We start from the raw sequence: 56,343 nt of genomic DNA, 5'->3' as shown, positions 1-56,343 counted from the left end.
TGTAAAGCGAAATGAACACACTACAGATCGTTATTTCTGGGCAGAAAAGGGACTGTTTGGTGCTCAATACGTAGAGGAAAACCATTTCTTGTTTCCTAGTTTGAGGGTGTTAGAACCTTCACCAGGTCAAGAACCTCTTGCTTTAGCTAGTCGGTGAACCATAGATGGTCATCTTGGGCATTGAATGTGGCTCCTGACTATTATTAACTGGCAAAATTGCTAAGTTTATGCAAAATTTAATTTTTTTTTAGTTTGTAGCTGATTTGCCAGTAAATCTAGTCCAGGTAGTTGGAAAGTGAACCTGTTTCAAACCACGCTAGATTGCATGGGTTGATACTAATTTGATGATGCAGAAGGGAGTGGGTATAGAGCCAAGCGCGTCTAAAAGGAAGAGTGAAGTTGCGCTCTTATGCCGTAGATGGTTAAAGTTTGCTCTGTCAATGAATTTAAGTTAATGAATTTAAATTTTTTCCCCACGACCAAAATCGTGGGGAAAACTGACAAAGCAGTAGTCTTGATTTTCTCCTGACTACTTTCCATTGCCTGCATAGTAGGTTAGGTCAGAAGTCTGCATATCATAGTTAAGAGATGGTCGCAAAAATCAAAAATTATTTCCCAGGCTTAAGCTGTAGAGTCCTCTGCAACTCACTGAGTTCATCTCGATGGGCGACTACAGTGATCTTACTTGAGGAGGTTTGTTCGCTCTGAGTTGTTTCTACTTTGAGCGACACCTTCTCAAGTCTTCCAGATTTTTTCCAATAAAATAGACCACTTAAAGGCGACAGTAGTACCATCGCCAGAACAAGGGTACTGAGGCTAGGAAAAAGCAGGTATGTAACCAGAGATAGACAAACAATCCCAGTCGCTGCCAGTAAAGTTAGAAATATAGCTAAGAACCAGCTGGGACGAACATTACCTTCAAAAATTACCTGATTTTGTTCACGGTCTACCGCTGCCACTCGGTAAGACCGCGATCGAAAGTACTCTTTTAATTGAGACATTAAAACAGCTTCATCTTGCTCAGATACCAGTTGTGCTATTTCTATGCGGTCTTTAGTCGAGGCACGAATAAAGAAAAACAGCCCAACCGATAACAACAAGGTTAGCAGGAACGTAGATGGCAGAATAGCAGTATCCATAACTAATTGTTAGTGTTTGACTGGAGGAGACTTATTCATTATCAATGATTCGTTACTTTTTCCTCCCGTTGATGTAGTCAAGCCATTGAAAAGCTAAATCCTGAGCTTGAACTTGCCATTCGGGAGAAACTTGGTACATCCGCCTGGGGCGCCCCCGTCCTTCGAGTTTCTTCCAATATCCAGTGATTGCCCTTTGGTCTTCCAGAAATTTGATTGCACTGTAAAGTACGGTATCTGAAAGCCGATAGACGGGATACTCAGTTTCTAATTGCTCGATCAACTCGGTTCCGTAGGATTCACCTTGTAATAAAACAGACAGTATGTAACAGACTGCTAGTTCCTGACAAAGGTAAGTTGGCGGAGGATTTTCAAAAAATTGATATATATCCTCAAGTTTCATGGTTAGTGAATGGCTAAAAAAAATGCCTTAGGGTGAATTCTATAATCCTTGTAGTCAGTATACAGTGCTACTACTACGTGAGTAATACATATAAAGCTACTTAGACTAGATATCCATTGCGTAAACATCAAACAATTACCCACGCCTGTGAAGTTGTGGGTCGAGTTTGCGAGTTTTAAGGGCACAAAACAATGTACCCCCACTCAAGCTCGATACGGTGTGGTGAGGAGCGAACAGACAGTGAGAGAGTCACTATCTTGGTGTTAACTGATGCCGAGCTGCTTAGAACTGCTTAAGCAATAAAATGCCATCGAAGAAATTTTACAGGTAAAATGCTGTTTTGTCTGTAAAACTTAATAAACACTTTTTTTTACAGTGATTTTCCCAATGCAAATTCTAAAAGCTTAAGCTAAGGGATATATCTGGGATCAACTGCTATGTCAGTGGACACACTTAAGCAGTAACCATTTCTGATTTCCTCGATCGCAGAATTTCTTGTCTTATTTGGCAAGTGTGATAGTAAATTTATCAAAGAAGGCGCTAAACACTAGGGGAAAGAAGACAGGAGAGGGGAGACGTAGGGAAAGAACTCTCCGTGTCCTCGCATCCCTTCGTCCTCTTGTTCTCGCCTTCTTTTATCAAGCACCCAGCATATTAGCGATCGCTATGTCACAAACTCCCGATGCCCCATCATCTTCCTCAACTCTCAGGGCAATTGCCCAAACTTTTCGCCTTACAGGTTGGATTAGCTTCTGGATTCAGCTAGTACTAGGCGTTGTTTCTAGCATAATTGTGCTGTTGTTCGCCGTCTTTAATCAAAAAACTGGCAGTCCTAGTAATAATCCTGGGACTGGCTTTGGTGTATTTTTAGCAATTTGTGGACTGGTTGTTTTGGGTGGAGGCATTTATTTAGCTTACCGTTACACGAGAATTGGCAAGCAATTGGAATCCTCCAATCCCAGTAACCGCCCTCGCAAAAGCGAGACTGTGCAAGTATTACGCTTAGGGGTGTGGGTGAATTTAGGAGGAACGCTAGTGACTCTTTTGGGGGCGCAGGCGATCGTTGGCACACTGGTAGCGCGATCCATATCTCCACAAGCGATAACTACCCAATTTTTTGACCCTACCCGAATTATTAGTGGTCTAGATATGCTTGTAGTACAGGCAAACACCAACACCGTCTCAGCCCACTTTGCAGGGCTGGTGGCGTCACTTTGGTTACTCAATCGCATTAACCGACCTTAGAAAAGGGAGTCGGAAGAAAAGGTAATAGTCAAAAATCAGCAATTCTTTTGACTTCTTTTCTCCTCTTTTCAGAGGTTGTATGGGAATAATTCAAATATGTTGATTGTACTTTTCCGAAATTATTAAATTACAGTGTGAAGACTAATACCAGTTACTTAATATTAGCACCCATCTAAAGAGTGATATTAGAACCATTATCAGGGTGAATTAATTTTTATTGGAGGTCTTACACTATGAAAAAATTAGAAATCTGGAAGTTTGGTATACAAGTACTTTTTAGCACATTGATGATTGGATTATGTAGTTCCCTAATCTTTATGGAACGCGCTAATAGCCAAAACCAGGCAGTGTATTGGAGTGGTTTATCAGGTGTACTTGCCTACTGGCTACCCTCACCTGCAAACACTCAGGAGTCTAGAAAATCAGAAGATTAATACTAAATTTTGGGTTTTAAATTTTTCTAGACCTGCCAATCCTGCCAGGGCTAGAAAAATTTAAATGGTTGCTTTTCTGCTCATACGAAGCCAAAATCAGTATATGCTGATGTGTTGGCAGGTAGATAATAGGCTAAAAACTGAGAAAAATCTGTGCTGGATATCAAGCAAATACGGGAAAATCCGCAATTAGTTCAAGAACGATTGAATAGTCGTAGTGGTAAATACGACATCGAACCGATATTACTGTTAGATCGGCAACAACGGGAACTTGAGGGGACGCGTAGTCAACTCCAAGCCCGGAGCAACGAAATTGGTAAAATAGTCGGACAGAAGATTAAATCTGGGATTAATCCTCAAGACCCAGAAATTCAAGCTTTGCGGGATGAAGGTAACTCTGTCAAAGCGACATTGAGTCAACTGGAACCCCAAGAAAAAGACCTCAAAGCTGAAATTGCTCAACTTGTGTTGGCACTTCCCAACTTGCCAAGCGACTCTACACCCCTTGGAAAGAATGAGGAAGATAACGTAGAAGTGCGGCGTTGGGGTGATGAGTACATTCCCCAAAATCCGAATATTCTGCCTCACTGGGAAATTGGCGAAAAGCTGGGTATTCTCAATGTTGAACGAGCTGTAAAAGTTGCCCAAAGTCGCTTTGTGACATTGATAGGCGCTGGTGCAGCATTGGAGAGGGCATTAATTCAATTTATGCTCAGTCTCCATACTCAAGCTGGGTATGTGGAGGTCAGTCCGCCTCTGTTAGTGAATACCGAGTCTTTGACGGCGACCGGTCAGTTACCCAAGTTTGCGGAAGAAAGCTTTAAATGCGCTGATGACGACTTGTGGTTGATTCCGACAGCTGAGGTTCCAGTTACAAATCTCTATCGGGGTGAAATTCTCGCTGCTGAAGATTTGCCTATTTACCACTGTGCCTTTACTCCCTGTTTTCGCCGTGAAGCTGGTAGTTATGGGCGCGATATGCGGGGATTAATTCGCCTCCATCAATTTAACAAGGTGGAAATGGTGAAGTTTGTCGAACCCAGTACGTCTTTTGATGAACTGGAGAAATTGGTAGGGAATGCAGAAGCAATTTTACAGGCGTTGCGGTTGCCTTACCGAGTAGTAAATTTAAGTACTGGAGATTTGGGATTTGCCTCTACCAAAACTTATGATTTAGAGGTTTGGTTGCCCTCTTCTGGCAAATACCGCGAAATTTCTAGCTGTTCCAATACTATAGATTTCCAGGCGCGACGGGCTGATATTCGCTTCAAAGAGGCGGGTAAGAAAGGTACTCAGTTCGTACATACCCTCAATGGTTCGGGTTTGGCGGTGGGAAGGACGATGGCAGCAATTTTGGAAAATTATCAACAATCTGATGGGACGGTGAAGATACCAGAAGTATTGCAACCTTACTTGGGGCGTGAAGTTTTGTAATTTGTCATTAGTCATTTGTCCTTTGTTATTTACCAATGACCAATGACTAATACCCAATACCCAATGCCCAATTAGAATGGAGATAACTATAGCTTAATATCTTCACAATTTACTCTATGTCAGTTTTAGCAGCGATCGCAGTCTTGGCTGTTTTGATCTTGGTACACGAGTTGGGGCATTTTGTTGCAGCACGTTCTCAAGGCATTCTCGTTAACCGTTTTTCTTTGGGTTTTGGCCCAGTTCTTTTAAAGTACCAAGGTTCACAAACCGAATATGCTGTCCGCGCCTTTCCCTTGGGCGGTTTTGTGGGCTTTCCCGATGATGACCCCGATAGCGATGTTCCACCCAATGACCCGAATTTGCTGCGTAATCGTCCAGTTTTAGACCGGGCGATAGTTATCAGTGCCGGAGTGATCGCAAATTTAATATTTGCCTACTTGGTGTTGGCTCTACAATTGGGTATTGTCGGCATTCCTAAGGAATTAACCTATCAAGCTGGTGTCGTTGTACAGCCTGTTAATCAAGAATCTGTTGCTTATCAAGCAGGAATTCGGGAAGGAGATATTATTCTGGCTGTTAACGGTCAAGAACTCCCGGCTTCTGAGAAATCAACTCCTTTGCTGACAAAAGAAATTCAAACTCATCCCAATCAGCAAATCGAACTGAAAATTCTGCGGGAAAACCAGCAACAAACCCTGAAATTAACGCCCAAACTGGGAGCCGATGGCAAAGGTGTAGTTGGTGTGGCACTTAGTCCAAATGCTACAGCAATTTATCGCCGTCCTAATAGTCCTTTTGAAATTTTCGGTCTTGCTGCTAATAGATTTCAACAATTATTTGTTGGGACACTCAGCGGTTTTGGTCAGTTGATTACCAATTTTCAACAAACTGCTGGACAAGTTTCTGGGCCAGTTAATATTGTCAAAATCGGTGCAAAATTAGCTGAGGACAATAGCGTAAACTTGTTGTCTTTTGCGGCAATTATCAGCATTAACTTGGCTATTATCAACATTTTGCCTTTACCAGCTTTGGATGGCGGACAACTCGCTTTTCTGCTGATTGAAGGTTTACGCGGTAAGCCTGTACCCGCCCGGATTCAAGAAGGTGTAATGCAAACTGGTTTGGTGTTACTCTTAGGGTTAGGAATTTTTCTGATCGTCAAAGAAACCAGCCAATTAACTAGCCAATTGGAGTGGGTACAAAAATTGTTCCAGTGAGCATTACCCGCAAATCGTTATCTAAAAAGCAACGGGCGATAGAAGTTTTAGCTCGTCTGAAGCGTCTTTATCCAGATGCTACTTGCTCTTTGAACTACTCAACACCAGTACAATTATTGGTGGCAACTATTCTCTCCGCTCAATGTACTGATGAGCGAGTGAATAAGGTAACACCAGCTTTATTTGGTAAGTTTCCTGATGCTGAGAGTTTAGCGATCGCTGACTTGGTAGAATTAGAAAGTTTGGTGCGTTCCACAGGGTTTTATCACAACAAAGCCAAGAACATTCAAGCCGCCTGTCGGATGATTGTAAATGAGTTTAACTCTGTTGTCCCCAACCAGATGGAGCAATTATTAAAGCTTCCAGGTGTGGCGCGCAAGACAGCAAATGTAGTCTTGGCTCATGCTTATGGCATTAATGCTGGCGTGACAGTAGATACTCACGTCAAGCGCCTCAGCGGACGTTTGGGTTTAACTGAAGCAAAAGACCCCGTTCGGATTGAGCAAGATTTAATGGGTTTATTGCCGCAGCCTGATTGGGAAAATTGGTCAATTCGGCTGATTTATCACGGTCGTGCTATTTGTAAAGCCCGCTCTCCCGTCTGCGTTGCTTGTGAGCTTGCCGATTTATGTCCTGCTGCAAATAAGCCAGTAGTTGTAGGGTAAACGACCAAATAATTACTAATTCGTAATTCGTAATTCGTAATTGAAGAAAGTAAAGAGCAAGCACTGCAATCTTTAATTTCAGTGGTCAACAATCAGTGGAGGGTTCGGAGCAAGCACTGATTGCAACTACGAATTACGTTAGCGTAGCGGGGCGAAGCCCATTATCAATTACGAATTATGTTGACACAAGTAATCCCAGAATTGATGGAGAGACTGTAGAATGGAAAACGGTGTCTTTAAATAAGTTAGAGAATATATGGCTAAAAAGAGCATGATTGAGCGCGAGAAAAAGCGCACCAGGTTGATAGAAAAGTATGCTGACAAGCGGGAAGCTCTCTTAGAAGAGTTCAGAAGTGCAGCATCTCCTTTGGATAAGCTAGAAATCCACCGGAAGATTCAACAGCTACCCCGGAATAGTGCGCCCACCCGCCACCGCAATCGTTGCTGGTTGACTGGTCGTTCTAGAGGTGTTTACCGCGATTTTGGGTTGTCTCGGAACGTACTGCGAGAATGGGCGCATGAAGGTCTTTTACCTGGGGTTGTTAAGTCTAGTTGGTAAAAAGTTATGAGTTATGAGTGATGAGTTATTAATTGAGACAAACCTAACTCCTAACTTCTAACTCCTAACTGTTATTGACCACAACACTTATCAATTCCCAGACTTTCTAAGAGTAGATCGCTGACGGCGTTGGCGATCGCAAACTCTCCGTAGAAGCTATTGGAAAAATCATAGGACTGCATCTCTGTAACAATGGCAATTACTAGAGAACCAAGGTCATTTTCTCCTTCCATCCGTTGACGCACAAAAATCTGTGCGGCTCGTTGAGCAATATTTTGGTTGACTGCTTCGGGGATAAATTCTGTATCTAGCCACCGTTGTAAGCGTTCTCGTAACCATTCACCTTCGAGTAGAGGGTTTTCGGGCGGTGGTAGGGTGATGGGTGGTATTGGTTGAGTCATCTTTTTTAAACGCAGAGGGACGCGGAGGGAAACGCAGAGGAACGCTAAGGTTGATTTTTTAGCATCAAATTGCGTTTCTCTAGTGTTTTTTTATATTTATTTATGCAATATGATATCGCGGCTATTGTTGAGGGTTATGCACAAGGCTATTTTCTCATGGCTGATGAACGCGATCGCTTGAGTTGGTACGGAAGTCGCGATCGGACTTTTATTCCTTTGGATGAGCGGTTTCGTTACCCAAAGTCTTTGCAGCGCGTTTTGAATCAAGAGCGGTTTACTGTGGCGATTAATCGAGACTTCCAGGCTGTGGTGGCTGGCTGTGCTGATAGAGAGACAACTTGGATTTCACCAGAATTGGAAAAGATTTACTGGCTGCTTTATCAGAATGGTTACGCTTATAGTTTTGAAACTTGGCAGGGTGACGAATTAGCTGGGGGAATTTTAGGGATTGTGATTGGTGGGGCTTTTATTGGCGAGTCAATGTTTTACCGCATTCCCGAAGGCTCAAAGGTGGCGATGGTTAAGTTGGTGGAAAGATTGCGTCAGAGGAAATTTGTGTTTTTTGATGCCCAAATGATGAATCCCCATTTGGAAAGGTTTGGCGCTTATCGGGTTGAGGATAAAGAATATCAATCTTTACTTCAGCAAGCGTTGCAATGTGCTTGTAGCTTAGTATAAATAATGACAAAATTATTAGTATGAAAAAGTAGTTTGATTGATGGTTTCCATTGTTATCAAACATGGATGGTTTCATCAGATTCTTGGACAATGTGCCCAGTATGGTGGGTTTGTTTTTATTGCGCTATTGGGTGACTTGGGTAGCGAACTAGAAATCATCTCATATCGGAGGGTTGGAGAAGATCGAATATTTCCTCTTTCGGACTACATTGAGGGACAACCTCCAAGTATTTTACAGAGATGTCACGATCTATTTGGAGAATCAGTCAATGCAGTATGGGTACGAGCTAGAATTCCAGCCATATTTGGTTCTAATATTTTGATAAGCTTGTCTATTCCAGACTACAAATATGCACTCATAGAGCAAATGTTCGTGGCTTGTGAGCTAGGGTCAAATGGAGACTGGATAGCATACCCATTCATTTGCGAAGACTACAACCTTCGCGCTGGACTGCGTTTTTATCCAGACGATTCATCGACTGAGGTTTATGAACGTATTGCCAAGGCATTTTGGGAACTATTACTTCTTGAACCTAAACGTGTTTGTGCATTCCGCGATGGGTATCTACACTATAACGAGATGGATGACGAGGAATGGCATAATGTGGTATTCAAGCATGGTCGATTCAGCATTGAAATAATAGACCCTGCGTTATTTTAGAAGAAAAGCTGGATGCGATTGTAACTGATGTATTAATGGCGGGAATGAAGGTATTGCCATAAAAAATGTTTTAATCATTACAATAGCGATCGCGCCCATTTTGTTTGGCATTGTACAGTGCTTTATCTGCTGAGGCAATGAGTGTATCTGGCTTGATGTTCCAAATAGGTAGGCGAGAGGTAATTCCTAAACTGACGGTGATGATATTCTTGACATCAGACTGTACATGGGGAATAGCCAGAGCATGAATTGCTTGCTGAATACTTTGCGCAACTTTAATCGCTCCTTCTAAGTCAGTATTAGGCAAGAGTACCAAAAATTCTTCTCCACCGTAACGCGCCACTAAATCGGCAGGACGATGAATTGTCTTTTGCACTGTTTGCGCTATCCTCATTAGACAATCATCACCTGCAAGATGACCATAGTAATCGTTGTAAAGTTTGAATTTATCAACGTCAAACATAACCAGTGACAGGGGTTGTTTTTCTCGTGCAAGGCGTTTCCATTCTGCTTTCAGTCGTGCATCAAAGCAACGACGGTTAGCAACTTGAGTCAAGCCATCTAAATTTGCCAGTTGTTCTAGTTTCTGATTGGCATCTTGGAGAGCCAATTCAATTTGTTTACGTCCAGTAATGTCGCGGATGGTAATAGCAAAACCATCACCTAGTTTGACTGCGACAAAGTGATACCAGCAAGAATTGCCTAATGGATGGTAAAAATCCCGTTTTAAAGCTTCCCCCGTTTCAACAAGATTAACGAAGTGATTAAAGAGTTCTGGTTCTAGATAGGCTAAGAGTTTTTTTAGTACTAATTTGCCAATCATCTCTTCACATTTGCTTCCAAAGGCTTTAGCAATGACAGGATTGATAACTAAGCAACGGAAATCTTCGATGTCCCCGGTTGTAGAGTTGCGGACAGCTTGCATAGCAGCAATACCATCCAGTGAACTATTCAAAATACTGGCTAGCATTGCCCTAGACTGATACAGTATCTCTTCTGTTTCCCTACGCTTAATATTTTCTTGTTCTAGAAGCCTTTGCTGGCGTTGAATGGTTAACTGATTTTCTAGGCGCGCCACAACTTCTTCCATCTGAAAGGGTTTGGTGATGTAGTCTATGCCCCCTGACTCAAAAGCCATCACTTTATCGAAAACATCATCTAAAGCACTAATAAAAATAACAGGAATGGTGCGTAGAACTTCATCTGCTTTCAGAGTTCTACAAACTTGATAGCCATCCATTTCTGGCATCTTGATATCTAATAGAATGATATCTGGTCGCTTCGCCTTTACTGTTTTTAGTGCCATCCGCCCACTGGTGACGCTGCGAACAGTGTAGCCGAGTTTGACTAGAGAATCACTTAATAAATGTAAATTCTTGGGACTGTCGTCTACTAAGAGAATATTACCTTTATTTTCTTTATCAGAATCAAGATTCATTGCTTCTCAGGGGTTCAGCTAAATCAACCAATTCCTCAAATTCAAATTGACGAGCAAGTTTTGTTAAAGATTGAATTAAAAATGTTTCTGTTTTGGGAATATCTCTAATTAATTCTATAACCCGATTAGTATTTGCTTCTAAAGCAGCTTCATGAAATTGATTAATCCACTCTTGAGACATACAAATTAAATTGTTTGATTTTAAAGGATTTTTTTCTATATATTCCAAATTTGAATAATTATTTTCAGCAAATATATATTTGACACCAAGATGTTTGGCTAGTGTGTCAAAAATTGTATGTTCTGCAAAAGGTTTGCGGAGAAAGTCATCACATCCGGCTGAAAGGACGATCGCTTTTTCTTCTTCTAAAACACTTGCCGTCAGAGCAATTATAGCTGTAGCATTCCCCTTTGTAGTGGACTTGATATATTTTGTAGCTTCGTAACCATCCATGACAGGCATTCGCATATCCATCCAAATCAGGTGGGGTTCCCATTCATTCCAAATAGCGATCGCTTCTTTGCCATTACCAGCTTCTTTCATCTCAAACCCTAACGGTTGTAAAAGTTTAATTAATAATTGACGATTAATAGGTTTATCATCTACTATTAATAGTTTATATATAGGTTGTCCTGGTACAAGTTCTAAGACTTTTGGATGTCCTTCTAAAGTATTGCTGTTGGTTGGTTGACCTAATTTTGCTTGAATATAAAATTGAAAAGTTGTCCCTATACCTAATTTACTTTCAACAGAAATATCTCCTCCCATTAACTGAATAAACTTGTGACTAATTGCTAAACCTAAACCCGTTCCTTCTTGGGATTCTTTTCCAGCTTGTGCTTGAGAAAAAGCATTAAATAGTTTGGGTAATTCTGCGGCTGCAATCCCCACTCCTGTATCACAGACTTTAAAATCAATAATTAAAATATCTGTGATTTCTTCACTACTATTATTTACTGTTAAACTAACTGTTCCTTGTTGAGTAAACTTAATGGCATTACCGATCAAATTAATTAATACTTGCCGGAGTTTTAACTCATCTGTGCAAATATAACATGGGACATTTTCACTACGTTGAAATATTAAATTTAAGCCTTGATTACTTGCCTGTAAATGTAGCATGTCTTCTAAGTCATCTAGCAAGCGATACAGGTCAAAGTCTCTAGGGTTAAGAGTAGTTTGACCCGCTTCTATTTTTGATAAATCGAGAATATTATTGATGAGTGTTAGTAAATAATCACCACTGTGATAAATGATACCGACATTTTCATAATGATCGGCAGGTAAGTTGTTAGCACGTAACATTAATTGAGAAAAACCTAGAACAGCATTGAGTGGCGATCGCAATTCATGACTCATATTCGCAATAAATAAACTTTTAGCTTGATTTGCTACTTCGGCTTTTTCTTTAGCAATGGCTAATTCTGCTGTTCTCTCTTGTACCCGTTGTTCCAAAGTTTCCAAAGATGTTTGTAACTGAAGTGCCATGTTGTTAAACGATTTTGCCAGTTGACCTATTTCGTCTTTTGAGTTATTTTTGGCGCGGATATCTAAGTTACCTGCGGTAAACTGGAAAACTATATTGGTAAGATAAATTATTGGTTTTGTTAGCAGTTGCCCAATGACAAAAGCAATGATTGTCACTACTCCAGCGATAAATGCAAATAGAGAAATTGTGTCACGAATTTGCTTTTCTACAGGTGCTAGAGCAACGGCAAGGGGTCGTGCAAACAACACAGACCAAGGTTTATATTGCAAACGAGCGATCGCAATCAGATTAACCCAATCGCCTGTTGCTTCCAAGGATGCAATTAAATACGACTGTTTATTATCCAATGCTTGTTTAAGTTTTGATTCATTAGTTGCCAATTCTTTGAGAGAAGAATTAGGCAAACGACCTTCCTGTTGCAGTTGAGTTACAATATCATCAGGTAGAGGCACAATTGATTTAAAAAGCAGTTCTGGTGCAGTACTATGTGCCAGATAAATATTATTGTCATCTAAAAGAATCGCAAAAGATTTTGCCCCGGCCCGTTCAGTTTGTCGAGTTACTAACTGCTGAACAACAGTCGCATTATATGAAACACGCAATATACCTAATATATCTCCCTTGGCATTGCGAACCGGACTGCTAAAAAAGAGAGTAATAAGATCGGGAATTGTCGGCGATCGCTTCATGCTAGAAACAAAGGAGAAACCAGTTTTTAGCGGTGTTTTAAAATAATCTTGAACTGATTCATCTTTGCCAATATTTAGTGTACGTGTATCCAATACATTTTTACCGTTTAAGTCGAGCAAAGCATAAGAGAGAATATTGAGCATATCTTTGCGACTGAGACGGATTAATGTTTCTGTCGCCAATTGCATTTCGGGACTGCCATCTCGCTGTTCTGGAGTTAGGCTAAGGTAGCGTGCCAAACCTGGTAAAATCGCCTCTACGCGCACGGCATTGAGATTTCCATCAATAAAAGCATCTATTCTGTTAGCGGTTTCGTTAGCCGCCGCAGATAGAGCTTGTCGGGCATTGTCAGTTAGTGCTTTTTCGGTTGTCTGTTTGTTGACAAATGCCAATAACAGCAACGGAATCAAAGCAACGACGAGAAACGAGGCGATTAACTTTGTACGGATGCCGCCCAAAAAAGAGTGCTGCATAACTTCAAACTAGGGGGGATTCAAGAAGGAAGAATTGAACAAACTTTTTAGCTCAGGAATACGTGTCATGTTTCCAGAGCGAATAAAAAAGTCTGCATATATCTTGGCAGTTTTGTAAATGGAGTTAGGGTTGCTAGATTGAAAATATTTTTGATTTTCACTTAAATCAGTTAGGTCTATTCCCTCCAGTGAGAGAGTATCGATCGGAATTTTTAACGCTTTGCTGACGATCGCTTTTCCCTCCTCAACATTTGCTTTCCAGTAGGTCGAGGCTTGCAGCCATCCTCGCACAAATGCCCGAATATCTTCGGGGCGATCGCGGATTGTCTCACCGCGAAAGATAATTAAATCTAAAATCAAGCCAGGGGTTTGCTTGCTAGTAAATAGGATTTTCCCCCCTAATTTAATCGCTTCAGAGAGATAGGGTTCCCAAGTCTGTCCAGCTTGAATCGTATTATTTTTCAGGCGTTGAGGAATTTCTAAAGCCTCTAATTGAACTAAGTTCACATCATCACTGGTTAAATTGGCAGTTTTCAACATTTCAGTCACAAAAACTTCGCTAAAACCACCTAGATTTGCACCCAGCTTTTTCCCTTTCAAATCAGCAACGGTTTTAATTTTTGATTGGGCAACTACCACATCTGCTCCTATTGATTCATCTATAACGATCGCGCCTTGTATATCTGGATTTGTGGCACTCAAGATGATAAAATTTCCCAAAGATGATGTAATCCCATCATACTTACCTGCATTGAAGTTTGCTTGTACCAATTGGGTGTATTGTTTATGAATTAGTTCCACATCTACCCCTTGGGCTTTGAAGAATCCTTTTTCTTGAGCAATGATGCCTGGAAGCTCTCCCACAAAAGATGCAAATGCCACTTTCAATGGAGGGCGTTTTACTTCAATTGGTACTGAAGTATTACAAGCAATTAGTAAACAGGCAGTAATGAGGAAAATGCTAATGTATCTGAGTAGTTTAAGCATAGAATTTTTGATGTTTTTTAATTATTGTTAATCAAAATTCCGCTAAACAAACTAATTATTCAAATTTAAATTGCCGTGTAAATTTCGTCAGTAATTGTATTCAAGGAGTTTTGGCTGTTGGAATTGCTTCAAAATTAATAAATTCTGACCGCAAGAGCGGTTTAAGAATTTAATTCACAGGTATTGTTTTGCAGCCGCCCCAACAAGGTATTATGGTTCAAATGAATGAAAAAGGCTGTAATTGCAAAGAGAGCGATCGCTCTTTTCTACTGTTATATTAGTCTTTAAATAATCCCGCACCCAATCACAACTGTATTTCAGTAGGTTGAGATGGAGAATTTGTTCTAGATCCCACATAATCACAAGTTGGTCATCTCCGCCAGAGGCGAGGGTTTTGCCATCGGGGCTAAAGGCAACACTGCTGACATTAGAAGTATGTCCATTCAGGGTGACGAGTAAAATACCATCAATTTTCCAGACTTTGATCGTATTGTCAAAACCTGCGGCTGCTAACATTTGACCATCTGGACTGAATGCTACCCTCGTTAAGCCAATACTTTTACCATCAAAGATTCTTACCAGAGTACCATCACGTTTCCAAAGTCGCAGACGACCATCTCCACCTGTAGAGGCAATAAATTGACTATTCGGGCTAATGGCAACCCCAAAAACTTCACTCTTATGCCCTTCTAAGGTGCGATCGGGTTTCTCTAATAGGCGTTCGCTATTTTCTGAAGTCCACAGTTTGATAGTGCCATCAGCACTAGCAGAGGCGATAAACTTTCCATCTGGACTATAAACAATGTCCCAAATTCGCCCTGTATGCGCCTGGATAATTTGCTGGAGTTGGAACTTTCCATTGGAGTCGCGTTGCCAGAGTCTCAGCTTGTAATCAAAACCCACTGCCACTAGCCGATTGCCATCAGGACTGTAGCTAACACCTAAAAGACCGATACCTGGGCCTTCCAGAATGGTTCGCTGATTGCTGTCTAGTTGCCACAATCTCACAATACCCTTAGAACCAACGATCGCTAAAGTTCGGCCATCGGGGCTAAAGTCGAGACTAAGCATTCGAGAATCTTCTTCAACAATGGTTTTGGCAAGAGAACCATCGCGTCTCCAGAGTTTGACTTCTTTGCCAGCAACGGAAGCTAGCCGTTGCCCATCAGGGCTAAATGCCACCCGCCAGACCATTTCTTGATGGCCATTGAGTAGCTTTATTAAGGGTGAGTTAACTCTCCAGAGTTTGATGGTGTTGTCATGGCTGGCAGAGGCGAGAGTTTCTCCATCAGGACTGAAGGCGATGGTTTGAATATTTGAGGTATGCCCTTGCAAAGTTCTTAATAAAGTACCATCTATTCGCCAAAGTTTAACGGTTTTATCAGAACCACCGGAAGCAATAGTCTGCCCATCAGGGCTAAAAGCTAAACCAAATACTTCAGCAGTATGCCCTTGAAAAATTCTCAGAAGAGTGCCTTCTCGATTCCACAGTCGCACCATCTTATCTGCACCGCCAGATATAAAAGTTTGTCCATCAGGGCTAAAAGCAACACTCCAAATAGTTGCGCTTCCGGCTGTGAATGTTTTGAGCAGCGTTCCATCCAATCGCCAAAGCTTATTAGTGCCGCCTACCATAGAAGAAGCGATAGTTTGCCCATCGGGACTGAAAGCAATTCCCCACACACCACGCTCATGTTTAAGAGTTCTGATTAAAGTGCCATTTAGTTGCCAAAGCTTAACGCTAAAATCGCCACTGGCAGAAGCGATCGTTTGTCCATCTGGGCTAAAGGCAACTTGCCACACCGCAGATTTATGCCCTTTAAAGATGGTTAACAATTTACCATCGATTGTCCAAAGACGGATAGCGCCATCAATACCGGCAGCGACTATCAGACGGCTATCGGGGCTGAAGCGGACGCTTTGTATGGTTGCAGTATGTGGTATTGTTCTCAGCAGTGTTCCATCTCGCTTCCATAGCTTGACTGTGCGATCGATGCTAGATGAGACAATCCACTGACCATCAGTGCTAAAGTCAACACCTAAGACAATTCCTTGATGCCCTGACAGGCGATTGAATTCATCAGCACCGTAGACAGCTTGTTGTAATACTCTGCGGGTTTGGAGCTCCAGGGCATTGGCATCTATCAAATTTTGTAGATCGAGCCGTTGAAATTTCTCTCTGGCTCGGATTGCTTGTACCAGTGCATCTAAGCGTTGATTGGAATTAAAACTCCCATTGGAAGCAGATGCGATCGCCCGTACCTCACTCAGTGATGCTTGTCGATCGGCGTAGAGTGTGGTGAACCCCAAGACAATAACTGCTAGTAGGGCCAAACTTACTCCTAATAGGAGTCGTCGCTGAAGGCGGGCGCTCTTTTGTTCGCTTGCTAATCGCGCTTCAGTTTCTTTGAGCCGTTCTACTTCCATTTTTTGCTGGGCTTCCCGACGTTCCAATTCTTGGCTGGCTGCTAAAAATCGATAGTCCAAATCGCTGAGACTTTTACGCTGAGTCCAGTCCAAAACCTCTTGTAAGGCATTACCCCGCAGTAGGCGTGACTCATCTTGAAAGCCCGATGCTACCCAAGCATTGAATGGCTGTGAGTAAGGGCGCAAATTGTCTAACTGCTTTAACACCCATTCAGCATTAAAAATACTGCGGTAGATGGGATTTTTAATTCTGAGATAGCCGTTGTATTTCTCGACCAATCCTGATAGTAAAAGCTCCGTCTGTTCTCGGCTATCATCGGTAGGCACGGGAGATATCGGAGGTAGAGGATACCAAGAGTCGCTAGTATTTTTATTCTTTGCGTCCTCTATTTCCTCTGCTTGCAATATCTGTTGATAAAGACCTAACAACCGTCCGGCTTGTTGTTGGTTAAAAAGTAGGCGATCGCGAATTGTGCGGAGGTGTTCGGGTTCATCTTGTGATTCCCAGTGTTGGATAATGTGCGATCGCACCAATGCTTCTACCCAATACGCCTCAGTTTTTGGGGGTAGAAAAATTTTCCGCTCTGATGTATTTAACGCAGTTTGGAGAACTAATTGACAAAGTTTTTGAGTGAGAAATGGTTGTCCCCCTGTCCAATAGATCGCCTCTTGCAGCACGACTTCTGGTTGACTGATTGCTCCCTGTAACCCATTCAGCAATGGGCTAGCTTCATGCAATCGAAAGCCGTATAACTCTATAGCTGTCCCAATGTTAAAAGGTGTCCGGCGTTTGTCAGCAATTAATTCAGATGGACTGGCGACTCCAAACAATGCAAATCCCAGGCGTTTAAAATTCGGATCGTGTGCCTGCTGATTGTAGCAATGACGAATCCAGGCAAAAAAGTCATTGACCGGAAAATTCAAACTCAGCAAACTATCAATTTCATCAATTAAAATGAAAATGCCTTTAGTTTCGCCACCTTCAGAATCGCTCTTGACATTTGGCAGCAATATTTCCTCAACAAACTGGTGTAGCTTTTGTACAGGGGAAAGACCTGTTTGCATATTCCACCATTGCTTAAAATTGACGTGTTCCGCCAGATTTAACCCGTAGAATATGCTGACAATTATTCCTTTATACCATTGTGCTGATGTGGTATCTTCGCTACCCAATTGCGTCACATCTAAGTAAACACATTTATAGCCTTCTGACTTGAGACGACGACTTATTCGCTGTAGTAGGGATGATTTACCCATTTGGCGAGAATTGAAGACGTAGCAAAAATCACCACTTTTCAGACTGTTATAAAGTTTTTCGTCTGCTTGACGCATAACATAAGTGGGATCGTCACTGTGGAGGCTACCGCCAACTTGGTATCTCATGTGCAAAGTTTGATTAGAAAAGGAAGAAATAAAGAAGGAGTCAGAATTCAGAATTCAGGATTTAGAATACTATATCCATGCCACACTATCCCGTTGCGAAGTGTCTTGTAGAGTAATACCAATTTGAAAAAAGGATGCGACAAATAGACCATTTGTAGAGACGCGATTCATGAGCCAGCGCGTTGCGGGGGTTCCCCCCGTTGTAGCGACTGGCGTCGCGTCTTTACCCAAGGATGTGTTGCAATCATTAATTGAATTGGTATAAGACGGTGAAGAATGGCTATGTAGTAGATGGGCGGTCACTGAGCGCAGCCGTACCACTTCGTGGAAGCAAGCTACGCGGAGCGTCTCGTAGAGAAGTGCAGGCTACGCCTACGCAGATGGAGAAACAGCGGCCTAATGGTTTGCCTTTTGCAAACATTATGATTTACTGATTTTAAATTGGATGTTAACCGAATAGCACTAAGATAAATCCAAAGTCTTGTGTGGCCTCGTTCCCAGCCTGGAGGCTGGGAAACTATTTTGCGAGGCTCCGCCTCCTCTTTCTTGACCAGAGGCAGAGCCTCTTGGAATTCGTTTCCAGTCTTCAGACTGGGAACAAGGTTATGTTAACCAAAGTCAGTGGGTTGATTAAATCCGCCAAATTTATCAAAGCAATTTCGTCTTTGTCTAACCATCGCTAACCTTGACCCGGAAAACATGGCAGATTAGTTGAATAAGTACCAAAAGTCTGATAGGAAAACCATACTAATGAGAATTTGGACTACTACTGCTGTGCTAGCTGCTTTTTGGCTAATATCTGGGGTCATCAGTTCTAAGCCAATCAACGCTACTTCTGTTTTGGTAGAAAATGCCATATTATCTCCAGCGCCAACAAATGTAAAACAGATTACTGTCAGTAACACCGAGTTTGGTCTGAAGAGAGTTGACTCCAAAGGAAACGTTACCATTTTCCAGACAACAAGAGTGCCACTTCAGGAAGGAAATACTTACGGGTGGCGGATTAAACTCAAAAACTACCAAGGTGAAGTGAAATGGCGTGAAGTTTTGTATTTACCAAAACCTCCAGAAACTTGGGGTACAGATAATGGTGAAGATTTCTCAATATCAGCAGACGGTAAGACATCTGTAACACGGCGCACACAGTCGGCTCCAGAAGGTGTAATTGAGAATTTTTGGACAATTGCCCCTGGCGATCCCGTTGGTAAGCATAGAATAGAAGTCTATGTTGATAACCGTTTGATCGGTACTTTCCAGTTTGAAGTTATTCCAGTTAAGTAGAGATGAAGGGCACAAGAGGCAGGGGAGCAGAGGGGCAGGGGAGCAGAGGGGCAGAGGGGCAGAGGAGAAAAACTGACTATAACTTCTTTCTTGCTCCCCTGCTCCCCTGAAGCTGAGGAGTATCTTAGAGATAGAAGTTTGATTCTTGTTAGGTGGCGATCGTGAATACAGAGGAATTTCTGCGATTGATCGAAACGCAGCGCCCATGTCCTCAGACACTACCAAAAGGACTGCAAGCAATGTGGTATGACAACAAAGGTGATTGGAGGTGATTGGAGCAAAGCTCAGAAATAGTTACAAATGCCAGTGATGCTGACAGTGCTTGGGTTCATGCTTATCTGCACCGCAAAGAAAGCGATTTGAAAAATGCCCATTTCTGGTATCAACGCAGTGGTCAGCCAGGATTTTCAGGAGAACTAAGCCAAGAATGGGAACAAATAACTTCTGTATTGCTAAAGAAGGTCAACGTGACGCATGAATGCTGAAGAATTAAAAAGGCGTTTTGCCGCAGGAGAAAGATATTTTCCAGCTGTCAACTTGAGTCGGGACAAGCTGATTGGAGCCGATTTGCCGGGAATTAATTTATGGGGATCTGACTTGAGTGGAGTTAACTTAGCTAAAGCTAAACTCTGGGGAGCAGATTTGAGTAGTACTAATTTAGCCAAAGCGAATTTGACCAGAGCTAATTTGAGTGGTGCCAATCTGAATGAAGCAAATCTCCGGGGAGCAAAACTCAACTATGCCAAGTTGTATGGAGCTAATCTAACTGGCGCTTACTATGATGAAAGTACGCGGTTTTCTAGAGGTTTTGACCCTATCAGTAGAAATATGCGGAAGATGTGAACGGAGCAGGGGAGCAAGGGAGCAGGGGAGCAGAGGAGCAGGAAAGCAAGAAAGAAGTTACAGTCAGTTTTCCCCTTCCGCCCCTCTGCCCCTCTGCCCCTCTGCCTCTTGTGCCCAATCCCCAATCTCCTTTAAATAACTGATACATGTTGATGTGAACCATCCGGCATAGATGATATCAACATTTGTTCAAAGACTTTGGAAAGAGCTGTTTGAAAACGCTGACGATGCTTGATTTTGAAAAAAGGTCGAACTATTTCTGCGTAGGCGTAGCCCGCACTTCGGCTGCGCTCAGTGACCCCCGTAAGCATCGCACTGTTGCTTTCTCTATTATCAATAACTCGAATTGCCCGCAGAGTTCCTAGCTGGATTTCTTTTTTTACCATCAACTCAGAAATTCCAGTTGCGCCTACACCATTTTCAATTGCGGCTTTTGCCATCTCACCACTGGTAAACACTAAAATTACATTCAGTTCGCTGAGGTTGATACCCCAATTTTGCAACGCTTCCTCAAACCTTTGTTGGGTTCCAGATTCGCGCACCCGCATCACCCAAGGAGTTTGAGTTAGTTGGCTTAAATCAACTTCTCCCCACTCAAACCAAGGGTGTTTCTGACCAACCACAATTTGCAAGCGATCGCTCGCCACTATTTCGTACTCCAAAGTATTCTGAAGGGCTGGTTTCACATCTCCTTCTACCAAACCTAAATCAAACTGTCCCATCGCTGTACCGACACAAATCGTTTCTGCATTGGCAAGGGTACAGTCAATCTGGATACCAGGATATTGGCTCTTAAACTCACTAATCTTACTTGGTAGCCAGTAGTTACCAATTGTCAGACTCGACCCTAATTTCAATTCACCCCGTTGCAGATTGTTCAATTCTCGCAACCCCCTTTCTGTCAAGGAAACTTGATCGAGAATTTTCTGCGCTTCCACTTGCAGTAATTTACCCGCCTCAGCAATCTCGATATGGCGACCAATCCGATGGAATAGTTTCACTCCGTATTCTTGCTCTAAGTTATGGATTGCTGCACTGACAGCAGGTTGTGTAATATAAAGCTCCTCTGCGGCGCGAGTGAAGTGTAAGTTCTGCGCCACAGCCAGAAATATTTTTAGCTGCTCAAGCGTCATTCCTGCCATTTATCGTATCCCTAAGACTTGGTGTGAAAATTTTAATCACTTTCATTTATCATTTTGACAAATAAAAGCATTTGATTCTATCGGTTAGTTTGACTAAAGTATAAATCAAAGCTTCGGCATGGAATCAAACGGCCAAGTAAAGAGCAGGGAAGCAGTTGCAGTAAGTTTTTTCCTTCTGACCTCTGCCCAATGCCCAAGCATGAACATAAGGACATCCACAAATGAACGATTTAGTAACTGCAATTACCACAGGGATTACCGCATTCACTGCCACCAACATCGATGATATTGTCATTCTGACGTTGCTTTTTTCGCAAATAACTAAAACTTTTCGTAGCCGTCACATCCTTGCTGGTCAGTATCTCGGTTTTGCAGCATTGATCGTTGCTAGCCTTCCCGGTTTCTTGGGTGGACTAATCATACCGCAGGACTGGATTAGGCTACTTGGGTTAATGCCAATAATCATTGGTGTAAGCAGTTTACTAAAACGCGAAGAGGATTCATCTGAGGAAGCTGAAGAAGAAACCGAACCGTCTTGTCCCTCTATAGTTAGGAGTTTTGTTTCTCCGCAAACTTGCAATGTAGCCGCGATCGCCTTTGCGAATGGCAGTGATAATATCAGTGTCTACGTGCCCCTGTTTGCCAACTCAGAATTAGATAGTCTGCTGGTGATTATAAGTGTATTTTTTGGACTAGTGGGTGTATGGTGTTATACCGCTTACAAGTTGACCTACTTGCCTGCGATCGCCAACTTTTTAACTGAAAATGGCAATACTTTTGTCCCTTGTATCTTGATTGGTTTGGGCGTGTTTATTGTCACAGAAAATGTTACTTGGACTCTTTTATCTGTAGTTTCTAGTTATATATTCTCATTAATTTTAGGTTTCAATACTCAGCCGTCAACTGAAGAACAAGAAAAATTAAGTGTCTAATAAAGAGGTGCATCATCAATTTTCTGAGCAAAACGAATTCTAAACGGCAAAATATCTTACCCATCAACAGGAATCAAAACATGAAAATCTGGAAATCTCTGCTAATTGTCTTAATGATTGTCGCTAATCTAGCCTTTGCTCAACCTTCTTTTGCTGATAGACCAAAATTTAGCAAAAACCCTGATTACATCGAAGTCACTAAAGCACTTAAGCAACTCTCTCAGACAAAAGATGCCCAAACTCAAGTTGAAGGTCTGACACCAGAAGAAATTAAAAAAAGAACCGAAGAATTAACACTGCAAAAATATGCTTTAGAGACGGGAATCAATTGGGGTCAATGCAACAACCAAACAGGTAATACCATTGCGGTATACGGTAAAAGACCAAATGATGAAGAAGATGAAGATGCCGTATACGAAAATGGTCTATATTTTCTAGGTGATGGTCAATCCACTAAAAATAACTGGGATTGTGATGGCATCTATCTACCGAATGATGTCCAGGTAGAAAATTTCACCTCTAGTCCTAATGGGCAAGGTGAAGAATTGACAGGAGCCGCTGCTCTGAAGATCCTTGATGGAACTCAGTTGGTAATTAAGAAGAATCCAGATACTGCTGCGATTGAATTGAATGTCCCAACTGTAAAAGTTCTAAACAGCAAAGAGGCTAACTGGTTTATCCCAGATATATCGCAGGATCTCATCAATACACGAGTTCCTAATGCGCCTAGCAATCAGTCTTGAAATAGAACTGCATAGTTTATTTTTGAATGATTGTTCTGAATTTAAATAGGGTAACAGCCAAAATCAGAGAAAAACAGTACAAACACTGGTGAAACATCTCTCCGATCTTGGCTCTTTTTTTCTTGAATTTATCTCTCCTCAATTTTAGGCTTGTTTTATTTCGATATCTGCATTAAAATAAATTTTGGAAAAAATGTACAATCACAACAGGCATATTTCAGTAGCGCAACTATTGTGCTGGGTGCAAGTCATCTGGAAAGAGATTTTCTACTACCTTCGCATTTTTTTGATAAGAGCCGCTTTGGGGATAAGGGTGTTATTAATGCAGTTAAAATTGAAACCTACAGAAGAAGAAAAAGATAAAAAAAAGCCAGGACGACTGAATCCGTCCAGAATCCGAGATCACTTGGCAAATGAGCGTACCTACCTCGCTTGGATGCGGACAGGGATCGCTCTTTTAGGTTTTGGTGTCGTTATCGTGCGTTTGCGTGCCTTCCAAGTACCTTTAGTACCCCGTCCTGGCAATGGCTGGAAGTTAGGTTTAGTCTTCTCGCTAGTGGGTTTAATTACTGTGTGGCTTTCAACGTCACACTATTTCGCTGTCCGTCGTGATATCGAAGAAGATACTTACGAACCAACAGATCGGTGGGTGTTGCTGTTCAGTCTCGCTGTAATGATTCTCGGAACTGGGGTAATCTATTTTGTTTTTACGACTTCCTTAGATCCAATGAGTCCACTTATCCCTGAATAATAAGATTTTTAAAAGCGCACCTTATACAACTCGAATAATTCCCCTGATTTATGAGTTACGACTTTAGCACCAGCGGCCTTAATCGTTTTTTCCCACTTAGCCAAAGGCTCTAAAAACACCTCAGCCCCTAAATAGGTTTCCAGAACTGCCCAATCTTCCGCTAACGGCTGTTCTGGATTGAGAACGTCAAACACAAAATGTCCACCTGGTTTTAACACCCGCTTGACTTCTAGTAGTACAGCATCCCAATATTCGAGGGGAAAATAGCAGCTAAATCCGGTGGCGATCGCAAGATCAAATTGCTCTGGTGAATAGTTTAACTGATGAGCTGCTCCCAACTCAACCCCTTTGAACAGCTTAGAATTCAACTGCGGCCCGCGAGAATTAAGAGTATCGCGTGCCACATTACTGATTTCTTGCCCATGAAAAAATGCTTGCCAATCCCGCCAAGGATAGATTAAAAAGCTGATCCCACAGCCAATATCTATACAGTGTTGGTTCTTTTTAGGTTCAGCAACTTCCCAAAAAGGGGAAGCAATTCTTCCTGAGAAACTTCCAGAAATCCACTCGCGGAATATCGGCATCGCCTGTACTTCTGCTGGGAGTTCAAAGGTTTCACGTTGATATTCTCGGTTAAAGCGATAGGCTACTTGGGCTAATCTTTCGTCCCAGTTGGTTGATTTGGGTGAACTAAAGAGATTTTGAAACTGAGAATCGGACTTTTTAGACATTTAGGTTTTTGCTACTCTTTCTAAGAATTGTAGTCAAATTCGCTTTGCGATCGCCAACGGTGGGCGGGTACGTCATCGCACACCCATCCAATCTCCTGCTAAGAGGTTGTTTGAAAAGTGGTTAGCTGTGATAAAAGCACATATTGATCCCCCCTAGCCCCCTTAAAAAGGGAGGGAAACTTCTTAAAGTCCCCCTTTTTAAGAGGGATTTAGGGGGATCAGATGATTTGTGTGTACACCGTAGCTTAAAAAGGGGGGGAAACTTCTTAAAGTCCCCCTTTTTAAGGGGGATTTAGGGGGATCTAAAACTTTTTGCTACCAACAACAAGACTTTTCAAACATCTTCTAAGGTTTGTCCGAAGTCATTGGTACTAATGACAAATGACCAATGACTTCGGACAAATGACTAATGACTGCTACTCAACTTTTTCATACCAGATACCTACTTTCTCAAAAGCACCATAAGCAAGCTTCAGAAAATTGACTATTCTCTGTTTTCCAATTATCCCAAATTCTTTATATTCTCTAGCCTCTGCAAAAGTTAGGCGATTTTGGTCAATTATGTTTCTTTCTCTGTATGCTAACTTCGGAAAATCTATAACTTTTATCTGATATTTATTTACTATGTTCTGATAGTTGGAATCTGACTCTAGATGCTCCCAATCATCACACAGCCCTAAATTCCTCACCAGAATATGAGGGATTTTATCACCGTAAGTATTCACTGACTGAGCAAACAGGTTAATGCTGTCGTATCCTCCTGTCGATACAAACCATTTGCAAAACAGAACTCCCTGCGAACTTCCTAGTTCAAGTAATTGATTAGATTCAATCCACCCTTGTACTGCTCTATGCGATTGCGCGGCTAAATTTACAATTACTGGCTTCTCTATGGCCCACTCAAATATTCTATCTGCCTTATTTGCCTGTCGTTCATTCTCACTAAACACAGCATACTTACATATTTCCTTATATACCCCTGCGACATCTGGATTCGATCTATCTGTCTCCACTGGTACAAATGGGATTCTCTTATCCAAACAATACTGAATCATTGTCCTGGCAAAGAGAGATTTTCCTACCCCGCCTTTTTCACCATCCACAAAATGAATCGTCGGCATTACAGCCACCTCTAATAGTTATTAAAGTCTGATATATCTTTCCCAAACTAAGAACTTTTTGGTCATTGCCCCCAAGTATTTTGGTGGTTTTATGAGAAAGTATAACCGTGATTTGGATAGATTCCAACAGTCTCATTTTACACCAGTGAAGTCCGTCTGCGTGGTCTAAGACAAAACAAGGGGCTTAAGCCCCTTGTTATAACCTGCGGAAGCAGGTTTTATTTAGACGTGGTTTCTAACCCTCTTTTCACTGCGATATTAGCCTAAATCGAAAAGCAAGATTTCGCCGCCGATGTTGGTACTAATTTCTAGCTGTTCTTCGCCGTTGATTTGTACACCATCACCGGCTCTAAGTTCTTCGCCATTTAAGTTAACTATGCCTTGCGCTATTTGTAACCAGGCATAACGACCAGATTTGACTTGATAATTAACAACATCACCTGACTCTAAAACAGATGTGTATAAATCAACATCTTGGTGAATTGTCACAGCACCATCGCGCCCATCTTTAGCAGCAATTAAGCGTAATTTGCCGCGCTTTTCTTCCAGAGGAAAAGATTTTTGTTCGTATCTTGGCGTTATTCCTTCTCGATCGGGAAGAATCCAGATTTGTAGTAAGTGTAATGGTTCTGTTGGTGAGGGATTAAATTCACTGTGGCTGATTCCAGTTCCAGCGCTCATAATCTGGGCATCACCAGGGCGAATCACTGAGCCAGTACCCAAGCTGTCTTTATGCTCTACAGCACCTTCTAAGACATAGGTGAGGATTTCCATGTCACGATGGCTATGGGTAGGGAATCCAGCACCAGGGGCGATGCGATCGTCGTTAATCACTCGCAGAGAGCGAAATCCCATGCGGTTCGGATCGTAAAAACTACCGAAGGAAAATGTGTGATAACTATCGAGCCAGCCCATTTTAGCGTGACCACGGGAGTTGCGATCGTGAATTAAGTGGGTAATTGTATTTTGAGACATAAATTTACCTCGTTGTTAATTGTTTTTAGAAGATTTTAGAATTCAAAACTTAGAGGGTGTTTGATTAGACCTAATTTGTAACTATTTAAATAGTAAAGTATATACATATAAAATGAAAAGTACGCACTTAAAAGTGGCGTACTTACCAAAAAGATACTGTGAAATTTGATAGGTATTTTTAAGTGAATAAAATACACTTTTTGAAAACTAAATTACTGCAATTTCAAGTTTTGCACAACAAGATTAGCTGCTAGTGGCGTGGCAAGGATAAAATAGTTCATTAAATGTAGGTTGGGTTGAGCAACACGAAACCCAACATCGATCGGAGTGTTGGCTTTCGTTCCTCAACACAACCTATAAATTTTTTTGCAACGTTTTAGCTGTGTCATGCCAATAGTGGCGTGACAAGACTAAAATGTTGCAATAAATTTTCTTGTGGGGCGGGCATCTTGCCCGCCAATTAGGACGGGCTAGAAGCCCATCCCACAAGAGTTTGCTAATGCACTATTTTAGCCTTGACACGCTAATAGGGTGCATTAAACTTTAGTCTAATGCACCCTATTAGTAAATCAAGTGTTTCTCAAAAGTGCTTATTTGACAGCAGCAGGGATCTTTTGAGTTTTAGTAGTACCCGCTTTGCCATTCTCTGCTTTAATTTCTGCTACTTGCAGATGAGCTTCTAAGAACCAGAGTCGTTTGTCAATGGTGCGAGAAATTTCGGTGTAAAGGTCAGCGGTATCGAGATCGCCTAATTCATCAGTTTTATCGATCGCTTCCCGGAGATGTTTACCATAGGATGCAAAGCGATCTGCCAAGGCTGTCACATGGTCTTTGCCATCCAAAATATCTAAGGGGTATTCTGGCAAAATTGAATTACTAGCTGCGGCGCGAACTGTTCCGAAAGCGTATCCGCCTAAAGCTGTGACGCGTTCAGCTATCAAATCGATGAACTCTTCCAATTCCCCAGCAATTTCATCAAATAATAGGTGTAGCTGGTAGAAGTCAGTTCCTTTAACATTCCAGTGCGCTTGCTTTGCTTGGGTTTTTAGATCCGAAGTAGCTGCCAAGCTTTGGTTGAGAAGTACCACAATTTGCACTCGCGCTTCAGCGGGAATGTCAATACGAGTGGGGTACAAACGTGATGTAATGGTGTTGTCGCTCATAGTTCTACGTTAATGCCTTTTGCATCTAACTTTACAGATTTTGGTTGGCTGTGCGAAACTCTCTGACGACAGATTATATTAATGGCTGAATGTGTTACTGTTTATGACTATTGGTCAGATCCGATGGTTTTCTATGGTATTAAATGTACCACCAAAAAGGCGATCGCGAATGACATCATTGTGCAAAAAGTCATGGGGAAAACCCGGTTCAATTTGACTCACTTCATCTAATCGTTGCAGATGTTCTGGTGAGAGGCTGACTTCTATTGAAGCTAAGTTATCTTGAAACTGCGTTAATTTACGTGCCCCAATAATTGGAATAATCACACCACTTTGAGCGCGTAACCAAGCTAATGCTACCTGTGAAGGTGTATGACCAATTTCTGCCGCAACTTCACTGACAACTTGAGCGATCGCTAAATTCTTCTCAGAAATCCCTCCGCCCAAAGTTTCGAGTCGTCCTTGTTCAGCGCCTCTTTGAGGAGACCGATTATATTTACCTGTCAACACACCACCCCCCAAGGGCGACCACGGTGTTACTGCTAAATCGAAGGCTTTAGCTAGCGGTAGCAAGTCCCGTTCTGGTGTTCGCTGAATCAAACTATACTCAATTTGTAGGGCAACAAACTGCGTCCATCCTTGATAATGGGCGATGGTATTTGCTTGGGAAACAATCCAAGCGGGTGTATCAGAAATACCGATGTAAAGTACTTTACCTTGACGGACTACATCATCAAGCGATCGCAAAACTTCTTCAATCGGTGTTGTGAAATCCCAAGCGTGCAACCAGAATAAATCAATGTAATCGGTATTCAGCCGTTTTAGACTACCTTCTAAAGACTGAATTAAATTTTTGCGATGGTTTCCACTGGCGTTAGGGTCGCCCTTTTTGTCATTCATCCGCAAGGGAAAGGAATATTTTGTCGCAACTACAAAGCGTTCTCTTTCTTTAGCAATCAACTCGCCAACAATTTTTTCACTGCTACCATCGGTATAACCGTTGGCGGTGTCAATAAAATTTCCCCCTGCTTCTGCATAGCTATCAAAGATTTTCCGACTTTCGTCAACAGATGCACCCCAACCCCAATCTTCACCAAAGGTCATGGTTCCCAAGGAGAGTTCAGAGACTCTTAACCCACTTTTGCCCAAGAGTTTGTATCTCATGAATATTTTCTCATTAATGAAAAAACTAAGCAAATACCATTCCAAAGGCATGATAACTGGAAACTGGGAGCGATGTTTGACTTAATACATCGACCTGCAATGTTAATGCATCGACCTGCAATGTTAATGCATCGACTTGCTATGCCAATACATCGACCTGTTATGCCAATGCATCGACCTGTTATGTTAATGCATCGACCTGTTATGTTAATACATCGACTTGCTATGTTAATACATCGACTTGCTATGTTAATACATCGACCTGTTATGTTAATGCAAGACGATTATGCAAGAAAGGTGGAAGAATATGCTTTTCTTAACATCCCAGAATATTGGATTGTGGATTTTCGTGGCTTGGGTGGCTTGCAGTTTATCGGCAATCCCAACCAACCAACCTTTACCGTTTGTCAGTTAGTTAACGGTGTGTACCAGCAACAACAATATCGTTTAGGAGATACTATTTTTTCTGATGTCTTGCCAAATTTACAACTTAAGCTAGATGACATTATGCATATTTGAACTGGAGATTGGTTTCGGTGAGGTAAAAGCGATCGCTACAGTTTTCTAAGCTAGAATACCAAAGTTGTGTTTTAGACACATCCGATAATTCAATTGCCAAAGAGCCGTTATTTTTATGAATTACTACGTAATCTACGACGGGAATTGTAATCTCTGCGTTACCCTAGTGCAATTGCTAGAAACCTTAGACCAAGGAAAGCTGTTTCGTTACAGTCCCATGCAAGATGAGCAGACACTTTTAAGGTGGGGAATTACAGCCCAAGGTTGCGAACAGGGGGTGATTTTAATTGATGGTAATGACCCTCAGAGACGTTGGCAAGGCAGTAACGCCGCAGAAGAAATTGGGCGGTTATTGCCAGCAGGAAGTATATTTGTAGACGCTTATCGAGCATTACCGGGGATGAAATGGGTAGGCGATCGCTTTTACGAACAAATCCGCGATCGCCGCTACGCAATCTTTGGTAAACGTTCTAACCCTCTTTCAAGAAACACTTGACGTAAAGCTTATGTAGAAAGGGTTTGATAAAATGAATGAGTAGCGATCGCGCTGTTCAATTAAAATAATCGGATGAGAATAATTTTGCTGGTTTAAGTGTAAAGCTGTAAACAGTCCAGCAGAACAAGAGGTAGAAATTGGTATGGTATTTAAGGGGATTTGAAAGCAAAGCACTCAATTTTTCAATGGGATTGGGCGACCATCTTAGAGAAAAACAAAGCTTGATACCAACGGCAATATTTACCATATCTCATGTTTGAGATTGTCAAATCGCAGCAAGAGGTTTACGATCTCTTTGCTGCGATTTTAACCTTAATTGCGTGTGGCTTCCAGTAGGCGAGAAAAATAGAAGCGAGTCTTCGTCATTGCCCGTCGTTGCAATGAAAAGCCATTACTTTCCAAGATTTTCACTACATCAGCCTCACGATGCAAATATGCACGAGTGGCTTTACTTGGCCCGGGAAAGAAACTGCCAATTTTCTTGAGTATACTCAGGGCGCAGGTCTTCGGCGCAAAACTGAGAATTATCCGCGACTGCGCCAAAGAACAGAGGTGAGATATCATCTCATCGGCTTTTTCTTGAGGGTAATGGATGAGAACATCTAGGCAAATAACGGTATGGTAGCTACCACTCAACGATTCCAAATCCTGCACGGCAAAAGTAGGATTTTCGATATTTCCCAAAGTTTGCTTTGCTCTATCTCTGCCTTCTTCTACCATTTTTTCCGAAATATCGGTGGCATAGACTTTAGCACCATCTACTGCCAGGGGAATGCTGAGACTACCGACACCACAGCCAGCATCACAGATTGATAGCTCTGGTAAATTGTTATCAGCCTTCAGCCAACCGAGAACTGTATCCACAGTTTGCTGGTGTCCATTGCGGATGTCTAATTGGACTTTGTTGACTTCGCCATCACCGTAGATTCGCTTCCAACGGTCAAACCCTGTGGAATTGAAATACTCGCGAACAATCGTTTTGTCGTCGGCTGCGTTCATAAACTTCGATTTTTAGGGGTTCCCAATGCTTAAAATTATCATTGATAGGAACCCATAAGAGCGGTCTTCCAGATTTTTCCAGATGATAGTTGGCCGATAAGCAAGGATACTTACGTACATAGAGTAACTCAGGCTATCGAATTCTAGCCCAGACGCGCAAAATTGAAGCCGTACTGGCTTAACAAGCAAAAGACTGAATTTAACTTGGGTTTTATGGCTTTTAGATATACCTTTTGCCCATAACAGCGATTTCCTTTTAAATAAATCAGCAAATCGCGATATTTATATAATTACTTTGGATTAGTCTATATTAACGTGAGTTCGACAAGTCTTATTTGACCTTTCCCCCAACCTCTCTCCGTGTCGGAGAGGGGAGCAAAAAGCTGAATTTTTCGTTGCTCCTCCCGTTTCGGAGAGGGAGGCTGGGAGGGAGAGGTTCATCGAACTCACGTTATAAGCTAAAAAACATCTAATGTGCATAATCGAATTAAATATAACTCTTGTGGGGTGGGCATCTTGCCCGCCCAGCTTATGCAATTTAAATGTGGAACAGCTTATTACCAAATTTGATGTTGTCATTACACAAGCTGTTGGCATTATTGTTTCGTTTCAATAATTGTTTAAGTAATATTTTTTTATTTCAATGAAACCTGCTATTTTTCTATGGTTTCACAATTCATAATCGCTAAATACTATTTATAGCTATTTAATAAATACCCATGATTTTTGCGACCTCAAATCTCATCGATATTTATATCTATGGATGTAAAAAATACCTCCTTAAGATAGAATTGAACTGCGATCGCAACATTTACGCTGTTAAAGATTTTATTATTTGTAACCAATGAAACTGAAATATCCAAACAATTTCAGTATCATTGCGTGTTTTTCTAGTACATCTACTATTTAGGTTGATTTATTACACATGATGCTTAACTCACTCACAGACAGTCCTATCGTTGCATTTACAATTCTCCTAACAGTAATCTTTACTATACCTCCTATATTTGAGCGATTGCGACTACCTGGGTTAGTGGGCTTGTTAGTAGCAGGTGTAGTACTAGGACAAAATGGACTAAAGTTGTTAAATCCTGAGTCAGAAACTATCAATCTACTTTCGGATATTGGCAAGATTTATTTGATGTTCGTGGCAGGTTTAGAAATTGACTTAGAACAGTTCCATAAAACTAAAAATCGTTCAATTGGGTTTGGTATACTGACATTCCTAGTACCACTAATTGCTGGCATTGCTGTTGGACGTTTATTCAATTTTAGTTGGAATGCCTCCTTCCTAATTGGTTCTCTACTAGCATCTCATACACTCTTAGCGTATCCAATTGTGAGTCGTTTGGGAGTAGTAACAAATGAAGCTGTAACCGTCACAATTGGGGCAACAATTTTTACTGACACAGGTGCTTTATTAGTGTTAGCAATTTGTGTGGGAATTCATGGAGGGGAATTCTCAGCCTTGAGTTTAGCGACTTTGTTAGGAGGATTAGCAATTTACTCTGTTGTTGTTCTGTTTGGTTTTGACTGGGCAGGAAAAGAGTTTTTTCGTCGATCTGGAGATGAACAAAGTAACCAGTTTTTGTTTATATTACTAGCATTATTTTTGGCATCTGTTGGAGCGCAGGTAATTGGAATTGAAAAAATTGTTGGTGCTTTTTTAGCAGGTTTAGCAGTCAATGACGTACTAGGACGTAGCCCAGTCAAAGAAAAAATTGAGTTTATTGGCAGTGTTTTATTTATTCCTTGTTTCTTTGTGGACATGGGATTATTGATTGATATTCCTGCATTTATAAGAACTCTCAGTTCAGTTTGGCTGACTGTGGTAATTGTAGTAGCTTTGATTGGCAGTAAATTTATCGCGGCATTCTTAGCTAAACTTTTATACCGCTATAATACGGCGGAATTGCTAACAATGTGGTCGTTGTCACTACCACAGGTAGCAGCCACACTAGCAGCAGCCTTAGTTGCATATCAAACTAAAAATCCTGCCGGCGAACGCTTAATCAATGAAGGTGTTTTAAACAGTGTGATTGTTCTCATGCTGGTGACTGCAATTTTGGGGCCCATAATAACAGCACGGTTTGCTTCTTCGTTACAGCTTTCTCAGACAGATTTTGAAACAGATAGTTTGACAACTTGGTGGGAAAGTAATGAATCTCAACTAGTAGAGCAAAAACCAGATCCATTTACTGTAGTAGTACCAATATATAATCCTCAAACGCAACGCTATCTAATAGAAATGGCAGCACTTCTGGCTAGTCATGAATCTGGAAAAATTGTGCCATTAGCTATTACTAAAGCACATATTCACATGGACGATCCACAATTAGTAACAGCGCTCGATCAGAGCCAGCAAAGATTAAGTTTAGCTAGAGAAATCAGTCAAGAATTTGATGTAAAAGTTTCACCTGCAAATCGGATTGACGATGATATAGCTTTGGCAATTAGCCGCACCAGTCGAGAACAAAATGCTAGTTTAGTAGTGATGGGTTGGTCGCGAACAACAGGTTTACGTGCCCGCTTATTTGGTAATGTCATTGATAGCGTGTTTTGGTCTTCTCACTGTCCGGTTGCAGTTACACGCCTCTTGAGCAGTCCTAAGACAATCCAAAGAATTCTTGTACCAGTTGGAGACTTAACGCGCCAAACCATTGGTGCTTTAAGGTTTGCCCAGATTTTAGCTGATGTCAATCAGGCGGAAGTTGTGCTGTTACACGTATGCGATCGCAAATCACCCCCAAATCGAGTAGAAAGATTTGTGTCTCAATTGTCTGACATCGCTTCTAAAAGCCAGTTACAGGTGAATACGAATATCCAAACAATCAGGGGTGATGATGTCGCTAGAGTCGTCATTCGGGAAGCTCAAGCCTTTGATTTAGCAGTATTACGTTCCGTTCGTTATCGCACAGCCGGGGGATTAGCTGTCAGCGAAGTGACAACGCAGATGATTCAAGAATTGAAATGCTCAATTGTATTGTTGGGAGAGCCGAATTCGTAATGTATCAGTCAACGCTAGTAAAATAATTGCGATCGCTTTTGTCTCAGTGATGGGAATCGACAAGAGCGATCGCGTGGTTTGATAACTATTCTCCAAGTTGCTCTTTAGATAATAACGGTTCAAATGACTGGTAAGCCTCATAGTTCCGAAAATGTCGAGCATATAAATCAACAATATCCTCAGATGAATTAAAGTCATCATACAAAACTGAATTCACGTCTACCACTTGCTTCAAAGACCAAGTAATAGTTTCTCCATTTTCATTTGTATAGCTGACACTTTCATCTTTACCATAATTTAAAGCCTTTGCTTTTGCTTCCTCTAAAGAAGCGGCTTTAATTAAAACAAAGCTTTCTTGGTATAAAGGTTGATAATCAGGTTTATCTGAAGATGATTTGTAGAGAATTATAGCAATATAGAAGGATTCTGCTTTATTTACACTTTCAGTTTTCATCTCATGTTCTTCCAGCTATTTTTTGAATCTATTATCATTCAATAACTTCCAAGCTTTTTTACCACTAGCCGATTTGTTTTTCTTGATGTCTTCTAAATAAGAGTTCAGAAACTCGCTAGGAAACTCCCGTCTAATAAACGCTTTTCGGCACACACTAATAAAAGTCTCAGCAAACAAACTTAAGTTGTCGTTGGCTTCACAACTAGCCCCAGGTCTAAATTGGCTTATTAGTAAGGATTGCTGAGATAAACTTGCATTGTTGTAATTATAGGTTAAAGCCTGGGAGTGAGCAGCAAGAGGTTGCACAAGCAATCCTATAGTTAACAGACTGACCAGTGGTTTTTGCAACATATAGTTGAAAAATAGCCGACTATTTCCGTTTCCATAAGATAGTGAATCAATATTACCGCCGAAACCAACTGCGTACCCAACGCCACAACCGACGCAACCACACCCAAAACCCACGACGAGATATTACAGGCATTTTTGGTTTAGAAAGACGCTTAATTGCATTGTTGCAATCTTGCACTTTAGCATCAAGTCCTATCGCCTGAAATACTTCACTGGCATTGCGATAAGCACCCAGCGCGTCTAATTCTTGATGTATGTTTTTTAATGCCTGAGCTAAATTAAACCATGTGATCGCTTCGCCATTGCGATCGCCTATTTCCCTAGCTATTTCTAAAGATTGCTGGTAGAACTCAATCGCCCGTTGGTATTGTCCCTGATACAAATAAGCACTTCCCCAATTCATTAAAGATTTGCCTTCAGAATTGCGATCGCCGATTTCTCTAGCTATCTTCAACCACTGCTGGTAAAAATCAATCGCCTGTTGGTACTGCCCCAAAGAATTGTAAGCATTGCCTAAACCCCCAAAAGTAATTCCTTCAGAATTGCGATCGCCGATTTCTCTAGCTATCTTCAAACACTGCTGGTAAAAATCAATCGCCTGTTGGTACTGCCCCAAAGAATTGTAAGCATTGCCTAGATTGCCCAAGGCAGTTCCTTCTCCTTTGCGATCGCCAATTTCTCTGACTATATTCAAACATTGCTTGTGGAACTCAATCGCCTGTTGGTACTGCCCCAAAGAATTGTAAGCATTGCCTAGATTGCCCAAGGCAGTTCCTTCTCCTTTGCGATCGCCAATTTCTCTGACTATATTCAAACATTGCTTGTGGAACTCAATCGCCTGTTGGTACTGCCCCAAAGAATTGTAAGCATTGCCTAGATTGCCCAAGGCGCGTGCTTCGTTATTGTGATCGCCGATTGCTCTGGCTATTTTCAAACACTGCTGATAAAAATCAATTGCCTTTTGGTATTGTCCGAGTGAGAGATAAGCATTGCCTAAATTGCCCAAGGAAGCACCTTCGGCATTGCAATCACCTATTTCTCTAGCTATATTCAAGTGCTGTTGGTGACACTCAATCGCCTGTTGGTATTCCCCCAAGGAGTTGTAAACATTGCCCAAGTGAGTAAGAGCAGCCCGATAATTCCAATTTTCTCTCACCTCAGTTTTTTCCCAAACTGCTATCAACTGTCCCCATAAGTCAACTTGATCGGTGTAATAACCCCGCAAGCTCAAAAAATCATGGCAAAAGTTTAGTACATCAAATGCTGAGTGGTCATTTTTTAGTTGATGCCAGTGATAAAAGATTTCTAGATACTCCTTGATATCTTCTTTAGTCTGCCAGGGTTCTTGTTTAACATTCAAAAGATAGTAATTGATAGCTCGTTGATGCGCCTCGGTCTGATTACCAGCCTTATACCGCACATACTCCAACACCACTGGCTGAAACTCAAACTGCCGCTTACCATTGAGTTTTTCTAACAACAGAGAACGCTTAACCAGATTCCTCAATTCTCCCTCAATCTCTGTTGTTGAACTTCCCGGCAACACCGCCACGGCTGCTGCACTCTCAACAGCACCACGATAAACGCTGATATTGAGCAATAAAGCTTTTTGCAATTCACTCAATCGCTCAAAACTGGCATCCAACACCAACACCATCCCCACATTTTCCCGGCGATGCACACCTACCACTTGGTGATCTGTCAACAACTGCCGCAAATTTCCTAATCCTAAATCTGCCAATCGTCTTAAATCCGGGTCTTGGGGATATTCTTCTTTTAACAAATCTGCGACCAATTTCAACAGCAGGGGATGCCCATCTACCAATTCCACAAACTCTGCTAAATCCCCGCGAATGCCTAATGCTGTTAACAGTCCTATCCCTTCTGCTACTTGCAAACCTTTCAGAGGTAGCCACTCAAAGCCTTTTAATTCTGGTCTTTCCCTAGTGGTAACTATTATCTTACTATTACCGCCATATTCCACCCAAGCGTTGAAAAAGTCGCCGTAGAATTGACTTCCCCACTGTCTATCTGGCTGTAATAAACTCTCCAGGTTGTCAATGATGAGTAAATATTGACCAGATCGCAAACACTTAACTAGTGCGTCCACTAACTGCGCTTCTTGTTCTGGAACCGGAAAGCCAAATTCATCTAGGACTTGGCAGGCTAAATCGCTAAAACCTGCGCCATAACTAACATCAGCCCAAAATCGCTTAGGGAAACCCTCAATTTCTTCATAAATTTTAGCTGCTAGCATCGATTTACCCGTGCCACCGATGCCTTCTATGCCAATTAGGAAGGTATTTTTATCAGTTAACCATTGCTGTATTTGGGCGATTTCTGTTTTCCGTCCCTGCCAATAAGCCAAACTTTTGTTAGGGTTGCCTGCTTTGAGAACCCCAGGCGATTCTACTTTGGAGATTTGTTGCAATCGCTCTAGTACTGGTTCTATTCGGTCAACAATAATATTGACTTCTGCTGCATTTATCTGTCCTACTTGAGTTACCTTACTGTCATCGTAGGCAGTGAGATTCATTTCAATATTGTTCGAGTTACTGGGGCTGGATTCCTCTGCCATTGCTCATAGTGGGTAGAAATTTTGCTTGATATTGTGACTATGAACTCGAAATTTGGCGTTCAAAACTTTAAATTTGATGTTCAGAACTCGAAACTTGGTGTTCGGAACTCGGAACTTGGCATTCAGAACTTGAAATTTGATGTTCAGAACTTGAAACTTGGTGTTCGGAACTCGGAACTTGGCATTCGGAACTTGAAACTTGGCGTTCGGAACTTGAAACTTGGTGTTCAGAACTCCGAACTTGGTGTTCGGAACTCGAAACATCAAAATTTGTAGGGTGGGCAGTATTCTGCCCACCCTACTCAATTAAAAACTCACTTGGTTTGCGTCAATCTTCCCAACTTGCTTCACCGTACTTTGGTCGTAAGCATTAGCGCTGACCTGAATATTGTCTCCGGGTTTGTCAGTCGATGCTTGCAAAATTTTAGCTATTTCCTCTGCAAGTGCTGTATCCGCTTCTAAAATCTTCTTGAGTTGCACTCGCAAACTTGCTTGTAAATCTTCATCTTCTGGCTTTTGCGCCACATCCGTTGCTGCTTCGTTCGCTGCTTCCTTAGCCTCTATTTTGGGATGTAACTTAGCCCAAATAGCTTTGGCTTTATTCCAAACATCCTCACCTACTTTCTGAGATGCCCCTTCTACGGCTTTGTTACCCACATTTAACAGAAATGGCAGACAGGGAGCGAGAAATTTAACAAGTAAAGCTATATCCATTGGTTTATGATGTCTATCTCACAAATGTACATTTTTACTGAGTATAATTAACGCTTCTTCCCGTGTCACCTTGAGGCGAAATTTAGCCCAATAATCGCTGCCAAATTAGTTCTTTTGCCGCTTCATTCCAATGCCAGCGTAATAAATTAGCAGGTTGACTCTTGGCAATTCCAGGCAAACCAATCGCTTGTCTAGGTGCATCTGTAGCTAACAAAATAGCAGTCTCGACATCACAAATCCCCCACTTCACCAAATTCTGCACTCCCACTAATAAGGGTAAAGTCGTCCCCGATAAAGTGCCATCAGCCAGTCGTGCTGTACCATTTTTAACTTCAATTTGCCGACTGTCCCAAGGATACACGCCATCGGGTAGCCCCAGAGGTGAAAGGGCATCACTCACAAGGAACAGCCCTTTCTCTTCATAACTAGCGCGAAGTAATATTTGCAGCATCGTGGGCGAAACGTGTTCACCATCAGCAATAAAACCACACATCACATCAGGATGAGTAATTGCTGCCCCTAATAATCCTGGTTCGCGGTGATGCAATGGTGGCATGGCATTGAAAGCATGAGTTACCATCGTTGCACCGAGTTCAAAAGCGAGTTGCGCTTGGGCTGATGTTGCCTGAGAATGTCCTAAACTAACGGTAATTCCCAAAGAACGCAAATATGGAATTACTTCGCCTGTGGGATCTAACTCCGGCGCTAAGGTGATGACTTTGACAACGTGGGCATAATCTCCCAAAACCCGCTTTACCTCGTCAATTGTTAAGGGTAACAAGTACTCTGCTGGGTGTGCGCCGCGCTTTTGGTAATTCAAAAATGGGCCTTCTAAATGGACTCCGAGAATCTTGGCAGATGACCTCACCCCCAACCCCTCTCCGTTGGCGGAGAGGGGAGTAAAATTAGCAATGACTGCAAGCGATCGCTGAATCTTTTCTACTGAAGTTGTCACAAGTGTCGGTAAAAATCCATCTACCCCGACATCCCACAAAAATTGCGTTATTTTCTGGAGTAGATGAGCATTTTCATCTGTTAAATCAGGAAATGCCAATCCCAAAGCACCGTTAATTTGCAAATCAACGCCACCCAATGAAATCCAGCCGCCACCTACATCTATCACAGATGTACAGATGTCTTTCTCGGCTGTATCCATTGGCAAGATTTGCTCAATCATGCCCTTTTGATTAATCAAGAGCATCTGCAAATCTTTGTAACCAGGTACTCTAGCATTGATAATATCTACAGGATTTTGTGTTGCTTGGGTCATCATACTGACGAGAAAAGAGCTAAATATGATTTTAGATGCAACCAATATCAATGAATCAATTCAAATAACGCCAATAGATGAGATGATGATCCGCATCACCTAGCTTCCATAAGCTAGCTCAAATAATTTTGAATTTTAAATTTTGAATTATTATGACTCCCCTAGTTGGTATTATTATGGGCAGCGATTCTGATTTGCCCACTATGAAAGATGCGATCGCAGTTTGTGAAGAATTTGGCGTTGAGAGCGAAGTGGCGATCGTTTCGGCTCACCGTACCCCAGAACGTATGGTGCAATATGCTCAACTTGCACACCAACGCAGTATTAAGGTAATTATTGCTGGTGCCGGTGGTGCTGCCCATCTCCCTGGAATGGTAGCGTCTTTAACTCCTCTTCCTGTGATCGGTGTTCCTGTACCCACTCGGAACTTACAAGGTGTAGATTCTTTGTATTCTATTTTACAGATGCCTGGTGGTATTCCTGTGGCAACAGTAGCGATCGGTAATGCCAAAAATGCCGGTCTTTTAGCAATACAAATCCTCGCAACTCATCAACCAGAATTGTTAGAAAAAGTGCAACAATATCGTCAAACCCTATGTGAATCAGTAATTGCAAAGCAAGCAAAACTAGAACAATTAGGCTATGAGCAATATTTACAGCAAATGCTTTAAGATAATTCGTAATTCGTAATTCGTAATTCGTAATTACTTAAGAAATCTTAACAGCAGAGCAGGGGAGACAAGGGGACAAGAGGTGAGAACTTGAGACAAGTCTTTCCCCTTGTCCCCATGCCCAATGCCCACTTGCCCTGAGCGTAGCCGTTCGCGTAGCGTCTCGCAGAGAAGGGATGCCCAATGCCCCATTAAATTCTAAGATTGAAGCGATCGCTCCAGAATCAATGCAGCATTCTGAAGTATCTTGATCCTGAGACCTTAGTCAAAAATTGAGAGCTAATGTGCCAATTGCTCGGAATGAATTGCAATGTTCCAACGGATATTTGCTTTTCTTTTGAAGGGTTTTCTGCACGGGGAGGAAAAACGGATGACCATCGCGATGGTTGGGGCATTGCTTTCTTTGAAGGAAAGGGATGTCGAATGTTTTTAGACGCTCAACCTTCTGTTGCTTCTCCGGTAGCTGAGTTTGTGCGGAGTTATCCCATCCACTCAACCCATGTCATAGCCCATATCCGCAAAGCTACTCAGGGTGAAATTGCCCTACACAATTGCCATCCTTTCCGCAGAGAATTGTGGGGTCAGTATTGGGTATTTGCCCACAACGGTAATTTGCCAGATTTCGATCCAGAAAATTTGGGCTTTTATCAAGCTGTAGGTGATACCGATAGTGAAAAAGCATTCTGTATGATGCTAGAAACATTGCGATCGCGCTTTCCTAAAGGTAAGCCTGACATAAAGGAACTATACCCTGTACTGCAAGAAATTACTGGTGTAATTGCAAAACTGGGTATATTTAATTACTTATTATCAGATGGAGAACACTTTTTCGCTTATTGCTCAACTAAACTCAGCTACATTGTTCGCCAAGCGCCCTTTGCAGCTGCCCATTTAATTGACCAAGACATGACTGTAGATTTTCGGGAAGTGACTACTGAACGCGATCGCGTCGCTGTCATTGCTACCACACCCCTCACTGACAACGAAGTTTGGACACAAATTCAACCAGGGGAATTACTAGTTTTTCAGGACGGTTTGCCCCTGAAATACAGCAGAAGTCAGAATACAGAATTCAGAATTCAGGAGTAAAACACTCTTTATGCCTGGGTAACAGACGAATCGTTGCGTACCTAACTAACTTGAAATCTGCTGTATGTATTCAGTTAAAATAAGTAGTTCATCTATAATTTTCCCATTTAGATAATTTCTAGATGGGTTTTGTTTTTAATACTATTCATAACTTACTTAATTTTGTTGCGCTGCGTTGAGCGAAACCGATGTCTAAAACGAGCTACGTCTAAGCTAGAACAGACTGTTCTCAAAAATTAGCTATTCCCTAGCAAGTTGCTTGATGTACTAAATCGCTGATTGCGATGCCTACGGCGAGCTGCGCCTACGCAATTTGCTAGTTGAAATTGAAAGCATTTCTAATTGCTCACAGAACTGGTAAAATCACCATGACCTTGATAAAGAATGTGAGGTTTTTTGGTATTTGCAACTAGATACATGGAATCATCCAGTATGATAAACACTATATAACTGTATTCCCATCAGTTATCTGTAGATTTAGTGGAGAAAATGGAATGAGTTTGTGGCAACGCCCACTGAAAAGATTACAAGCGATGCCGAAGGCGGGCTACGCCTACGCGTTCAATAGAACGTATCGGTTCAGACTAAGTTCGCTCAAAGGCTTTGTATCACTCTTTTTGGTAGGGACTGTATTGAGTGTGGCGCTTGCCGCCTGCTCTGGTGGTGGAACTGGGAGCAATTCTGCCTCTGAAACCCCTGCTGCTAGTGCTACCCCTGTGGCTGCAAGCAAAGATAATGTTGAATTAACTCTGGTTTCCTTTGCCGTCACCAAAGCCGCTCACGAAGCAATTATTCCTAAGTTTGTAGAACAGTGGAAGAAAGATCATAATCAAACTGTCGTCTTCAAGCAAAGCTATGGCGGTTCTGGTTCCCAAACTCGCGCCGTTATTGATGGTTTGGAAGCAGATGTTGTTCACTTGGCACTAGCTGGAGACACCTCAAAGATTGAGAAGGCTGGATTGATTCAGCCAGGATGGGAAAAAGAAGTTCCCAACAATGGTATTGTCTCCAAATCAGTTGCAGCATTAGTAACTCGTTCCGGCAATCCTAAAGGCATCAAGAACTGGGCAGATTTAGCCAAAGACGGTGTGAAATTAATTACTGCTAACCCCAAAACTTCCGGTGGTGCTAAGTGGAATTTCTTAGCATTATGGGATTCTGTAATTAAAACAGGTGGCGATGAGGCTAAAGCTACTGAATTTGTGACTAAAGTTTACAAAAATGTGCCAATCTTACCTAAAGATGCGCGGGAAGCTACTGATACATTTGCCAAGCAAGGACAGGGTGATGTCTTAATCAACTACGAAAACGAAGTTATTTTGGCACAACAAAAGGGCGAGAAGGTTGAGTACGTTGTTCCCGATGTGAATATATCCATCGACAATCCGATCGCTGTGGTAGATAAAAACGTCGATAAGCATGGAACCCGCGAAGTTGCTGAAGGTTTTGTGAAATACCTTTATAGCCCAGAAGCACAGCAAGAGTTTGTCAAATTGGGATTCCGTCCTGTAGATGAGACTTTAGCTCAAACCAAGGAAGTCACAGACAAATTTCCCAAGCTGAAAACTTTAGGTACAGTTGCAGACTTAGGCGGTTGGGAAGCAATTGATAAGAAGTTCTTTGCAGATGGGGGCGTGTTTGACAAGATTCAAGCCAAAAAATAATTCGTAATTCGTAATTCGTAATTATGACCCCACAACTTTCTTTTCTCCAGAATTAAAAGTAGTTGGTCTGTGCTTGAATTACGTTAGCGTAGCGGTAGCGAGTCCGTGAGCGTCATTAGCAATTACGAAGACTGCCAAAAAGCTCCTTGTGAATTTTAAATTTTGAATTTTTCACTATGACATCTGTATCTCCTTCTGTGGAAGTTGAACGCAAAACGCCATTCTGGAAGAGATTGGGGCGAGTTCCTTGGACTTGGCGAATTACCATTGCATATCTGACGGTGATGTTGTTTGTCCCCATAACTGCTATGTTTCTGAAAGCAGCTACAGAACCTCCATCTAGGTTTTGGGCGATCGCAACCAGTGATATTGCATTAGCAACATACAACGTAACTTTTGTTACGGCAATATTTGCTGCCCTACTCAATGGCGTATTTGGAACTCTGATTGCTTGGGTTTTAGTTCGCTACGACTTTCCCTTCAAGCGCTTGATTGACGCCACAGTAGATTTACCGTTTGCACTACCAACTTCCGTAGCAGGACTAACCTTGGCAACAGTTTACAGCGATAACGGTTGGCTAGGTTCGCTACTAGCACCATTGGGAATTAAGGTATCTTTTACCCGGACGGGAGTAGCGGTAGCAATGATATTTATCTCACTACCTTTTATTGTGAGAACTGTGCAACCCGTGCTTCAAGAAATGGAACATGAAATTGAAGAAGCCGCCTGGTGTCTGGGTGCTTCTCAATGGCAGACCTTCTGGAAAGTGATTTTGCCACCTTTATTTCCCACGATTTTGACTGGTGTTGCCTTGGGTTTCTCTCGTGCAGTTGGGGAATATGGGTCAACTGTGATTATTTCTTCCAATACGCCCTATCAAGATTTAATCGCACCTGTGCTAATCTTCCAGCGGTTAGAGCAGTATGACTATTCTGGTGCAACAGTAATTGGCATAGTTTTACTATCAATTTCGTTGGTACTGTTATTGGCAATTAATTTCTTACAAGCATGGGCAAGGCGATATGACAGTAGATAAGCCAAGTTTTCACTCATCTGCATCTGATACACATACGGCCAAGCCTCAAGAGCAGAAGAGTTGGGTGCCAATAGTTTTAATTGTGATAGCGATCGCCTATTTAGCCCTAGTTCAATACATCCCGGCTATTAACGTTTTTGTCCAAGCCTTCAGCAAGGGAACTGGGCCGTTTCTGTCCAATCTGACGCGACCAGCTTTTCTCCATGCAGCTTGGTTAACACTGTTATTAGCTGTAATTTCTCTACCTTTAAATACAGTATTTGGCTTATGTGCAGCTTGGGCGATCGCTCGTCATAAATTTCCTGGACGCGCCGTAGTTTTGAGCATTATTGATCTGCCCTTTTCAATTTCGCCCGTAGTTGCAGGATTAATGATTGTGCTACTTTACGGTCGGAATGGCTGGTTTGGCCCTTGGCTCCAAGCCCATGATATCAAGATTATCTTTGCCTTTCCAGGTATGGTACTGGCCACAGCCTTCGTGAGTATGCCCTTTGTGGCGCGGGAAGTGATTCCGGTTTTAGAAGAGTTTGGTAAGGATCAAGAAGAAGCTGCTAGAACTCTAGGTGCAAAAGATTGGCAGATATTTTTGCGCGTCACCCTACCCAGTATCCGTTGGGGTTTACTTTACGGTTTAATTTTGACCAATGCCAGAGCAATGGGTGAATTCGGAGCGGTTTCAGTGGTATCTGGCAACATTGCTGACCAAACGCAGAGCCTACCACTGTTTGTAGAAGATGCTTACAAACAATACGAAACTGAAGCGGCTTTCTCTGCGGCTGTACTGTTAGCGTTGCTAGCAGTAGTAACTTTGGTGCTGAAGGAGATTCTAGAACGGAAAACCCGCATTAAAGATGTTGAATAGAAACATCAAGCGATTGTAGTTATCTTTTGAAATAGGATACAAGCAAATCATGGGACATGGTACGATCTACTTAGTACCTATCAGGAAGTTACCGTTAGGGTTAAGAGTAGTTCTGTACCAATCCCGATTAGGGATTGAAATAACTCAGATATGGCTACTGACAATACACTTACCAATAAACGGATTCGACTCAGAATTCCTAAAGATTATCACCAGGAACCTGTTATTTCTCGCCTGGTGTCTGACTACGGACTAATTGTGAATATCACGGCAGCGATTTTGGGAGCCAATGCTGTCGGAGATGGTTGGTTTGACCTTGAACTACAAGGAACAGATGCACAAATTCAAAGTGGTTTAACTTATCTCCGCGACTTGGAATTGGAAGTCTGGGATGATACTAAAGCAAGCGATTGGTAAGAGGATGTCTGAAAAGTTTTTTTGTATACACCTAAACCTTGCAGATCCCCCTAAATCCCCTTAAAAAGGGAGACTTTAAGACTCTTATTCCCCCTTTTTTTAAGGGGGGTTAGGGGGCAATACAGTTCAGTTAAGCGTTTCTTTCTTCTCTCAGTGTTCTCTGCGCCTCTGTGGTTCGTTAAAAAAATTAACTATGACAAAGAGTTTTAGCCTTAACTGAACCGTATTGGGTTAGGGGGGATCAAGAATTATTTGATACTTCTCAGACATCCTCTAAGGGTTATAGCAACACAAACAGTTTATTTATCTGGTTTTAAGAGAATCGCAAACCGCAGATCCCCGACTTCGTAAAAGTTGTCGGGGATCTTGTTTCTCATGAATTATTCAGAATTGCTGTAGTGGTTTGTCTACAAAAGGGTATACCAAGTACCATTATTATTTTGACGTAAAATACGGTATCTTCCCTCAATAAATTCTAGCATTTTTGGAAAATTTTTGTTGATAGTAGGCTGCTGAATATCATCAATAAAGATATAAGGAGGCTTAGATGAATCTAACTCTTCTAGAAGTTTTGTCCATTGCTCAGGCAGAAAATATTCAAGTGCCCAACCGCGTAGCGATGTTGCCTGAGTCCGATTGGAGAAGTAATAAATAGATGGATCGCCAGCTACATAAATCTTACCAGGAAGACTTCCTGGTTGGGAGATAAATTCAGCCTCTGAACGAAGAGATGGATATTTTTCTCTAAAAACAGCCTGATATTTAAATCGTGTATCTTCAGTTAAAGCAAAATTGTTATTAACCAGAACAACGCTCTTTTTTAGAAGAGTGTGCGATAAAGGGAAGAAAAACAAAAATATAAGCAGAATTGTAGTAAATGGGGAACTCAATTTTTTTAAAGACTCCCATAAAACATCTAATCCTTTAGTAGCTAAAATACCTAAAGGTACAAACAATAGTAAATAATGGTATTCCCAAAATGCGCCACGTTGTAGAACAATCACACCCCAAGCAAAAATACACCAAATCACAAGTAGCAAAGTCAATATATTCTTAGACTTACGCAATGATACATCTACTGCAACAGTAGCTGCTAAAAGTAGAGGGTAAAAATTATTTAAGAACCATTTTATGCCTGCAAAAAGCCCACTTGGGTCAAATTGTGAATTAGCAACAATCCGAGGTGGATATAAAAAGAATGTTTGATACAAAATTGGTAAACTATTAAACCAGGCAAAATAGCTAACAATAAATAAAATAGGAAATATAATCCCCATAAAAATTGGAATAAATATTTCTACAAAAACTTTTTGAATTGGCTCCCGTTTGATTAGCACAGAATAGATTAAAAGAGTTAGCCAAAATGAAAGCAATATTAATAGAAGTATTAATTTAAATGTGATGACAATTCCACCAATAAAGCCTGATAGTAACAGTAGAAAAAATCTTTGTCTTCCTTCACATTTAAAAGATTGAGAAGTCAGCCAAATACAAATGAATAAAGGCAAACCAACCAGTGCTTCCACTTGAGTAAGATGCCAAGGCTGTGAAACAGTATAGTAAACGCCAACCGTTAACAAAGGTACTAGACTTGCGATTATCGGATGCTGAAAATAGCTTTTGAGACTCAGCAACAATATTATAGACAGAAACACCATATAAATAAGTTCAAAGAGATGGATGCCAATCTCATTAAAACCAAATAAAGTTCCTGCTAAAAAGTAAAAGCAAAAAATCCCCGGTTGCTTCACATCCCAAAAATCACGATAGAGTAACTTTCCTTGTTGCATCTCCAAAGCACCAAGCCTAAAAAATGCTTGATCTCCGTCAAATGGAAAAGGTAAATGTATAAGACCAATAATCACAATCCCAGTCAAAACGAGAAAGTCAATTTTATTTAATTTAGTAATATTAATCATCAAACTTTATAATCAAAAGTTAACCGACTATCTTATGCTGATTAATATCCTAACAGGGTAAAGAACAAGGTAATTTTAGGATATGAACTTAAAGTTTAAAGTTTTCGCGATCGCGCCAGCACTGACCTGTTAGTTTATTAATAATTACCTCAAGTACTAACTAAGTCCCACGTAGTTGCGTGTGGATCGCTCATGTCGTTCGAGAGGTTTGCCTTCATCCTTCTTGATGTCTTTAATTTAACTAAGTATTAAATGGTTTTAATCTTTGTGACGGTAGTAGTATCCGTCCGTAAAGCTGCGGTTATTGGCAATGAAGAGCTATTTCTCTCCTTTCCCTCTGCTAACCGTTTGTAAGGAAATATGCATTTCTTTTGTTTGCCCACTCTTTGCTACTGTGTATACACAAGTTGGATGTAAAGAGGTACATAAGATTTCCAAGAGGCAAAAACTTTGGATAATCTCATCTTAATTCACGCTAAAAATATACCAGGAAAGGCATTTACAGACCTTCGGTTGATAAAAAAGGGGCGGTATTATATGAGGCGATTCCCCAAGATCAATCGCTAAATATCTGGCAAATAAGTCGAGTAAATTGCTTAATGAAGGTGGTCTGATTAAATGGGAGCTAAAAATTAAGAATGAAAGTAATGCAGTTTATTAAATTTAGCAACGTGATAGCTCACCAGAAGATATTACTATTTTGGAGATGTCTATAGAACTTCCTAGTGATGATTGTGCAATTATATTAATACCTAATAGTCCTTGTCCACCACATGAAGTAGATAGAACAGTAATATCATCTTGCTTTGCAAATACATTAGAACCGCTAGATGTAAACTTGGTAGTTTTAATGGGAGATATGGCTTGACCAACAGCACCACCACTAAAGCTATAGGTTCTGCTGAAGGTAGCACCTTTACTCATTGAACTAACTGTAGCAATTCCTTTGTATAGTATCTGTATATCTTTGACGAAGAAACCACTAGGAATAAAAGTCTGAGCACGTAAAATACACCTTTGACGCTTACCTTCGCTTGCACTGATGTTATCCAAGGTGATTGGTAAGGTTCTACGGACAGATCCAGTCGGCTGATTTGCAACACTACATCCAACCGTTGTTATTGCTCCAAAAGAAATACTAGGCAAATCTTGAGCCAAAGCCTTGGTCGCAATAACGTTCATTCCAAAAATTGTAGATATAGACAGTAATACACCAAATTGTTTAAAGTTCATATAGATTATACTCACGTTATTAAAGTTGTTTAAGACGGTGAATTCTCAAGATTATTAATGCAATACTTGAGCGCCTCAATCTTGATGCTTGATATTAGAAAAAGAATGTGAGGAACTCGTGAATAAATACGGTGCTTATTAAAACTTAAATCTTGTAAACGACATTCCCCAGTTGGAGGGTCAGGTGATGATATTTTAGGGTTTATTCATGTAAGTCCCTAAAAGCTATGTGTAACTTATTCTCTCACAAGAACATCGAACGGGAGCAACGCGATTTGGTGAGGTCGGGTAAAAAGGATGCGTTCAGTTTTGATTCCAAGATAATAACGATATCAGCGAAGAGACAGATGAAATAACTTCTCAATTCGTTTAGTGTCAAGTACTCTACATAAACTGCTCCTAACTTAGATTAATTTGCTAATTGCTTTTTTGCGGACTTTGTGATAAGTTCCTGTAAATAACAATTAAATCCACTAAATCCGTAGAGTTGCCGTAGTTAAATAAAAAGCCAGAAATATGAAAATTTCTATGAGGCTGATATTCAACCACACACAGTTAAATTGTAGGGGCACGGCATTAGTAAGATTTTCTGCCAAACCCAAAAATTGCGTAGCACTTCGGCATGGTTCGACTCCGCTCACCAGTCGCTCTGTTACCACCGTAGGTATGGCTATTGGAAATTAATCTGATGTCTGAGAGTAAATCTGTAGAACCTGCTTCAGTCCACAGTCGAATTCTTGTGCCTCAACGGTATAACAGGCAACCTATAATTTCTCGGCTGGTGTCTCGTTATGGTTTAACCGTCAATATTAAAGCTGCATCCCTGACATCCGACAATGACAGCGATGGCTGGTTTGATTTGGAACTTTCAGGAAATCCCCAAAAACTGACAAATAGCCTATCTTACTTGCAAGGATTGGGAGTGAATTTGCTGCAACTAGCGTAGGCGTAGCCCGTCGTAGACATCGCTAACCAAATTCAATCCAACCAGCACACTCTACCTTTCCCAAATCCAGCTACCAAACTGAGTCTTAAAGATTCTGCATGGCTAACAAATAAATGGCAACAACAATTCCAGCAATGGATTTCTCAGGGTCAAACCAATCGATTGCGCTTACAACTGTGCGTCTTAAAATCTTATTACGAAGAACCAGTGATTTCCGAGTTAGTTTCTCGTTATGGGCTAACGGTCAATATTACCAGTGCCTTACTTCAACCCGATACGCAAGATGACGGCTGGTTTGACTTAGATTTGTGGGGGAGAACAAAGCAACTCTACTCTAGCTTGAGTTATTTAGAAAAACTGGGACTACCGATTTGGCTAGATTTGTCTAGCGTTTATAGCGATGTCTACGACGGGCTACGCCTACGCTAATTAATAAAATTACCACAATCCAATGGCAGCACTAAATCACCAAAAAACCAATTCCCAAAACAGATTATCACTCGTTTCTTCAGTTTCTGAAAAAAGCCAAGTCACTCAGATTCGTCTGCGAATACATATTCCCAAATGCTATCTGCAAGCACCCGTGATTTCGCAGTTAATTTCTACTTACGGCTTAGTAGTTAATATTACTATGGCTATGCTACAACCAAATACAGATCGAGAAGGATGCTTTGACATTGAACTGCGGGGAACAGTGCCACAAATTTCTCGCGGTTTAGCTTACCTAGAATCCCTGAATCTTAGAATTGTGGGTAAGCCGAATGCTGACGGCGATAGCTGGTTTTACTAAAATAATTTAAATTTCGTAGTACCAAATTTCTTCTTCTTTTAGGACAATTCGATGCAGGGAGAGGCGATCGATCAAGCCCTCTTGCTCAAACTGCCCAAGAACACGAGTGATTGTAACACGAGTTGAACCAAGCATTTCCGCCAGGTCTTCATGAGTCAGACGCATATCGATTAAACGTCCCTTCTCAACTTCCGAACCAAACTTTTTGGATAACCATGCCAATAGCTTGATGAGCATAGTATCCACTTTTTTATGGCTACGAATGATCATCAATTCTTGAGCCTGTTGGATATGGGCAAGTAGAGTTTCTGTTAGTTCAGTCCATTCCTCTAGAGGTAAAACTGTTGCCTCCACTTTAGTTAGGCATTCCATCTGATAAGGTTCTAATTTTGACAACCTCTTACCAACGACATCTCCAGGGCCCCACAATCCTAAAGCAACAGTTGTACCATCTTCCAGATAGCTAAAAGTTCTCACAAAACCCGTTTCAATCTTCCAAAGGTCGTTATGATGCTCTGGCAGAAATGACCTACGGGCAAAAAGTTGCTTAGTATTGTTACTGCTTGAACTAGATAAGCTTGTGTACAAAGACACCATACTATATAAAACTATTCTCCGATAAATTAACCGTAGTATTACATTTATATCAGGTTATAAGAACCTATGGATATTTTTAAAGAGGGAGTGGGGAGTGAAGAAGGGAATAGGGTACAGGTTACAGGGTACAGATAATTCCCTATCACCTGTCACCTATCACCTCTCCCCTCCATTCCCTAAATTCCCGCACCATCAAGAAAATCTTCAATCATCCCATCAGAATTATTACTCTTAGGGTTGTTGGTTTGTTCGTCGCCAAGTTCAGTAGGAGACAAACTAGATTGTTCCAACTGCTCAAACTGTTTCTCTAGAGACTTGACACGTTCAAATAAAGCGCGGATGACTTCAGCTTCAACGTCGCGTACTTTATCATGATCCAGAACATTGCTAGACGAGTTGTTCTGACGAGTTACGCGCCCTGGAATCCCAACTACAGTAGTGTTACTGGGGACATCTCGTAGTACCACAGAACCGGCTCCGATACGGACGCGATCGCCAATTTGAATATTTCCCAATACCTTCGCACCTGCTCCCACAACTACATGAGAGCCTAAAGTTGGATGGCGTTTGCCGCTTTCTTTCCCAGTCCCGCCAAGGGTGACACCTTGATAAATTAGGGCATAGTCGCCCACGATCGCAGTCTCGCCAATCACTACTCCCATCCCGTGGTCAATAAACACTCCCTGGCCAATTAATGCCCCAGGATGAATTTCAATTCCAGTTAAAAACCTACTAAGATGAGAGATGAATCTTGGTATAAACGGAATTCCAATTTTATACAGCCAGTGCGCCAATCGATGAAACACTAGAGCTTGCAGTCCAGGGTAACAGAACAATACTTCTAGCCAGTTACGGGCTGCTGGGTCACGCTCAAAAATGGTTCGCAAATCAGTTAGTAGCATACTCTGTTGAGATTTTTGTTGGTGGGTGAGGCTCTGAAAACAGAAACTCAGGATGATTCCCAGAAAAAGATCGAGTCCTTTATGGGAATTGTGTAATATCACAATCTACGGTAATTCGATAGAGTATAGTGTTTTTGTGGGTAATAAGTGGGATGCTATCACATTCCACAGTTGAAAAAAATTAATTTCGCATAAACTGCGATATGTCCCTCAATTCACCGTAGTATGTTGAGTACAGTGTTGAATAGCCAAAACTACGCTCTCTTGGATCTGTCTTCCAAAGTGGAATACGCGCTGCTGGCACTATTAGAACTGGCAAGCCACCACGGAAAAAAACTTCCTTTAACTATGAGCGAGATTACTGCCAAGCAACCCATACCTGAGCGCTATCTGGAACAAATTTTGACTAACCTCCGGCGTGCTGGTGTGGTGCAGAGTCAACGCGGCTCTAAAGGAGGTTTCGTTTTAGTTCGGGAACCTTGGCAGATTACAATACTTGAAATTGTCACTTTGGTTGAAGGCGAGCGGAAAGAGAAAGATACCTCTAACTCTCCGACTCTGGAAAAGACTCTGGTTTATGAAGTTTGGGAGCAAGCTAACGCTGCCTCAATTGAAGTTTTGGGTCGTTATACACTCCAAAACTTGTGCGAGGAAAGAGAAACTCGCGCCCAGCAGAGTCCAATGTATTATATTTAGTCACGACGGAGTACCCACATGCGGATAGCGAAAGATATCACAGAGTTAATCGGCCGAACTCCTTTAGTTCAATTAAACAAGATTCCCCAAGCTTCAGGAGCGGTTGCTCGGATTGTGGTGAAGCTAGAAAGCATGAATCCAGCATCTTCTGTGAAAGACCGGATTGGCGCGAGTATGGTAGAAGCGGCAGAAGAAGCAGGCTTGATTCACCCCGGAAAAACTGTTTTAGTAGAACCGACTTCTGGAAATACAGGAATTGCGCTAGCGATGGTGGCAGCTGCCAAGGGCTACCATCTCATTCTAACGATGCCTGACACAATGAGCCACGAAAGACGATCTATGCTCAAAGCTTATGGCGCTCAATTAGAGTTAACGCCAGGGGTAGAAGGGATGCGAGGAGCGATCGCTCATGCAGAGGAGCTTGTAGCTAAAACGCCCAATGCTTATATGTTGCAGCAGTTCCGCAACCCGGCTAACCCAAAAGTTCACGCCGAAACCACAGCCGAAGAAATTTGGAATGATACCGATGGAGAGGTAGATATTCTCGTGGCGGGAGTGGGTACTGGTGGCACAATTACAGGAGTCTCAGAAGTTATTAAAAAACGGAAGCCGAGTTTTCAAGCGATCGCAGTTGAACCAAGCAACAGTCCGGTATTAGCAGGCGGTAAATCAGGGCCTCACAAAATTCAAGGTATCGGCGCGGGATTTGTCCCAGCAATTTACCGTTCAGAACTGGTAGATGAAGTAATTCAGGTAGCAGATGAGCAAGCGATCGCTTACAGCCGTCGCCTCGCAAAAGAAGAAGGATTACTATCGGGGATTTCTACTGGCGCTGCTTTATATGCAGCTATTCAAGTAGCACAACGACTAGAAAATGCAGGTCGCCTCATCGTGATGATCCAGCCTAGCTTTGGCGAACGCTACCTCAGCACCTCACTGTTCAAAGACCCAGAGGAGAATGAGTGGTTGAGTAAAGTTTGATTCTTTATGGTAAGCATTCTCAGGATAAGACTCTTAATGAGGCAACTTGGAATCGTGAATTAAACTAAGTTCCAGGATTAGGTAGGGGCGGGTTTCCTTGATACGATCGTGAACTGTTAATTAGATCGTCAAATCCGCCCTTCCTTACAGTTGGGGGAGTTATTTAATCCTGGTTCCTTAGTACAAGAAGGCAACTATACTGGGCTGGAGGCACAGAGAAGTTCGAGCCGTTCAAAACCAATAACAGTATGATAATACAGAATACACCAGAACTGGGTAGGTTAAATGGATACATGGAAGCTATGAGTTGTTGCCTACAAGGTTGCAACTATGTCATCTGGTTCAGTGCGAAGGGAATAAAGCTTGAGGATGGTGATTTAGAGCCTCAAACATTGGACAAACTAGCCATTCAAAAAACTTTTCAAGAAGCAACGCCAGATTTAGAAATGCAAAAATTAATCCAATTGGCTTATCCAGGAGCAAAGCCAGAACTGGCGACCATGTGTGAGTGTTATGATGCTGCCACAGTACTGACTACCAGAATTAATAGTTTTATTGCACGCATCAACCCATCTGATGGATTCAAAAACGTTGAAAAATCCAAAAAGCACAATCTGATTACAAGCTTTTGGCGGAATGTCAATGAGTGTATTGATTACCAGAATGCGAGAGTTTTTCAATATAATCCAGCCTTTGATGTCGATGACGAACTGTGGGATTTTATTATCTGGGGATTTACATTTTTGATAGTTAATCAAGAACAAAGACAATGTTTATTAATACACGCTGGAGCATCTGATTAACAATAGCGATCGCCTACTCTTCTATTCTTTTGGAATATTGCGATTGCTTCGGCACACTCTCCTGCTATTCTACTGTGTACGCACAGCGTTAGCTGATACAGAAACAGAAATTTTTTCAAACATCAATCCTTTCAGAAATTTCCGCCAAGTCCGTCGTACTAGTTACATTCATTTACTAGAATTTTCGCCAATTTCATCGGCACTTTCGTTGTTTTTCACCAAAATCATCAAACAGACACTACTAGCAGCTAGCTTTATTGGACTTAAAGCTTCACTTTTTAATACAATAAAAACGCCTAATCCGATCAGAACAAAAGGCACAAGATAATTAACGTAGCGAGTCAATACATCAGCTATGACTCTGTTGTTAATTAATTTGTATGCAACGTAGCACCAAACTCCTAACAAGAGAAAAAATAATCCGATAATTACTAAAAAACTTTCTAAGTTGCAGCTAGCAAATAAAGGCACGTAGACACTAATATTATCGCTACCATTAGCAATGGTAACGGCTGCCACACTATAAGCTTGAGGAGAAAAAAAGCTAGTAATTGTTGATGCTTCAGCTTCTTCTATAGCAGCTACAACTTCTTTTGATGAATCTTCTTCCCAATTCACTAAGCTACTGATACCGATGGAAATTGGTAGTAAACCAAGTAATCCAATCCAGTTTTTTGATAAAACTAATCCCCCAAATAAACCCGAAAGACTAAGGATTAATAGAACTGTAAAACCTAGAAACTGACCAGCAACTATATGCCGGGGGCGAAAATTAGCACTTATTTGAGAAAAAAATAATAATAAAATGACAATATCATCAATGTTAGTGGCAATGAATGCAATTAACCCTGTAGTAATTGCAGTAACTAACTCGTTCATATTTTAAGATAAAGAAGAATTGAGGAGTCAGTAATAATTACTGTGTCATTTTAAATCTAAGTTGTACCAGAAGGTTAAAATAATTCGTGATTGATAATGACGCGCGAGTATTTCGTCAATAATTACGAATTACATTAGCGTAGCGGTAGCAAGAAACGAGCGTCATTACGAATTACGAATTACGAATGAGTGAATTTGGTATGGTGGTAAATCGTAGATTCTAAAAATCCAGCATGAGTCAGCTAGGGACAGCCTTCAGTGAAGGGATAATTGCCTTCATCGCCACTAACATAGATGACATCATTATCTTGTTAATATTTTTTTCACAAATAGATGCTAATTTTCGGCGGCGGCATATACTACTTGGTCAATATCTGGGTTTTTCAGCCATTATCATCGCTAGCTTACCAGGATTTTTTGGTGGATTGGTCATACAGCGAGAATGGATAGGATTGCTAGGATTGCTACCAATTGGTATTGGGATTCATCACTTAGTATATAAAGAAGAAGATACTATAACAGTTCAGACAGTCAGTAGTGATTTTAATCAGCCAACATCTACTAACCCGGTATTGTCTTTTATTTTGAGTATTTTGCATCCCCAAACCTATAAAGTGGCAGCAGTAACGATCGCTAATGGTGGTGACAATATTAGTATATATATTCCTTTGTTCGCTGGTCATGACCTTGCCAGTTTGGGAGTAATTTTAAGTATATTTTTTATCATGGTAGGGGTTTGGTGTGCGATCGCTTATTTTTTAAGCCTTCAACCTACCATTGCTAATATTTTAAGTCGCTACGGTAACGCTGTTGTACCTTTTGTGTTAATTGGCTTGGGTCTATTCATTATGTATGAGCGAGGTACATTCACTCTACTACCTTGGATCAGAAGTTAATCAATATTGGATTTTGAATGCTGGATTTGGAATTGAAAATTTCAAATTGGTTACACCTGATGAACTAATTTCCAACTTACCATCATCAAAATGGCATAAATGATAAACCGTAGTGGGCGTTGCGGAGCTACCTGACAGATTTTAGCGCCTAGTAACACCCCTGGCACAGAGCCTAGCCATATAGGCACTACCAAACTCCAATCAACTGTTCCCAAGCTGAGATGACCAAGGGCTGTAAACAGCAGTAAAATCGCTGCGTGTGAAATATCTGTACCCACTAACTTTCGTGCATCAAGGCGGAAAAACCCAATCAGCACTAGGGCAAACATTGAACCTGATGAGACGCTAGTTAGACCGACAAAACAGCCTAAAATTGCTCCCAAAGTAATTGTTATAAATCGACCAAAGTTAGTTTCTAAGTCTAACTTTGGCAGTTCGGGTAAATTAAATTTGGGGAAAAAAGTCAATAACAACAATTGCACTAGTGCTAACACTGTGACTAACAAAATCATCCCGCCCAACAAACGGAGCAAAATATTATCCAGGTTATACTCACCTGTATGTTTAATGAAGTGTAAAATCCCCACTCCGAACAATGAGCCTGGAACACTTCCAAAGGCCAGCCATTTGACAACTTCTGTGTCAAGGGTTTTCTGTTCCCAATGCTTGACGCTACCAACAATTTTCATCAATGTGGCGGCCACAACATCAGAACTTACAGCGATAGAAGGTGGAACCTGAAAAACAAAAATCAACATTGGGGTGATGAGAGACGCTCCACCAATTCCCGTCAAACCAACGATGATTCCAACAAAAAAGCTTAAGAACGGTAGTAATAGATAGTGCATACTCTTCGGGGGTTTCAACAATTAGTTATCAGTTATCAGAGTCCTGTTGAGTCTCCCACTTCTATAAGTGAGCAGCGTCGATAAGGATTAGCCTTGATAACTGTTGGTAGAGTCGATGCCCGGTATTATCCGGGGCACCTCTCTGTTAAATCTGGGCG

At 41.5% G+C, this 56,343-nt stretch carries 57 protein-coding genes and 2 pseudogenes (1 of these 59 only partly in view); 32 read left to right on the top strand and 27 right to left on the bottom strand.

What is annotated here, in order from left to right:
* A protein-coding gene (locus ACM0OX_RS14700) for a DUF3155 domain-containing protein (protein WP_041566316.1) crosses the window boundary here: on the top strand, nucleotides 1-157 show its 3' portion. 161 nt of this gene lie to the left of the window's left edge; only the last 157 of its 318 coding nucleotides appear in the window; the start codon falls outside the window, past its left edge; it ends in the stop codon at nucleotides 155-157.
* Nucleotides 158-608: 451 nt separating this feature from the next.
* Here the strand turns inward: ACM0OX_RS14700 and ACM0OX_RS14695 are convergent, their stop codons facing one another.
* The gene (locus ACM0OX_RS14695; RefSeq protein ID WP_289798054.1) at nucleotides 609-1,139 is read right to left on the bottom strand and encodes a cofactor assembly of complex C subunit B; all 531 of its coding nucleotides are present in this window, start codon (nucleotides 1,137-1,139) and stop codon (nucleotides 609-611) included.
* Between the two features lie 52 nt (nucleotides 1,140-1,191).
* A complete protein-coding gene (locus tag ACM0OX_RS14690) occupies nucleotides 1,192-1,539 on the bottom strand; it encodes a PadR family transcriptional regulator (RefSeq protein WP_334719820.1) in 348 nt (115 codons plus the stop codon).
* 666 nt (nucleotides 1,540-2,205) lie between these two features.
* On the opposite strand from ACM0OX_RS14690, the gene ACM0OX_RS14685 reads away from it, so the two are divergent.
* The 6 genes from ACM0OX_RS14685 to rpsN all read left to right on the top strand — a co-directional run bounded on the left by ACM0OX_RS14685 (nucleotide 2,206) and on the right by rpsN (nucleotide 7,093).
* Nucleotides 2,206-2,784 carry a DUF3611 family protein gene (locus ACM0OX_RS14685; RefSeq protein ID WP_335056752.1) on the top strand — a complete coding sequence of 193 codons (579 nt, stop codon included), beginning with the start codon at nucleotides 2,206-2,208 and terminating at the stop codon, nucleotides 2,782-2,784.
* Between the two features lie 233 nt (nucleotides 2,785-3,017).
* The gene (locus ACM0OX_RS14680) at nucleotides 3,018-3,218 is read left to right on the top strand and encodes a hypothetical protein (protein WP_289798052.1); all 201 of its coding nucleotides are present in this window, start codon (nucleotides 3,018-3,020) and stop codon (nucleotides 3,216-3,218) included.
* Between the two features lie 153 nt (nucleotides 3,219-3,371).
* On the top strand, nucleotides 3,372-4,652 hold the full coding sequence (serS, locus tag ACM0OX_RS14675; RefSeq protein WP_414515685.1) for a serine--tRNA ligase: 1,281 nt from the start codon (nucleotides 3,372-3,374) through the stop codon (nucleotides 4,650-4,652).
* Between the two features lie 116 nt (nucleotides 4,653-4,768).
* Nucleotides 4,769-5,869, top strand: a complete 1,101-nt coding sequence (gene rseP / locus ACM0OX_RS14670) for an RIP metalloprotease RseP (protein WP_414515683.1) — start codon at nucleotides 4,769-4,771, stop codon at nucleotides 5,867-5,869.
* Nucleotides 5,845-6,534, top strand: coding sequence for an endonuclease III (gene nth, locus ACM0OX_RS14665; protein ID WP_414515681.1), 690 nt, complete (start codon nucleotides 5,845-5,847; stop codon nucleotides 6,532-6,534). The genes rseP and nth overlap by 25 nt, the downstream gene beginning before the upstream one ends.
* 256 nt (nucleotides 6,535-6,790) lie before the next feature.
* The gene (rpsN, locus tag ACM0OX_RS14660) at nucleotides 6,791-7,093 is read left to right on the top strand and encodes a 30S ribosomal protein S14 (protein ID WP_012410383.1); all 303 of its coding nucleotides are present in this window, start codon (nucleotides 6,791-6,793) and stop codon (nucleotides 7,091-7,093) included.
* A gap of 71 nt (nucleotides 7,094-7,164) precedes the next feature.
* On the opposite strand, the gene ACM0OX_RS14655 is transcribed toward rpsN, so the two are convergent.
* Complete coding sequence (locus ACM0OX_RS14655) at nucleotides 7,165-7,494, bottom strand: hypothetical protein (RefSeq protein ID WP_012410384.1); 330 nt, start codon at nucleotides 7,492-7,494, stop codon at nucleotides 7,165-7,167.
* 102 nt (nucleotides 7,495-7,596) lie between these two features.
* Here ACM0OX_RS14655 and aat point away from each other — a divergent pair, with 102 nt between their 5' ends.
* Both aat and ACM0OX_RS14645 read left to right on the top strand, forming a co-directional pair.
* Nucleotides 7,597-8,172, top strand: a complete 576-nt coding sequence (gene aat / locus ACM0OX_RS14650; protein WP_414515678.1) for a leucyl/phenylalanyl-tRNA--protein transferase — start codon at nucleotides 7,597-7,599, stop codon at nucleotides 8,170-8,172.
* 40 nt (nucleotides 8,173-8,212) lie between these two features.
* On the top strand, nucleotides 8,213-8,833 hold the full coding sequence (locus ACM0OX_RS14645) for a hypothetical protein (protein WP_414515677.1): 621 nt from the start codon (nucleotides 8,213-8,215) through the stop codon (nucleotides 8,831-8,833).
* Between the two features lie 70 nt (nucleotides 8,834-8,903).
* On the opposite strand, the gene ACM0OX_RS14640 is transcribed toward ACM0OX_RS14645, so the two are convergent.
* The 5 genes from ACM0OX_RS14640 to ACM0OX_RS14620 all read right to left on the bottom strand — a co-directional run bounded on the left by ACM0OX_RS14640 (nucleotide 8,904) and on the right by ACM0OX_RS14620 (nucleotide 18,024).
* Nucleotides 8,904-10,271, bottom strand: a complete 1,368-nt coding sequence (locus ACM0OX_RS14640) for a diguanylate cyclase domain-containing protein (protein ID WP_414515675.1) — start codon at nucleotides 10,269-10,271, stop codon at nucleotides 8,904-8,906.
* Entirely contained in the window at nucleotides 10,261-12,924 is a 2,664-nt protein-coding gene (locus ACM0OX_RS14635; RefSeq protein ID WP_414515674.1) for an ATP-binding protein, read from the bottom strand. The genes ACM0OX_RS14640 and ACM0OX_RS14635 overlap by 11 nt, the downstream gene beginning before the upstream one ends.
* A 9-nt stretch (nucleotides 12,925-12,933) precedes the next feature.
* Entirely contained in the window at nucleotides 12,934-13,911 is a 978-nt protein-coding gene (locus tag ACM0OX_RS14630; RefSeq protein WP_414515673.1) for an ABC transporter substrate-binding protein, read from the bottom strand.
* 210 nt (nucleotides 13,912-14,121) lie between these two features.
* A complete protein-coding gene (locus ACM0OX_RS14625; protein WP_414515671.1) occupies nucleotides 14,122-17,721 on the bottom strand; it encodes an AAA-like domain-containing protein in 3,600 nt (1,199 codons plus the stop codon).
* Nucleotides 17,722-17,790: 69 nt separating this feature from the next.
* A complete protein-coding gene (locus tag ACM0OX_RS14620) occupies nucleotides 17,791-18,024 on the bottom strand; it encodes a hypothetical protein (RefSeq protein ID WP_414515670.1) in 234 nt (77 codons plus the stop codon).
* Between the two features lie 447 nt (nucleotides 18,025-18,471).
* Here ACM0OX_RS14620 and ACM0OX_RS14615 point away from each other — a divergent pair, with 447 nt between their 5' ends.
* The 3 genes and pseudogenes from ACM0OX_RS14615 (at nucleotide 18,472) to ACM0OX_RS14605 (ending at nucleotide 19,845) form a co-directional block, all read left to right on the top strand.
* The gene (locus ACM0OX_RS14615; protein WP_414515669.1) at nucleotides 18,472-19,002 is read left to right on the top strand and encodes a hypothetical protein; all 531 of its coding nucleotides are present in this window, start codon (nucleotides 18,472-18,474) and stop codon (nucleotides 19,000-19,002) included.
* 161 nt (nucleotides 19,003-19,163) lie between these two features.
* Nucleotides 19,164-19,487 (top strand): annotated as a pseudogene (locus ACM0OX_RS14610) (hypothetical protein).
* Nucleotides 19,477-19,845: a pentapeptide repeat-containing protein gene (locus ACM0OX_RS14605; protein WP_414515668.1), complete on the top strand. Its 369-nt coding sequence runs from the start codon at nucleotides 19,477-19,479 to the stop codon at nucleotides 19,843-19,845. Before ACM0OX_RS14610 ends, ACM0OX_RS14605 begins: the two are co-directional and overlap by 11 nt.
* A gap of 131 nt (nucleotides 19,846-19,976) precedes the next feature.
* Here ACM0OX_RS14605 and ACM0OX_RS14600 read toward each other — a convergent pair whose 3' ends face one another.
* Nucleotides 19,977-20,987, bottom strand: coding sequence for a LysR substrate-binding domain-containing protein (locus tag ACM0OX_RS14600; protein WP_414515666.1), 1,011 nt, complete (start codon nucleotides 20,985-20,987; stop codon nucleotides 19,977-19,979).
* Nucleotides 20,988-21,208: 221 nt separating this feature from the next.
* On the opposite strand from ACM0OX_RS14600, the gene ACM0OX_RS14595 reads away from it, so the two are divergent.
* From ACM0OX_RS14595 to ACM0OX_RS14585, 3 genes are all read left to right on the top strand, one after another.
* A complete protein-coding gene (locus ACM0OX_RS14595; protein WP_414515665.1) occupies nucleotides 21,209-21,919 on the top strand; it encodes a cadmium resistance transporter in 711 nt (236 codons plus the stop codon).
* An 80-nt stretch (nucleotides 21,920-21,999) separates the two neighbouring features.
* Entirely contained in the window at nucleotides 22,000-22,662 is a 663-nt protein-coding gene (locus tag ACM0OX_RS14590) for a hypothetical protein (RefSeq protein ID WP_335002957.1), read from the top strand.
* Nucleotides 22,663-22,984: 322 nt separating this feature from the next.
* Nucleotides 22,985-23,413, top strand: coding sequence for a YidH family protein (locus ACM0OX_RS14585; protein ID WP_414515663.1), 429 nt, complete (start codon nucleotides 22,985-22,987; stop codon nucleotides 23,411-23,413).
* Between the two features lie 8 nt (nucleotides 23,414-23,421).
* Here the strand turns inward: ACM0OX_RS14585 and ACM0OX_RS14580 are convergent, their stop codons facing one another.
* The 5 genes from ACM0OX_RS14580 to ACM0OX_RS14560 form a co-directional block, all read right to left on the bottom strand.
* On the bottom strand, nucleotides 23,422-24,144 hold the full coding sequence (locus ACM0OX_RS14580; protein ID WP_414515661.1) for a class I SAM-dependent methyltransferase: 723 nt from the start codon (nucleotides 24,142-24,144) through the stop codon (nucleotides 23,422-23,424).
* A gap of 416 nt (nucleotides 24,145-24,560) precedes the next feature.
* On the bottom strand, nucleotides 24,561-25,247 hold the full coding sequence (locus tag ACM0OX_RS14575; protein WP_289798036.1) for a mobilization protein: 687 nt from the start codon (nucleotides 25,245-25,247) through the stop codon (nucleotides 24,561-24,563).
* Nucleotides 25,248-25,523: 276 nt separating this feature from the next.
* On the bottom strand, nucleotides 25,524-26,240 hold the full coding sequence (locus ACM0OX_RS14570) for a pirin family protein (protein WP_414515659.1): 717 nt from the start codon (nucleotides 26,238-26,240) through the stop codon (nucleotides 25,524-25,526).
* A 590-nt stretch (nucleotides 26,241-26,830) separates the two neighbouring features.
* Nucleotides 26,831-27,403 carry a DNA starvation/stationary phase protection protein Dps gene (gene dps, locus ACM0OX_RS14565; RefSeq protein WP_414515657.1) on the bottom strand — a complete coding sequence of 191 codons (573 nt, stop codon included), beginning with the start codon at nucleotides 27,401-27,403 and terminating at the stop codon, nucleotides 26,831-26,833.
* Between the two features lie 114 nt (nucleotides 27,404-27,517).
* Nucleotides 27,518-28,567, bottom strand: a complete 1,050-nt coding sequence (locus tag ACM0OX_RS14560; RefSeq protein ID WP_414515656.1) for an aldo/keto reductase — start codon at nucleotides 28,565-28,567, stop codon at nucleotides 27,518-27,520.
* Nucleotides 28,568-28,843: 276 nt separating this feature from the next.
* Here ACM0OX_RS14560 and ACM0OX_RS14555 point away from each other — a divergent pair.
* Nucleotides 28,844-29,086: pseudogene (locus tag ACM0OX_RS14555) on the top strand (Uma2 family endonuclease); the annotation flags it as partial.
* 115 nt (nucleotides 29,087-29,201) lie between these two features.
* The gene (locus ACM0OX_RS14550) at nucleotides 29,202-29,582 is read left to right on the top strand and encodes a thiol-disulfide oxidoreductase DCC family protein (protein WP_414515654.1); all 381 of its coding nucleotides are present in this window, start codon (nucleotides 29,202-29,204) and stop codon (nucleotides 29,580-29,582) included.
* A 312-nt stretch (nucleotides 29,583-29,894) separates the two neighbouring features.
* Here ACM0OX_RS14550 and bchM read toward each other — a convergent pair whose 3' ends face one another.
* A complete protein-coding gene (gene bchM / locus ACM0OX_RS14545) occupies nucleotides 29,895-30,581 on the bottom strand; it encodes a magnesium protoporphyrin IX methyltransferase (RefSeq protein WP_414515652.1) in 687 nt (228 codons plus the stop codon).
* 925 nt (nucleotides 30,582-31,506) lie between these two features.
* Between bchM and ACM0OX_RS14540 the strand changes: the two genes are divergently transcribed.
* On the top strand, nucleotides 31,507-33,588 hold the full coding sequence (locus ACM0OX_RS14540) for a cation:proton antiporter (protein ID WP_414515651.1): 2,082 nt from the start codon (nucleotides 31,507-31,509) through the stop codon (nucleotides 33,586-33,588).
* On the opposite strand, the gene ACM0OX_RS14535 is transcribed toward ACM0OX_RS14540, so the two are convergent.
* From ACM0OX_RS14535 to ACM0OX_RS14520, 4 genes are read right to left on the bottom strand one after another with little or no spacing between them, the layout of a single operon-like run.
* Nucleotides 33,556-33,684 (bottom strand): hypothetical protein, encoded by a 129-nt coding sequence (locus tag ACM0OX_RS14535; RefSeq protein ID WP_414515650.1) that lies wholly within the window; start codon nucleotides 33,682-33,684, stop codon nucleotides 33,556-33,558. The genes ACM0OX_RS14540 and ACM0OX_RS14535 overlap by 33 nt on opposite strands.
* Nucleotides 33,674-34,042 carry a DUF4288 domain-containing protein gene (locus tag ACM0OX_RS14530; protein WP_414515649.1) on the bottom strand — a complete coding sequence of 123 codons (369 nt, stop codon included), beginning with the start codon at nucleotides 34,040-34,042 and terminating at the stop codon, nucleotides 33,674-33,676. The genes ACM0OX_RS14535 and ACM0OX_RS14530 overlap by 11 nt, the downstream gene beginning before the upstream one ends.
* Before the next feature lie 15 nt (nucleotides 34,043-34,057).
* Nucleotides 34,058-34,393, bottom strand: a complete 336-nt coding sequence (locus ACM0OX_RS14525; RefSeq protein WP_414515648.1) for a hypothetical protein — start codon at nucleotides 34,391-34,393, stop codon at nucleotides 34,058-34,060.
* 52 nt (nucleotides 34,394-34,445) lie between these two features.
* The gene (locus ACM0OX_RS14520) at nucleotides 34,446-36,971 is read right to left on the bottom strand and encodes a tetratricopeptide repeat protein (RefSeq protein ID WP_414515647.1); all 2,526 of its coding nucleotides are present in this window, start codon (nucleotides 36,969-36,971) and stop codon (nucleotides 34,446-34,448) included.
* 39 nt (nucleotides 36,972-37,010) lie between these two features.
* Here ACM0OX_RS14520 and ACM0OX_RS14515 point away from each other — a divergent pair, with 39 nt between their 5' ends.
* Entirely contained in the window at nucleotides 37,011-37,247 is a 237-nt protein-coding gene (locus ACM0OX_RS14515) for a hypothetical protein (RefSeq protein WP_414515646.1), read from the top strand.
* Between the two features lie 30 nt (nucleotides 37,248-37,277).
* On the opposite strand, the gene ACM0OX_RS14510 is transcribed toward ACM0OX_RS14515, so the two are convergent.
* Together ACM0OX_RS14510 and nagA are read right to left on the bottom strand one after the other, a co-directional pair.
* Nucleotides 37,278-37,685: a hypothetical protein gene (locus tag ACM0OX_RS14510; RefSeq protein WP_414515645.1), complete on the bottom strand. Its 408-nt coding sequence runs from the start codon at nucleotides 37,683-37,685 to the stop codon at nucleotides 37,278-37,280.
* 82 nt (nucleotides 37,686-37,767) lie between these two features.
* Nucleotides 37,768-38,955 (bottom strand): N-acetylglucosamine-6-phosphate deacetylase, encoded by a 1,188-nt coding sequence (gene nagA, locus ACM0OX_RS14505; RefSeq protein ID WP_414515698.1) that lies wholly within the window; start codon nucleotides 38,953-38,955, stop codon nucleotides 37,768-37,770.
* 152 nt (nucleotides 38,956-39,107) lie between these two features.
* On the opposite strand from nagA, the gene purE reads away from it, so the two are divergent.
* The 6 genes from purE to ACM0OX_RS14475 all read left to right on the top strand — a co-directional run bounded on the left by purE (nucleotide 39,108) and on the right by ACM0OX_RS14475 (nucleotide 44,695).
* Complete coding sequence (gene purE, locus ACM0OX_RS14500) at nucleotides 39,108-39,626, top strand: 5-(carboxyamino)imidazole ribonucleotide mutase (RefSeq protein ID WP_414515644.1); 519 nt, start codon at nucleotides 39,108-39,110, stop codon at nucleotides 39,624-39,626.
* Nucleotides 39,627-39,908: 282 nt separating this feature from the next.
* A complete protein-coding gene (locus tag ACM0OX_RS14495) occupies nucleotides 39,909-40,715 on the top strand; it encodes a class II glutamine amidotransferase (RefSeq protein WP_414515642.1) in 807 nt (268 codons plus the stop codon).
* Between the two features lie 494 nt (nucleotides 40,716-41,209).
* On the top strand, nucleotides 41,210-42,379 hold the full coding sequence (locus tag ACM0OX_RS14490; RefSeq protein ID WP_414515641.1) for a sulfate ABC transporter substrate-binding protein: 1,170 nt from the start codon (nucleotides 41,210-41,212) through the stop codon (nucleotides 42,377-42,379).
* Between the two features lie 176 nt (nucleotides 42,380-42,555).
* Complete coding sequence (gene cysT / locus ACM0OX_RS14485) at nucleotides 42,556-43,416, top strand: sulfate ABC transporter permease subunit CysT (RefSeq protein ID WP_334935036.1); 861 nt, start codon at nucleotides 42,556-42,558, stop codon at nucleotides 43,414-43,416.
* Entirely contained in the window at nucleotides 43,403-44,278 is an 876-nt protein-coding gene (cysW, locus tag ACM0OX_RS14480) for a sulfate ABC transporter permease subunit CysW (protein ID WP_414515640.1), read from the top strand. Before cysT ends, cysW begins: the two co-directional genes overlap by 14 nt.
* 150 nt (nucleotides 44,279-44,428) lie before the next feature.
* Nucleotides 44,429-44,695 (top strand): NIL domain-containing protein, encoded by a 267-nt coding sequence (locus tag ACM0OX_RS14475; protein ID WP_289797696.1) that lies wholly within the window; start codon nucleotides 44,429-44,431, stop codon nucleotides 44,693-44,695.
* A gap of 407 nt (nucleotides 44,696-45,102) precedes the next feature.
* Here ACM0OX_RS14475 and ACM0OX_RS14470 read toward each other — a convergent pair whose 3' ends face one another.
* Nucleotides 45,103-46,614 (bottom strand): hypothetical protein, encoded by a 1,512-nt coding sequence (locus tag ACM0OX_RS14470; protein ID WP_414515639.1) that lies wholly within the window; start codon nucleotides 46,612-46,614, stop codon nucleotides 45,103-45,105.
* Between the two features lie 663 nt (nucleotides 46,615-47,277).
* Nucleotides 47,278-47,796 carry a DUF4360 domain-containing protein gene (locus ACM0OX_RS14465; protein ID WP_414515638.1) on the bottom strand — a complete coding sequence of 173 codons (519 nt, stop codon included), beginning with the start codon at nucleotides 47,794-47,796 and terminating at the stop codon, nucleotides 47,278-47,280.
* A 739-nt stretch (nucleotides 47,797-48,535) separates the two neighbouring features.
* Between ACM0OX_RS14465 and ACM0OX_RS14460 the strand changes: the two genes are divergently transcribed.
* The 3 genes from ACM0OX_RS14460 to ACM0OX_RS14450 all read left to right on the top strand — a co-directional run bounded on the left by ACM0OX_RS14460 (nucleotide 48,536) and on the right by ACM0OX_RS14450 (nucleotide 49,583).
* Nucleotides 48,536-48,793 carry an NIL domain-containing protein gene (locus tag ACM0OX_RS14460; protein WP_414515637.1) on the top strand — a complete coding sequence of 86 codons (258 nt, stop codon included), beginning with the start codon at nucleotides 48,536-48,538 and terminating at the stop codon, nucleotides 48,791-48,793.
* Nucleotides 48,794-48,955: 162 nt separating this feature from the next.
* Complete coding sequence (locus tag ACM0OX_RS14455; protein WP_414515636.1) at nucleotides 48,956-49,222, top strand: NIL domain-containing protein; 267 nt, start codon at nucleotides 48,956-48,958, stop codon at nucleotides 49,220-49,222.
* A gap of 22 nt (nucleotides 49,223-49,244) precedes the next feature.
* Nucleotides 49,245-49,583: an NIL domain-containing protein gene (locus ACM0OX_RS14450; protein ID WP_414515634.1), complete on the top strand. Its 339-nt coding sequence runs from the start codon at nucleotides 49,245-49,247 to the stop codon at nucleotides 49,581-49,583.
* A gap of 6 nt (nucleotides 49,584-49,589) precedes the next feature.
* Here ACM0OX_RS14450 and ACM0OX_RS14445 read toward each other — a convergent pair whose 3' ends face one another.
* Together ACM0OX_RS14445 and cysE are read right to left on the bottom strand one after the other, a co-directional pair.
* Entirely contained in the window at nucleotides 49,590-50,180 is a 591-nt protein-coding gene (locus tag ACM0OX_RS14445; RefSeq protein ID WP_334715912.1) for a Crp/Fnr family transcriptional regulator, read from the bottom strand.
* A gap of 176 nt (nucleotides 50,181-50,356) precedes the next feature.
* Nucleotides 50,357-51,082, bottom strand: a complete 726-nt coding sequence (gene cysE, locus ACM0OX_RS14440; RefSeq protein WP_414515632.1) for a serine O-acetyltransferase — start codon at nucleotides 51,080-51,082, stop codon at nucleotides 50,357-50,359.
* Nucleotides 51,083-51,307: 225 nt separating this feature from the next.
* Here cysE and ACM0OX_RS14435 point away from each other — a divergent pair, with 225 nt between their 5' ends.
* The 3 genes from ACM0OX_RS14435 to ACM0OX_RS14425 all read left to right on the top strand — a co-directional run bounded on the left by ACM0OX_RS14435 (nucleotide 51,308) and on the right by ACM0OX_RS14425 (nucleotide 53,562).
* A complete protein-coding gene (locus tag ACM0OX_RS14435; protein ID WP_414515630.1) occupies nucleotides 51,308-51,778 on the top strand; it encodes an RrF2 family transcriptional regulator in 471 nt (156 codons plus the stop codon).
* Between the two features lie 18 nt (nucleotides 51,779-51,796).
* On the top strand, nucleotides 51,797-52,759 hold the full coding sequence (cysK, locus tag ACM0OX_RS14430) for a cysteine synthase A (RefSeq protein WP_414515629.1): 963 nt from the start codon (nucleotides 51,797-51,799) through the stop codon (nucleotides 52,757-52,759).
* A gap of 248 nt (nucleotides 52,760-53,007) precedes the next feature.
* Nucleotides 53,008-53,562: a hypothetical protein gene (locus ACM0OX_RS14425; protein WP_414515627.1), complete on the top strand. Its 555-nt coding sequence runs from the start codon at nucleotides 53,008-53,010 to the stop codon at nucleotides 53,560-53,562.
* 168 nt (nucleotides 53,563-53,730) lie between these two features.
* Here the strand turns inward: ACM0OX_RS14425 and ACM0OX_RS14420 are convergent, their stop codons facing one another.
* Entirely contained in the window at nucleotides 53,731-54,441 is a 711-nt protein-coding gene (locus ACM0OX_RS14420; protein WP_414515626.1) for a cadmium resistance transporter, read from the bottom strand.
* A 233-nt stretch (nucleotides 54,442-54,674) separates the two neighbouring features.
* On the opposite strand from ACM0OX_RS14420, the gene ACM0OX_RS14415 reads away from it, so the two are divergent.
* Nucleotides 54,675-55,337 (top strand): cadmium resistance transporter, encoded by a 663-nt coding sequence (locus ACM0OX_RS14415; protein WP_414515625.1) that lies wholly within the window; start codon nucleotides 54,675-54,677, stop codon nucleotides 55,335-55,337.
* Between the two features lie 50 nt (nucleotides 55,338-55,387).
* On the opposite strand, the gene ACM0OX_RS14410 is transcribed toward ACM0OX_RS14415, so the two are convergent.
* Nucleotides 55,388-56,185 carry a sulfite exporter TauE/SafE family protein gene (locus tag ACM0OX_RS14410; protein WP_414515624.1) on the bottom strand — a complete coding sequence of 266 codons (798 nt, stop codon included), beginning with the start codon at nucleotides 56,183-56,185 and terminating at the stop codon, nucleotides 55,388-55,390.
* Nucleotides 56,186-56,343 lie beyond the last annotated feature (158 nt).

Origin of the sequence: Nostoc sp. PCC 9305 (genome assembly GCF_963920915.1) — a bacterium.
In the GTDB taxonomy this organism is placed as follows: domain Bacteria; phylum Cyanobacteriota; class Cyanobacteriia; order Cyanobacteriales; family Nostocaceae; genus Nostoc.
The sequence above is the reverse complement of the archived record's forward strand: the minus strand, read 5'-3'. Positions and strand labels throughout refer to the sequence as shown.

Excerpts from the sequence above, each read along its gene's own strand:
- ACM0OX_RS14695 (WP_289798054.1), bottom strand. The coding sequence starts at position 1,139 with ATGGATACTGCTATTCTGCCATCTACGTTCCTGCTAACCTTGTTGTTA.
- ACM0OX_RS14690 (WP_334719820.1), bottom strand. The coding sequence starts at position 1,539 with ATGAAACTTGAGGATATATATCAATTTTTTGAAAATCCTCCGCCAACT.
- ACM0OX_RS14685 (WP_335056752.1), top strand. The coding sequence starts at position 2,206 with ATGTCACAAACTCCCGATGCCCCATCATCTTCCTCAACTCTCAGGGCA.
- ACM0OX_RS14680 (WP_289798052.1), top strand. The coding sequence starts at position 3,018 with ATGAAAAAATTAGAAATCTGGAAGTTTGGTATACAAGTACTTTTTAGC.
- rseP (WP_414515683.1), top strand. The coding sequence starts at position 4,769 with ATGTCAGTTTTAGCAGCGATCGCAGTCTTGGCTGTTTTGATCTTGGTA.
- rpsN (WP_012410383.1), top strand. The coding sequence starts at position 6,791 with ATGGCTAAAAAGAGCATGATTGAGCGCGAGAAAAAGCGCACCAGGTTG.
- ACM0OX_RS14655 (WP_012410384.1), bottom strand. The coding sequence starts at position 7,494 with ATGACTCAACCAATACCACCCATCACCCTACCACCGCCCGAAAACCCT.
- aat (WP_414515678.1), top strand. The coding sequence starts at position 7,597 with ATGCAATATGATATCGCGGCTATTGTTGAGGGTTATGCACAAGGCTAT.
- ACM0OX_RS14645 (WP_414515677.1), top strand. The coding sequence starts at position 8,213 with ATGGTTTCCATTGTTATCAAACATGGATGGTTTCATCAGATTCTTGGA.
- ACM0OX_RS14640 (WP_414515675.1), bottom strand. The coding sequence starts at position 10,271 with ATGAATCTTGATTCTGATAAAGAAAATAAAGGTAATATTCTCTTAGTA.
- ACM0OX_RS14635 (WP_414515674.1), bottom strand. The coding sequence starts at position 12,924 with ATGCAGCACTCTTTTTTGGGCGGCATCCGTACAAAGTTAATCGCCTCG.
- ACM0OX_RS14630 (WP_414515673.1), bottom strand. The coding sequence starts at position 13,911 with ATGCTTAAACTACTCAGATACATTAGCATTTTCCTCATTACTGCCTGT.
- ACM0OX_RS14625 (WP_414515671.1), bottom strand. The coding sequence starts at position 17,721 with ATGAGATACCAAGTTGGCGGTAGCCTCCACAGTGACGATCCCACTTAT.
- ACM0OX_RS14615 (WP_414515669.1), top strand. The coding sequence starts at position 18,472 with ATGAGAATTTGGACTACTACTGCTGTGCTAGCTGCTTTTTGGCTAATA.
- ACM0OX_RS14605 (WP_414515668.1), top strand. The coding sequence starts at position 19,477 with ATGAATGCTGAAGAATTAAAAAGGCGTTTTGCCGCAGGAGAAAGATAT.
- ACM0OX_RS14600 (WP_414515666.1), bottom strand. The coding sequence starts at position 20,987 with ATGGCAGGAATGACGCTTGAGCAGCTAAAAATATTTCTGGCTGTGGCG.
- ACM0OX_RS14595 (WP_414515665.1), top strand. The coding sequence starts at position 21,209 with ATGAACGATTTAGTAACTGCAATTACCACAGGGATTACCGCATTCACT.
- ACM0OX_RS14590 (WP_335002957.1), top strand. The coding sequence starts at position 22,000 with ATGAAAATCTGGAAATCTCTGCTAATTGTCTTAATGATTGTCGCTAAT.
- ACM0OX_RS14585 (WP_414515663.1), top strand. The coding sequence starts at position 22,985 with ATGCAGTTAAAATTGAAACCTACAGAAGAAGAAAAAGATAAAAAAAAG.
- ACM0OX_RS14580 (WP_414515661.1), bottom strand. The coding sequence starts at position 24,144 with ATGTCTAAAAAGTCCGATTCTCAGTTTCAAAATCTCTTTAGTTCACCC.
- ACM0OX_RS14570 (WP_414515659.1), bottom strand. The coding sequence starts at position 26,240 with ATGTCTCAAAATACAATTACCCACTTAATTCACGATCGCAACTCCCGT.
- dps (WP_414515657.1), bottom strand. The coding sequence starts at position 27,403 with ATGAGCGACAACACCATTACATCACGTTTGTACCCCACTCGTATTGAC.
- ACM0OX_RS14560 (WP_414515656.1), bottom strand. The coding sequence starts at position 28,567 with ATGAGATACAAACTCTTGGGCAAAAGTGGGTTAAGAGTCTCTGAACTC.
- ACM0OX_RS14550 (WP_414515654.1), top strand. The coding sequence starts at position 29,202 with ATGAATTACTACGTAATCTACGACGGGAATTGTAATCTCTGCGTTACC.
- bchM (WP_414515652.1), bottom strand. The coding sequence starts at position 30,581 with ATGAACGCAGCCGACGACAAAACGATTGTTCGCGAGTATTTCAATTCC.
- ACM0OX_RS14540 (WP_414515651.1), top strand. The coding sequence starts at position 31,507 with ATGATGCTTAACTCACTCACAGACAGTCCTATCGTTGCATTTACAATT.
- ACM0OX_RS14530 (WP_414515649.1), bottom strand. The coding sequence starts at position 34,042 with ATGAAAACTGAAAGTGTAAATAAAGCAGAATCCTTCTATATTGCTATA.
- ACM0OX_RS14525 (WP_414515648.1), bottom strand. The coding sequence starts at position 34,393 with ATGTTGCAAAAACCACTGGTCAGTCTGTTAACTATAGGATTGCTTGTG.
- ACM0OX_RS14520 (WP_414515647.1), bottom strand. The coding sequence starts at position 36,971 with ATGGCAGAGGAATCCAGCCCCAGTAACTCGAACAATATTGAAATGAAT.
- ACM0OX_RS14515 (WP_414515646.1), top strand. The coding sequence starts at position 37,011 with ATGAACTCGAAATTTGGCGTTCAAAACTTTAAATTTGATGTTCAGAAC.
- ACM0OX_RS14510 (WP_414515645.1), bottom strand. The coding sequence starts at position 37,685 with ATGGATATAGCTTTACTTGTTAAATTTCTCGCTCCCTGTCTGCCATTT.
- nagA (WP_414515698.1), bottom strand. The coding sequence starts at position 38,955 with ATGACCCAAGCAACACAAAATCCTGTAGATATTATCAATGCTAGAGTA.
- purE (WP_414515644.1), top strand. The coding sequence starts at position 39,108 with ATGACTCCCCTAGTTGGTATTATTATGGGCAGCGATTCTGATTTGCCC.
- ACM0OX_RS14495 (WP_414515642.1), top strand. The coding sequence starts at position 39,909 with ATGTGCCAATTGCTCGGAATGAATTGCAATGTTCCAACGGATATTTGC.
- ACM0OX_RS14490 (WP_414515641.1), top strand. The coding sequence starts at position 41,210 with ATGAGTTTGTGGCAACGCCCACTGAAAAGATTACAAGCGATGCCGAAG.
- cysT (WP_334935036.1), top strand. The coding sequence starts at position 42,556 with ATGACATCTGTATCTCCTTCTGTGGAAGTTGAACGCAAAACGCCATTC.
- cysW (WP_414515640.1), top strand. The coding sequence starts at position 43,403 with ATGACAGTAGATAAGCCAAGTTTTCACTCATCTGCATCTGATACACAT.
- ACM0OX_RS14475 (WP_289797696.1), top strand. The coding sequence starts at position 44,429 with ATGGCTACTGACAATACACTTACCAATAAACGGATTCGACTCAGAATT.
- ACM0OX_RS14470 (WP_414515639.1), bottom strand. The coding sequence starts at position 46,614 with ATGATTAATATTACTAAATTAAATAAAATTGACTTTCTCGTTTTGACT.
- ACM0OX_RS14465 (WP_414515638.1), bottom strand. The coding sequence starts at position 47,796 with ATGAACGTTATTGCGACCAAGGCTTTGGCTCAAGATTTGCCTAGTATT.
- ACM0OX_RS14460 (WP_414515637.1), top strand. The coding sequence starts at position 48,536 with ATGTCTGAGAGTAAATCTGTAGAACCTGCTTCAGTCCACAGTCGAATT.
- ACM0OX_RS14450 (WP_414515634.1), top strand. The coding sequence starts at position 49,245 with ATGGCAGCACTAAATCACCAAAAAACCAATTCCCAAAACAGATTATCA.
- ACM0OX_RS14445 (WP_334715912.1), bottom strand. The coding sequence starts at position 50,180 with ATGGTGTCTTTGTACACAAGCTTATCTAGTTCAAGCAGTAACAATACT.
- cysE (WP_414515632.1), bottom strand. The coding sequence starts at position 51,082 with ATGCTACTAACTGATTTGCGAACCATTTTTGAGCGTGACCCAGCAGCC.
- ACM0OX_RS14435 (WP_414515630.1), top strand. The coding sequence starts at position 51,308 with ATGTTGAGTACAGTGTTGAATAGCCAAAACTACGCTCTCTTGGATCTG.
- cysK (WP_414515629.1), top strand. The coding sequence starts at position 51,797 with ATGCGGATAGCGAAAGATATCACAGAGTTAATCGGCCGAACTCCTTTA.
- ACM0OX_RS14425 (WP_414515627.1), top strand. The coding sequence starts at position 53,008 with ATGATAATACAGAATACACCAGAACTGGGTAGGTTAAATGGATACATG.
- ACM0OX_RS14420 (WP_414515626.1), bottom strand. The coding sequence starts at position 54,441 with ATGAACGAGTTAGTTACTGCAATTACTACAGGGTTAATTGCATTCATT.
- ACM0OX_RS14415 (WP_414515625.1), top strand. The coding sequence starts at position 54,675 with ATGAGTCAGCTAGGGACAGCCTTCAGTGAAGGGATAATTGCCTTCATC.
- ACM0OX_RS14410 (WP_414515624.1), bottom strand. The coding sequence starts at position 56,185 with ATGCACTATCTATTACTACCGTTCTTAAGCTTTTTTGTTGGAATCATC.